Source organism: Mucilaginibacter roseus (genome assembly GCF_021215455.1).
GTDB lineage: Bacteria > Bacteroidota > Bacteroidia > Sphingobacteriales > Sphingobacteriaceae > Mucilaginibacter > Mucilaginibacter roseus.
Genome location: NZ_JAJPWV010000004.1, coordinates 115343 through 173013, shown reverse-complemented (window position 1 = coordinate 173013; position 57671 = coordinate 115343). Strand labels below are relative to the sequence as shown.

The following is a 57671-nucleotide window of genomic DNA, read 5'->3' as shown; positions in this document are numbered from 1 at the left end:
AGCGTTAATGGCATCAGCATCCTTAATATCGGCACGCTCAAAGGTGTAGTTGGGTTGGTTCTCTATATCTTTCAGGTTCTCTAAATTACCGGCATAAGTAAGTGCGTCAACATTGATGATTTTGTAATCAGGATAATTGGTTACAAAGCGACGCACCACATGCGAGCCTATGAAACCAGCACCACCGGTAATTATTATTGTTTTCATATAGAGTGTTTAAAATGTAATTATAATTATTATTTGCCGAAAATAATGATAAAATTGTAATGGAACTAGGAGTTTATAATTTTTTTATTAAATATAATAGATAGTTTATCTTATTTTTATACAGATAAATGGGTACTAAAATAGTTATTGTAATAGCAATCGTGGCATAATGCCGCAAAACTCACTTTAAACACACTACTTGTAAATTAGTTTAGGTTATAATCCTGTTAGACTTATTATTTGTCCGATCAGGTCAGGATTAGTAGCATCTACCCAATTTACATCTTTATCCCTGCGGAACCAGGTAAGTTGCCTTTTAGCAAATCGGCGGGTGTTTTGCTTGATCATTTCAATAGCCGTTTGCAGATCTGTTTTGCCATCTAAGTAATCAAACAGCTCCGAATAGCCTACCGTATTTAAGGCATTAAGATGTAGGTATGGCAATAATGATCGCACTTCCTCAACCAGTCCCTGCTCAACCATAATGTCAACACGCCGGTTTATCCGCTCGTAAAGTTGTTCTCGTGGCATATCTAATACCGCTTTAACGATGTTGAACGGCCGTTTGTTAGTATTGGCTGTACGATATGATGAAAAAGGCTTTCCGGTGGATTCAAACACCTCAAGCGCGCGTATAACACGTTGCGGATTGCTGAGGTCAACCTCATTGTAATAATCTGAGTCGGCAGTTTTTAATTTTTCCTGAAGATAAGTTATACCATGCTCATCTAACTCCTGGTTGAGTTTTTCCCTGATACCCGGGGTTGCGGTTGGCAACTCATCAAAACCCTCGCAAACCGCTTTGATGTATAAGCCCGAGCCGCCGGCCAATATCACTACATCATGTACTTTAAACAACTCATTGAGTAATTGCAGTGCCTGCTTTTCGTAATCACCAACGTTAAAATCATCGTTAATGGAGTGCGAATTGATGAAATAATGTTTTACCGTCGCAAGTTCATCCGCATCAGGCTTGGCGGTGCCGATTGTCATTTCCCTGAAAAATTGTCTGGAATCTGCTGATACCACTACTGTATTATAATGTAGCGCCAGTTGTATGGCAGCCGCGGTTTTACCAACTGCTGTTGGGCCTGCTATTACAATAAGTTTTTTTGAACCGCTGTGCTGATCCATCACGGATATAAAGGTTTAAAAATCAAATAGCGATGGGTGATAAAGCCATCGCTATTTTGTATGCTGACAATGGTCTATCGACCATAGCTATCGACTAATCAATAATCATCCCGGCTGCCCCGGCCACGGCCGTCTTCGTCGTAATTTTCGTTATCCGAAAATTCGTCGCCAAACTCATCGCTTTCTTCTTCTTGCTCTTCCTCATTGCTGTTCACAGCTTCGCCGGTTTCATCAACTTCGGTAAAATCTTCAGTGTCTTCAGGATTGTACTCCATTTCGTTCAAAAAGTCAAACTCTTCACTGGTTGGCGGCAGTATGGTTGGGTTGAATACATTGCCGAATTGTTTTGGCGCTTCGCCCACCGAGCGTACCACCTGTGGATATTCAGCTTTTGGCGATTCATCCAGAATAATCTTCATCAGTTCCACGTGAAAATCAAACGGACGGTCGAAATTAAACGTATAGTAAAACTTTTGGTGCGGATCATCAATAAAGCTGCTTAGCCTTACCTTTTCCATCAGGGCTATGCCGCGGTCAATTTTGCGCTGGTTAGGCATAAAGGTAATTTCCTCGCCCTTGGTCCACTGATCGTTGCTGATATAAAATGATGAAGGATAGTCGGGGTTATAGCCTGTTGATTTATGTATCGCATGGTGAAGATCCTGAAATGTTTGGTTCGATTTTACATCGATCTCCCTTACAATATCATCATAATCCTCAAAGGTAACCCTGAACCTGTATACTGCCATTTGTTATATTTTTATCAAAATTAATAATGTTTTGTTTTATTTGGTTTGAGCAACAACTTTTAAGCCAATTTGTGTGCCTTTTTCAATAGTAAATTGAAGTGCCGCTTCGCGTGTGTTTGGAATTTCGCCTTCAAGGATGGCTTCGCGTATCTGATTTTTGATAATACCCACCTCACGGCCCTCTTTTAGCCCGAATATTTCCATAATATCGGTACCGGTAACCGGGGGCTGCCAGTTGCGTATGCTGTCGCGCTCCTCAACATCCTTTAGCTTTTGCTGTACCAGCTCAAAATTTTGGCGGTATTTTTTAACCTTGTACTCGTTTTTAGTGGTAACATCGGCTTTGCATAACTGCATGAGGCTGTCAATATCGTCGCCCGCCTCAAAAAGTAAACGGCGCACTGCCGAATCGGTAACAATGGATTGTGACAACACAATAGGCCGCAGGTGTAACTGTACCATTTTCTGCACAAACTTCATCTTATCGTTAAGCGGAAGTTTTAGCTGCGCAAATATCTTAGGCACCATACGTGCGCCTTTGTCCTCATGGCCATGAAACGTCCAGCCGTGGCCGGGTTCAAAGCGCTTGGTGGGCGGCTTGGCAATATCGTGTAGTATAGCGGCCCAGCGTAACCATAGGTCGGTAGTGGTTTCGCAGATATTATCAAGCACCTGCAGGGTGTGATAAAAGTTGTCTTTATGGCCTTTGCCATCGCGATATTCAACGCCGTAAAGTGCGACCATTTGCGGGAATATTTTGTGCAGCAAGCCGGTATCAAATAGGTAATTGAAACCAATGGATGGTTTTAGGGACAGGATGATCTTATTCAGTTCATCCGTAATGCGCTCCTGCGATATGATCTTGATGCGATCTGTATTTGTTTTAATGGCCTCGATAGCAGTATCGTCAATCTTAAAACTAAGCTGTGTTGCAAAACGTATGGCCCGCATCATTCGCAGCGGGTCGTCGCTAAAGGTTTCGACCGGGTTTAGCGGTGTTTTGATCAGCTTTTGTTTCAGGTGCGATATGCCGCCGAACGGGTCAAGCAACTCACCAAAATTATCAGGATGTAAGGATAGCGCAAGCGCGTTGATGGTAAAATCGCGACGGTTCTGGTCGTCTTCCAAAGTGCCATCCTCCACAATAGGTTTACGTGAGTCGCGGCGGTACGATTCCCGACGCGCGCCAACAAACTCCACTTCCAGATCGTGATACTTAAGCATAGCCGTACCGAAATTCTTAAACACCGACACCTGTACATTGAGCTTTTTGGCCACAGCTTCGGCAAAGGTGATGCCGTTGCCTATCACCACCACGTCAATATCCTTTGAGGGGCGTTTCAGGAACAGATCGCGCACAAAACCGCCAATGGCATAAGCCTGTACGTTTTGCTGACCCGCCAATTGCGATATTACTTTAAATATATGGTGTTGCAGATGCTCCTTCATTCCCTTGCATGCCTGATGTGCATTAATGAAAGGTGCAAATTTATAAAAATGAGCTGTAAAACGCTTATTAGCGGCGCAGAAACTCAAACCTGCCATCAGGCGCTAAACGCATTATGGTTGATGGTTTTTTCAGGGAGGTGTCGTGCTGGTCAATATCCACCACATAATCAACACCTTCAATAATTTCCTGGGAGATTTCGCCAAAGTTTTGGGGTGATGGCTCTCCGCTGATATTGGCTGATGTTGATACCAGTGGTTTGCGCAGGCGCTGTATCAACTGCTCGCAAAAGGGGTGTTTGGCCACACGTATGCCCACACTGCCATCAGCGGCTATCAGTGCTTCGGATATATTTTTGGCGCCGGGCATTACCAGTGTTAAAGGGTTTTCGGCAAACTCAATCAGATCGTAAGCAATGTCGGGCACCTCGCGCACGTAACTTTGCAGCTTGTTATCGGTATCCAGCAAAATGATCATGCTTTTGGCTTCCTCGCGCTGTTTAAGGGCGAATATCTTTTTCACAGCCTCGGTGTTGGTGGCATCACAGCCAATACCCCAAATGGTATCGGTAGGGTAGAGGATGATACCGCCATCCTGTATAACCTTAAGGGCTTTTGCAACTTCGTCTTTAAGCATGGTTCAAATATTTACGCAGGGCTTCAATAATTTTTGTTTCGTCAAGCAACTGCATACACTTGGGTATGCCGTAAAGCTTGCAAGTGTTGCGCACGCATGGTTCGCAAGGTAATTTATTGGAACGAATAACGGTCAGGTCATCCAGGTTAAACGGCTCGGTATTATGTTCATTACCGGCTCCAAATAATACTACTACCGGCAACCCCACGCTGTTAGCCAAATGCGCCGGACCGGAATCAACTGTTAGCAAGGCCGCTGTACCCGCCATTAACGATGCCAGGTTGGTGAGATTGGTTTGCCCGGTATGGTTCACAATTCTGTCCTTATTGATAACACCTGACAATATAGCGTTTACATGGTCAGCATCCTTGGGAGCGCCTATCATGCCTATGCTAATATCAGCAAAGGTACTCAATAGCATGTTAAGCAGGGCGATACCTTTATCAACCGGCATACGGCGCGACTCGGCTTCGGAATTAAAATTAACCAGTAATTGCTTTGGCTCGTTAACCAGGGGATGGGCGATAACCTTTACCGGTTCGGACGGTACAAGCTGCCCGGTGAATTGTTCAAGCAGCGAAATATATTCACGTACCCGGTGCACATTTTTCGGGCGTTTGCATGCTTTGGTGAGGAAAAGGAAACCACCTTCACTATTAAACCCTACCCGTTTTTTAGCGCCTGTTGCAAAAGCCATTACGGCTGATGAAAGCGACGGGGGCAAATTAAAATAAATATCGTACTGCTGACTGCGAAGTACTTTACCAAAGCGGTAAACACCGCCCAGCCCTTTAAATTCCTGCTTGGAAAAGGAGTAGATATTACTGACGCCCGGAATCAGTGCGGCAATGCCTTTTAATTCCTGTTTAATAATCACATCAACCTGCGCATCAGGATAAAGCTGCCTCACGGCGGTAACAAATGAGGTGCTCATCACCACATCGCCAAGCCAGTTGGGTAGCCTTATCAGTATTTTCATTTGGAGGGGATGAAGGGTTAATGGTGAATGGTGAATAGTGAATAAGGAAGGGAAGCGTATATCAGATATTGTTTAGTCTGTTTATTGCTCAATTTCAATATTACTCACTACTCACACCTCACTACTCACCAATTAAACCGCTACGTTATTTTCGCGCAATGCGTCATTCAACGAAGTCTTTTTGTCGGTCGACTCCTTACGTTTGCCGATGATCAGCGCACAAGGCACTTGGTACTCACCCGCAGGGAATTTTTTTGTGTATGAGCCCGGTATAACTACTGAACGTGCCGGTACGCGGCCTTTATATTCAATCGGCTCCTCGCCGGTAACATCAATAATTTTAGTTGAAGCGGTTAGCACCACATTAGCGCCTAATACAGCTTCGCTCTCTACGTGTACACCTTCTACTACAATGGCACGTGAGCCGATGAAACAATTGTCCTCAATAATTACGGGAGCAGCCTGAACCGGTTCTAAAACGCCGCCAATGCCTACACCACCGCTTAGGTGTACGTGTTTGCCAATTTGGGCGCACGAGCCTACGGTAGCCCAGGTATCAACCATGGTACCCTCGTCAACAAAAGCGCCTATGTTTACGTACGATGGCATCATGATAACGCCTTTGGCCAAATGCGCGCCGTAACGGGCAATAGCATGAGGAACTACTCGAACGCCGGTTTGTTTGTAATCAGTTTTAAGCGCCATTTTATCATGGAACACAAACGGACCCACCTTATTCTCTTCCATAACGCGGATAGGGAAGTATAGGATAACGGCTTTCTTGATCCAATCGTTAGTATGCCAGCGGCCGCCGATAACTTCGGCAACGCGGTATTCGCCTTTATCTAACCGTTCAATAACGGTTTCAATGGCGTCTTTGTATTCGTTATATTGCAACAGGGCACGGTCTTCCCAGGCTTCTTCAATAAGTGTTTTCAGATCTTGCATGGTATATTATAAACTTTGGGGCAAATTAAAGGATTTTTATACAAAATATGGATGTTATTGGGCTCTTAACTGTTTCATGGCTTCCGGATCGATCTGTCGCATTATAATAGCAAGAGCCAAATAGATAAGTATTGCTATACCTAACGCTCCCCAGATACTTTTGGGATAATAATCATCTGCCGGGAAATAACGCTTATAAAAAAACACGGCATATATATATCCGCCGATAACATTGGCTGATATTACAAGCAGGTTTATAATCACGATGTCCTTTGTCGGTGCCGAAATGATTGCTACATAGGTAGCGCATGAATAAACCAGACCGAACGCTCCAATTCCAAACGCGGCTCTTTTGAACCCTGATATCCATAGGTTGCGGATCAGTAGCAGGGCTCCAACAAAGCTCGAAAAAAATATGCTGAACCCCCATATGCTCCATTTGGAGTATAGCTCTACATAATCTCCTTCGGGTTGTTCGTCTGTATCTTCGTATTCCTCTTCAAAATCGTCTTCGTATCTGTCGTTCTCTGTCGCCATGTATAATTATAGTATGAATGCAAAGGTAAAAGCTGTTTTTTAAATCGATGTTTTTAATTTTAATAGAAATTTGTTTTTATGCTAATGAGATACCTAAATCTTTTGTTTTCGCTGATAATCATAATCTCCGTCGGGTGTAATGGTAACACTACACAACCGAAGGTGATCTTAAAAGATTCACTTACCATTTATCGCTATGGCTTGCATGATTCATTTGAAAGAGCCAGAGCCGAATATGTGGTTGCAAAGCGTTGGCAAATACATTATAAAAGTGTAGCCAATTGTGTAATAAGTAAAGAATTAGCCGACAGCGCAGAAAATCATAACCGTGAAGTAAGCATGCGTTTGCGCAAGAAATATGGTGTTGATTGGCAATCCAAACTGGACAAGGCAGTAACAAACGAAGTGGTTTTGCAGCAGAGAATAATTGATAATCTTATGGCTTACAAAGGATATCAACAGGTAATAAATAAATTTGATAAGAAAGGACAAACGGTTTCAATTTGGTTTGAGGCTCCAAATGATAGCGTTTATTTCGCTCAATTGGAAACACATGATTTAGTGAATAACCGAACTATCTACACCATACAGGCAAAGTATGCCGTTGACCTGCGAACATTTAAGATTAAGCCGGTTGCATTTCAGCAACCTTCAGCAACCTACTTTGCACCGGAGTAGTTAGATATTTCTTAATTTTGCCTCATGCCTGAAAAAGAAAAACTACGTATAGATAAATACCTTTGGGCCATCAGACTGTTTAAAACGCGCACCCTGGCTGCAGAAGCCTGCAAGGCCGGACGTGTGAAAAAGGATGGCCAGAATTTAAAAGCCTCCTACGAGGTTAAGCTGGGCGATACTTACAATGTATCAAAAGGCTTGGAGCGTAAGGTGGTAAAAGTCACCGGCCTGCTCGAAAACCGTGTAGATGCTAAAAAGGCTGTCGACTTTTACGAAGATTTAACGCCCGTGCAGGATACTCATTCCTTTCAATCAATGTTTCATGCCCCTACGTTGCGCCGCGACCGTGGTACCGGCCGCCCGACTAAGCGCGACCGACGCGAAATCGATGATTTGCAGGAAGGTTTTTTTGAAAATTCAAAGGATAAAGAAGGCGAAGAAGAATAGGCGTACTTAATATATAAATCAAAATAAAAACATGAAACCAACCTTATGCATTTTAACTGCCGTTATGTTTATAATTGGCGGTTGCAAAAAAGATGACTCTAAAGAAGTTGTCACAGACAAAGATGAATCAGTTATAACCATTGATGGAAAACAATACCCGACAGTAAAGATTGGAACACAGCTATGGACTGCGGTAAATTATGACGGTGCCGGCGGTGTGAAGTATGATCAAATGGCTGATATGGAAAATTCTGGCAAGCTTTACACACTTAGCGAAGCCAAAACTGTTAAAGCGCCGGCTGGTTGGAGATTGCCCGCTAAAGAAGATTTTTTGAAGCTGATGAATTATGTGGGTAAAACCTCGGATAATGCAGGCGGTACCTATTTACAAAAAGAAGATGCATTAAAATTCATGGCAACGCAAACATGGTTTACGAAAGGCATTAATTCCTTAGGGTTTAACGCAGTAAGCACCGGCGCCTACGATGGTTATTTTAAACAATATGATTACTCAGGCAGGCTTGCCGTATTTTGGACTACGAGTTGGGCAAAATCAAGCGATAATACAACTAATTTACCTGTATGCTTTAGTATTTACGATCATTTAAGTGACGACGCTACTTATGTTTTAATTCATGCGTTACAAAATGAAAGCAGCAGGCATGCCATTAGGTTTATAAAAAACTAATGGTAAAACAAAAGCCGCAATTCAAATAAAGTTGCGGCTTTTGTTTTACCATGAATTCCCAGTCCCAGGAAAGGGCAACGTGGGTTTATTTCTTTTTATACTCTTCGTTAAGGCCTTTTACTACATCTGCAGTAACATCAAGGCTTTCGTCGCCATATAATACAGTCGGGTTAAGGCGTGAGTAGCTTAAAACCATTTTGTAACCTTTTTCTTTCGCGTATTTCTTAACGTAATCGCTAACCTTATTGAATAGCTTATCGTTTTCATCAGCCTGGCTGTTTTGGAAAGCGGCAGTAGCATTTTGCTCATAACCTTGCATTTCCTGCGCTTTTTTCTGCAGGCGTTGCTCGGTAGCAGCACGCTGGTCGGCGCTCATGGTAGCTGCATTTTTCTGATACTCCACAAACTCGCGTTGTATGGCTTGCTTGCGAGAGTCAACATCACCCTGTGCGGCTTTGCCTTTCTTTTGCAAGCGGTCGCCCATATCTTTCACATAATCATATTTAGCCAGCAAAGAGTCCTGGTTAATATAAACGATGGTTTCTTTGGCAGGGGCGGCAGTTGTGCCTGCGGTTGTTGTGGTTGCTGCAGGTTTGTCAGCCGGTTTTTGCTCGTTGTTACAAGCGGCTAAAGTGCCTGCTATTAATAACGCTGCAGAGGCAGCTCCTAAAGTCAGTTTTGAAAAGTAAGAGGCTTTGTGTATCATCATCCTTCAGTAAAAAAATTTCACAAATATAATCTTTACCTGTAACTATCCTAATCATTTAACAGGCAAGTTTCCACACCCTGGTAGTTATCAACATAGCGGTAATCTCGCATATTTTTCGTATTTTTGAAGGTTATACTTTTAATTATTTATGAGCGAACAAAATCAGGATAAATCAAATTACTCAGCAGATAATATACAGGTTTTAGAGGGTTTAGAAGCTGTACGCAAGCGCCCCTCCATGTACATTGGCGATACCGGCGTTAAAGGCTTGCACCACCTGGTATATGAGGTGGTTGATAACTCGATAGATGAGGCACTTGCCGGTTATTGCGATGATATAAAGGTTACTATCCACAAAGGAAATTCCATCACGGTTGAAGATAATGGCCGTGGTATACCAACGGGTATCAACACCAAAGAAAATAAATCGGCACTGGAAATTGTAATGACGGTGCTGCACGCGGGCGGTAAATTTGATAAGGATACTTATAAGGTGTCAGGTGGTTTACACGGTGTGGGTATCAGTTGCGTTAACGCGCTGTCAACCCACGTTAAAACTGTAGTTCACCGCGAAGGCAAAATATTTACCCAGGAGTACGAGCGTGGTAAGCCATTGTTTGATGTAAAATCAATAGGCGAAAGCTCACGTACAGGTACCATACAAACCTTTCAGCCCGATCCGGAGATATTCACTACTACTTTAGAGTACAAGTATGATACCCTGGCAGCCCGTTTACGTGAGCTTGCCTTTTTAAACAAAGGTATACGCTTAACCTTAACGGATGAGCGCGAAGAACTGCCTGAAGGTGGTTACCAGGCCGAAGAGTTTTTCTCTGAAGGTGGACTTAAAGAGTTTGTTAAATTTCTGGACGGCACCCGTGCGTCTATCATTCCGGAGCCCATCTATGTTGAGGGCACCAAGCAGGGTGTACCTGTCGAGCTGGCTTTACAGTATAACGATAGCTACTCAGAGAATGTACACTCGTACGTAAACAACATTAATACCATTGAGGGCGGTACACACGTTGCCGGTTTCCGTATGGGATTAACGCGTACCCTGAAATCATACGCGGATAAAGAAGGTTTGCTGAAGAACGTTAAGGTTGAAATTACCGGTGACGACTTCCGTGAAGGCTTAACTGCGGTAGTATCGGTTAAAGTTGCCGAGCCACAGTTTGAGGGCCAAACCAAAACCAAGCTGGGTAACAGCGAGGTGAGCGGCGCGGTAAACGTTGCCGTTGGCGAGATATTGAGCAACTACCTGGAGGAAAACCCGAAAGAGGCACGCATGATTGTGCAGAAGGTGATCCTTGCCGCTACTGCCCGTGCCGCGGCACGTAAAGCCCGCGAGATGGTGCAGCGTAAAAACGTAATGGGTGGCTCAGGCTTACCGGGTAAACTGGCTGACTGCGCCAACAGCGATCCGGCATTGTGCGAGATCTACCTGGTCGAAGGTGACTCGGCGGGTGGTACCGCCAAGCAGGGCCGTAACCGCGATACACAGGCTATATTACCTCTGCGTGGTAAGATATTGAACGTGGAGAAAGCCATGGAGCATAAGATCTACGAGAATGAGGAGATCAAGAATATGTTTACCGCGCTGGGTGTGAGCATTGGTACGCCTGAGGATGCCAAGGCGCTTAACCTTACTAAGCTGCGTTACCACAAAATTGTGATCATGACGGATGCCGACGTTGACGGTTCGCACATTACTACGCTGATCCTTACTTTCTTCTTCCGTTATATGAAGGAACTGGTTGAGTTTGGTTATGTATACATCGCATCGCCACCGCTTTACCTGGTTAAAAAAGGTAAGGAGCAGGAGTACTGCTGGAATGATGAGCAGCGCGATGCAGCTATACAACGGCTTAAAGGCGCCGGTAAAGAAGATAGCGTACATGTGCAGCGTTACAAAGGTTTGGGTGAGATGAACGCCGAGCAGCTTTGGGAAACTACCATGAACCCGGCTACACGTACACTCAAACAAGCTACTATTGAAAACGCTGCCGAGTGCGACCATACCTTCAGCATGCTGATGGGTGATGAAGTTGCCCCTCGCCGTGAATTTATTGAGAAAAATGCTAAGTACGCCAAGATTGACGCGTAAGTAGTTAAACAGATACGAAAAAGCCTCTCAAATTTGAGAGGCTTTTTTTATGCTTTCCGCATTCGTGTTTTAAATATCACCTGTCGTTTGCCGTAATCAATTACAGCTTTGTACTCCATCAGTATATCGCCGCCTAACACGCCCAATACCTTTGGGTGATTAAGTTGTTCGTAGGCTATGTTAATTGTTGAAAGATCGAGCACTGCCGCATCGAAATTATCAAGTTGCAGCTGGCCGATGTACATATCGCTTAAAGTTGCAGTGAACGATACCATGTTGTTAGTACCCAAGCCGGTGGATAGCTTATCGCTGGCTAAAATGAAATCTTCTCCGTTTGCCTCGGTCAGCAGGGTTTTATCCAGCGCGGTGCGCGATGCACCGGTATCCAAAACGAGTTTGTATGTTTTGCCAAATAAAGTAATATCAATTAAAGGATGAAAGCCGTCTCCTTGCAGGTCAATAATATGTAGAGGTATAATGTATTGCATTGGGCGCAAAGGTAGTATTTTCAGTTTGCAGTGGGCTGTTTACAATAGGCAGTTGTATTTTATACCGCCCACTGTAAATCGCCCACTGTAAACTAATCAGAACGGATAACCGATAGCCAGGTTAAACACCAGGTTTTCGTGGCGCCATGCGCTGCTGCCAAAGTCAATCTTGTCAATCACCCAGCGCTGGCCCTCCGGTAACCATGGCTTTCTGATAGGGAAACCAAGGTCGGTACGCAGCACCAGTACGCTAACATCAAAACGTAAACCTACACCCGCGTCAACCGCGAACTCCTTGTAAAAATCGCGGCCGAAAGTAGCTCCGGGTTGAGCATCTGTGCCGCGCATCAGCCAAATGTTACCGGCATCAACAAATACGGCACCACGTACAATGCTAAATAGTTTTGGACGCCACTCTACGTTGCCCTCTATCCTGATATCACCTGCCTGATCGGGTAGGAAACCGCCTTCCTCTGGCCGGCCGGCATAATAAGTGCCCGGGCCTATTGAACGTGCCCTAAAGCCACGTAAGCTGTTTGAGCCGCCGATAAAGAATTGCTGGCTATAAGGCATCAACGTTGAGTTGCCGAACGGCACGCCAACGCCAACCATTAAGCGGGTAGCAATGGAGCTGTTTGGCCCTGTTTTATGATAAAAACGCAGATCGTTTTCAAACTTCACAAACTGGTTAAATATACTGCCGAACAAATATTTTTCCTTACCGGCAAGTGTATCGGCACCTGAAACCAAACCTGCTATTACCCCCGAAGAACTTACCCGGCCATTATAATACAATGTGTTTGTGCGATATTCTTCAGTAGTGTTGGTATATGTATAGCTATAGCTCGGGCCGAAGGTAAATTGCCTGTCGATAACATGCTGTAACGCAGGGTTGTTACTCTTGGCTATACTATCGCGATATAGTTGAGTTACGTTAGCCGGGTTAACGAATGTTATATTAAGCAAATTCAGCTCATGGCTTTTGTGTACACTCTGCTTCCAGTCATAACCGAATGATCCGTTGAACGAATTTAGGGTATATAAATTTGTACGGTTGATCAGCGTGTAACCTAAAGTAAGGTTGGTGTGCGGAATATAGGCATTGTCTGACCGTATGTTGATCGGCGATATAAAGCGGGGCCAGGTCAGTTTCATTTCGCCACCCACCTGATAAACGTTAAAGCCGCCACCCTGACCGGAAAACTGCACGTCCGAGCTTCCGAAAAGGCGGAAGGTAAGTAGCTCAGCACCTTTAAAAGCGTTACGATGCTTCCAGTTGATATTGATCTGTGTACCGGTAAAGTTGGCTGAGTTGGTACGTCCAAGCACATCAACCTGTATTGATTTTTTTTGGTATGGCGTCAAGAAGTAAAAAACATCCAGTTTTGACGAGTCGGATGCAACCGGCTCAAACCTGTTCTTCACAAATTTATACGGACCCAGGTTTACAAAGCGGTTAAGCGAGTTATTATGTGCAGTACGGTTATAAACTTCGCCAGGTTGCATTAATACGGTGTTTTTAAATGCGAAAGGCCTGATGGATTTTCTCCTGTCAACCACGTTATACCAGCGGTAAGGTACGGCCTGATCCAAATGGAGTGCGGTATCGCGCAGCGAATAGCTCGGGTATACGTACAGCTTATTAATGGTATATATACGGCGGTCGCGATCATTTACCTCCGGTTTAACAGCCACAAAAATGTCTACCTGGTGGTTGTCTATCGTGCTGTCTATCCGCATGATGATGTCCTCGGGCGCAAAGTAAAAAAAGCCTCTTTCTTTGAGTTTGGCATCTATGCGTAAGCGCTCAGTTTTTATCACATCCAGATCGTATTTATCGCCTGGCTTTAGTAAGGTTTCACCTGCGGTTCCTGCAATGGCGGTGTCAAGGCTTTCATTTCCTTTGGGGAAGGTTACGCTGCGAATTTTGTAAGCGGGGCCGGTATTAACGGTGTACTCTGCTTTGGCTGTTTTCTTTTTGCCAATAGTGTCTCCACTTACCGTAGCTTGGAAGTAGCTTTTATTTTGCAGTCGGTTCTGCAAAATCTCGCTGTTTTTTTCGAGGTTGACCTGGCTGGCTAAAACAGGTGGCTCGCCAAATTTAGTATTAAGCCAATGTTTAAAACCCTTTGTTTTATTGGTGCGTGTTTTATTATAGATGTAGAGTTTTACCCTTAAACCCAAGATAGAGGAGTTAGGCTTTGGCCGTAGCAATGGCGTAAGGTCAGCTTCGAGCGCCTTACGGTCGCTTTTCTTTAAGCTGTCTGTGTCCACAATTTTAACCTTGCCGCCGGTATACAGCTTTTGTCCCGGTTGCAGGTATTTGGTATTGCTGCAGGCACTTAAAAAAATGGTAAGTACTAAAACGTATTTTATATTTTTTATCATGAGTTTAGTTTGTAGGTTGCTCTTTTTTCTGTTGCTCTTCTTGTTGCTGCTGTTGTTCATCCTTGCGCTCGAGGGCTTCGTTGCGCTTGTCTTCTTCCTCTTCCTTGCGTTTTTGTTCCTCTTTATATTTGCGTCGCAACCTTCTTTCTTCAGGAGTACGTTTGCGGAATATTTCGCTAAAGCGGTTGTAATCCATAGTTAAGGTAAAGCCCAGGCCGGTTTCAATAATCTGGCCCTGTATTACTACAAACTCATCACGGCGGTAAGCACGAAGCGTATATCTACCATCACGGCTCAGCTTGTAATTTACGGATACGTTACCGGCAATATTGGTAGCTTTTTGACCCGCCTGTGCACCCTCGAGGTTAAAATTATTACCTACAGACACGGTTAACCTATCATTCAGGAAGCGTTTAGATACGCCCACATTCAGGTCGGTGCGGTTAGTTGCCGTGCCCGATGAATAATCTTCACCGGATGTTAAGCCAAAGTCGAGGTCAACACCCTGGATAAGTCCGCCGGCCAGGTTATTTAACTGATCGGTAAGCAAACCGCTAACACTATTGCGTATGGCACCTTCAACGCCGGCGCTGCCACCCTGGCTTTGTAGTGGATTATCGCCTATAAAGTGGCCGAGTATCAATACGCCCAATACCTGTTTGTTCAATTCGTTAGGATCCTGACGCACCTGCGCAAGTTTATTATCAACCAGTGTAATAATTTCCTGGGATACAGAGTAATTACTGTCAGGCAAAACTATATCAAAACTGATGGCCGGTTTTAGCAGTTCCTGGCGCAGGTTCAGATTAACATTGAATGGCAGCTTTTGCTTGGCCATTACTGAGGTTTGTCCTTCTGTCTGACTTGCGATCAAATCAATAGGAGGTACGTTAGCTACATATACCGCCGTCAGGTCAACATTAGCGCTGGTTGGGTCGCCTGTCCATTGTATGGTGCTGCCTTGCTTAAAGTCGAACCGGCGCTTAACCGTAGCGAACGACAGATTATATGATCCCTGGTTAACGGTATAGGTACCTGTGAGGTTAATTTTACCGCTCGGGTCAATACCACCATTCAAGCTTGCCTCGCCTCTAATGTTTACTTTATCGCCGCTGCGTTCATCAATAATGATGTTGAAGTTGGCATTTTTATGTACGTTGATGTTAGCGGAAACATCAAGCCCGGTAACATCCGATTTGCGGAGTGAATCCAGTTGGCGGGCCAATAATATTGAGTCGAGCTTAGGCGCATCTTTATCAATAAACTCAACCACGCCTTCGCGGTCTTCCACGCTTGGGTCAGCGCTTGGCAGTACAAAGGTCATATCCGTTTTTTCGTTAACGGTAAGTGTGGCATCCACAACCGGTGAGTTCATATCACCCCGTACCTTAATGTTAGTATTGATAAACAGCTTACCCCAGAATAATTTATTATCGGCCTGGGTGGAGTTAATTACCCTGAAATTGTCTGCATTGATATCCATGCCGAAAGCAAAATCCGTATAGGTTTTAGTGAACACACTGCCTGATACCACGGCTTTGTTTCCGGTAGAGTCAACCAAAGTAAAGTCGTTAAAACGGATGCCCTGATCGTTGAAGGTGATGCTCTCCTGCGGCATACGGAAGTAAGAATTCAGCATTGATACATTGAAGCCTACCTTATTAAAGTTAATATCGCCCCTTACCGCCGGTGCCGATGGCGTGCCGGTAATTTTCAGCGCACCGGTAATATCACCGCTGGCATTGCGTATGGCACCAAAGCTAAAACCCTGTATGCTCTTCATATCCAGCTTCACAATGTTCAGGTTCATATCCATCCGGCTTTCGGGCGCGGTGTAATATAAACCGTTCAAATCAACCTGGTTGCCCTTGCCGGTGATGCTTACATTGGCCGCATAAGCGTTCGCTGTTTGGTTATCAACCTTAATAGCGATGTTGCCAACGGTATCTCCTTTAAAATTAAAATCGCCTACGTTAATGGCTGCAGTAAATACCGGGGCAGCCTGCAGGTTACTCACATTGGCATCGCCGTTAATGGTACCACCCACCTGCAGCGAGTCCTGCTGCGCAATCTTAGTCAACGTTTCTATCTTAAAGTTGCGGAACTGTACATCAATAGGCGAATTTGCCGTTTGCGGGTTGCTGTTTACACTTAATACCTGGTTAGCATTGGTGATGGTAAAATTGCGGGCCAATATGCCTTTGTTGCCAAATTGCAGGGCATTATCGGCGTTAACAGCCCACGGCATATAATCCAGCAATAAACCATCCTGCACAAAGCTGAACTGGTATTGCTGCGGTAATACGCTCAGTGTACCGGCAATGCGGTATCGTTCCTTCTGTGTTTTATCGCGCACCTGTAAGCTGGTAAATAGCTTATCATCCTTCAGGTTGCCCGATACGGTGGTGTAAAGTATATCAATTGATGGCGATACCTTCACCTCATCAACAGAGAGCTTATAGTTAAGCGCGCTGTCGGTAGTGTTAACGTTAAGCGCCATATTATTTACCACCTGTTCGCCATATACTATTTTAGGCATGGCGCCTTTGACCATTAATTCGCCGGTAGTACTGTTAAAACGGCCGTTTATGAGTACCGGGTCGAGTGTTTTTAACTGCGGTGCAAACTGCTCTACCAAGGGAGTTTTTACAAAGCGTATATCAAATGCGAATTGCTGTGGCGGATATTTAACCTTTGGTGCAGGTTTAGCACCGCTGGCCAGGGCTGTATTAAAATACTTAGCAATCATATCCTGCATGGCAGGCGCAATGCCGGTTAAGGTATATTTACCACCCATATGCGCGGTAAGCATTGGCGTTTTCAGCCACAAGGTGCTGCTGTCAGCAGTAGCGGTCGATTTAAGGCTAATGGTATCTAACTGAATACGCTGCGCTTTTTGTATCAGCACCATGTCCGTCAGCATAATATCGGCATTCAGGTAATCTGGGTCGGCGGTGGGTACATCGGCAACCAGTTTACCGTGGAAACGCATCGGGTCCTTGGTCAGCTTCAGGTTTTGCATGTTAATACTGTCAACCAACAGCGTAGCCGTTACGGATGGATACTTTTTGTTCATGTTGGCCTTGGCATCCAGGTTGAAGTTGATGTTCGGGTCCTTCATAAACGCTTTAGCTACATAGCTGCCATTGCTGGCGCTGCCCTGCATTACCAGGTTCTGGTAGTTATAGCCCTTTACATAGGCCTTGGCTATGTTACCGTTAAAATTCAGGCTGGCATGTTTAGGGTCGAGGCCAGTACCTTTAATGTTGGCAGATAATGTTACCATGCCCACCATTTGCGGCTGTTTGGTAAGCGCGCCCACATTCAGGTTAACCGCCTTGATGTTGGCCGAGTATTTTTCACTGCCTTTACGTCTGCCGCTGCGCATACCGGCGGTTAAGTCAACCGCACCATAGCTTGAGCGTAAGGCCATCTTGGTATCAAAATCCTTCATGCTGCCTTTAAAGGTGCCTTTAAGATTGATGTTGGCCGGAATGCTAACCGTAGGCGGAATCATACCTGCTGATGCCAGTTTGTAAATATCAGTACGGGTAGTATTGAATTCTTTTAGGTTTACGTTGAAATAAGCCTTGTTCATATCAGGCAGGCCACGCATATCTGCTGATGCCCTGATGCGGGTACTGCCAAAGCCCAACAGTTCCAGGTCACGAATATGCAAATCGCTCACGGTACCATTTACTTTACCATTTATGCGGAATACAGCATTACGCAGGTTGCGCATTTGCGGCATATTAGCCATTGCCGGCATCAGCAGGGTAACATCACGCATGCCCAGGCGGCTACCATCCAGGTTAGCATTTACACCCAGCGAACCAATATTTTTGCTGATGGCATCGATAGATGGATAACTTACCTCAACTGATTTTTGCAAAACGGTGTTCGGTGTTTCAACCAGCAGGTCCTTCAGGTAAGCGCTTTTGGGCCCGTAAAAAAAGTCTGTATTGAATTTTTTAAGCGCGAAGCCGCTTTTCTCATTAAAGGTTACAGCGTTTATCCGGCCTGAAGAACTATCCGGATTGTACGATACGTTCTCGATATCAATATTCAGGTTTTTGATGTACATGTGCGCCGGATCTAAACCTGCTTTAAGCGGCTTTTGGGCGTTGTTATCAAATTTAATATTGTTATTGCTGATGGTGAACTTTTTCAATGTAACCGCCCATGCTGACTTATTAGGTGCTGATACCAGTGTATCAACTGTTTTGACAGCTTTCTCTGCCGCTTTAACTACGGTTTGAGGTTTAGCGAAAGTAACGCTGGCGTTGGTTTGATCGAGGGTAATGTTAGCGATGCCTACCTGTTGTTTTTTCAGGTCTATCTTGTCCAGCGCAACCAATAGTTTTCCCAGATCAACGCTGGCATCCATTTCACCGCTACGGTAATCAACCTTTACTTTTGATATATCCACCTCATCCAGATCGAGCTCCATATTCAGCGGCTCGGTTGCGGCGGTATCGGTTGCGGCCGTTTGTGCTATTGATGAACCCTTAGGCGTTTGAATAATAGTAGCGTTAACGCCTGATAGATTGATCTTAGGTATACCGAACTTCATTTTGTCCAGGTCAAATTCTTTGATGCGTGTATCAAAATGCCCTAAAATGAATTTGATATCGTTACCGGTCGTCTCGTCTTTATATTTAATGTTAATACGGTCGAGGATGATATTGCCCATGGCAAATTTCATGGTTGATGTAGTATCCTCGGGTTTAACTTCCTTTTTTTGCTCACCGGCAAAAGCTTTTAGTATGTAGTCGAAATTGAAAAGACTATCAGGCCCGCGACTAATATTGGCGGTAATGCCCTGCAGGTTTATTTCGTTAACCTCAACAGTGTTATCAAGCAGTTTAAACAAGCTGATATCAACCTTAAGTTTATCGCCTGCAAGCAGGGTATCACGTTTCTGATCCTCAAAATAAACGTCCTCCAAAACGATAAGCTTTGGTAAACCAAGCGACAGGTGGCCTATCTCTACCTTGGTGCCTATTTTATTTTGTAAAAATGTTACTGCTTTATTTTTAGCAAAATTTTGTACCGATGGCACCTGTATCAAAATAACTACAAGGAGTATTAAAAATATAACACTTGCAATTATCCAAAGGATGGTTTTAAGGGCGATGCGTCCGAATTTTTTCAAAATTGTAATGTATTTAAGGTTGAAGCAAATACTTCGTGTGAATTATCAAATAACGTGCAACGTGGTTTTAAATACTAACAAACAAAGTGGGAAAGGATAACAAAAAAGGGCATTTTGGCACAAAAAGTAAGTTTCGTTTGCTAATAACACAACACTTAGTTTTTTCAACAGTTGATAGGTTGAAGTTGTTTTTTAATAACTTTGTATTTCTGCCTTTAAATTGATTTGGAGTTGTTGTTATGCCTGATTTTTCCCATTTACACGTACATACCCAGTTTTCGTTACTTGACGGTGCTGCCGATATAAGCAAGCTTTATAAAAAAGCCGCTGCTGATGGTATGAAGGCACTCGCTATTACCGACCACGGCAACATGTTTGGCGTGTTTAAATTTGTGGCTGAGGCAAGTAAGCACAACGTGAAGCCCATTGTAGGGTGTGAGTTTTATGTGGTTGAGGACAGGCATATCAAACAATTTACTAAAGAGAAAAAGGACGTAAGGCGCCATCAGTTACTGCTGGCAAAAAACCCTGAAGGTTACCGTAACCTGGTTAAGTTATGCTCGCTTGGGTATATGGAAGGCCTTTACAGTAAATGGCCGCGTATTGATAAGGAACTGATATTAAAGTATCATAAAGGGCTTATTGCCACCAGCTGTTGTATAGGCGCATCGGTACCGCAAGAAATATTGAAGAATGGTGAGGAAGCGGGTGAGCGTGAGCTAAAATGGTGGCTTGACCTGTTTGGTGAGGATTATTACATCGAACTACAGCGCCACAATATACCCGAGCAGGAGATAGTAAACAACGCTCTGCTTAAATTCGCTAAAAAGCACAACGTAAAAATAATCTGCTCAAATGATTCGCATTATGTTGATCAGCAGGACTCGAACGCACATGATATTTTGCTGTGTGTGAATACCGGCGATATGCAAAGCACGCCTATAGCTACCGATGAGGAAGGTGGAAAGGGCTATCGTTTTGGTTTTCCGAACGATCAGTTCTATTTTAAAACGCAAACTGAAATGGGCAAGTTATTTCATGACCTGCCCGAATCATTAGATAATACCAACGAGATAGTTGACAAGATTGAGACGCTGAAACTGAAGCGTGATATCATGCTGCCCAACTTTATCATTCCCGAGGAATTTAAGATACACAATACGCCCGATGCCGATACGCTGAACCAGTGGGAATACCTGAAGCACCTTACGTTTATGGGCGCCAAGGAGCGCTATGTAGATATTAGTCCGGAAGCTGAGGAGCGCATAAACTTCGAGCTGTTCACCATCCGTACTATGGGGTTCGCAGGTTACTTCCTTATCGTGGCCGACTTTATTAAGGCCGGTCGGGACATGGGCGTATTTATAGGCCCAGGCCGTGGTTCGGCAGCTGGTTCGGTAGTGGCTTATTGTATCGGTATAACTAATATCGACCCAATAAAATATAATCTCCTTTTCGAAAGATTCCTGAATCCGGACCGTAAGTCAATGCCCGATATTGATACCGACTTTGACGACTCCGGCCGTCAAAAAGTGATTGATTATGTGGTTGATAAATATGGAAAAAACCAGGTAGCCCAAATCATCACCTATGGTTCCATGGCTGCCCGCACCAGTATACAGGATGTAGGCCGTGTGCTGGATATGCCGCTTGCCGAGGTGAATGCCCTTAAAAAGCTGGTGCCCGAAACCTTGGGTATTACATTAAAGCAGGCCATTGAGCAGGTGCCCGAGCTGCAACTGATCTATAAAACCAATGATATTAAAGGTACTGTACTGCGCGAAGCCGAAAAGCTGGAAGGCTCGGTACGTAACACCGGTGTACACGCAGCAGGTATCATTATCGCGCCGGATGACCTGACTAATATCGTTCCGGTGGCAACTGCTAAGGACTCAGACTTGTTAGTTACGCAGTTTGACGGCCGTGTGATTGAAGATGCGGGCGTTATCAAAATGGACTTTTTGGGGCTTAAAACCTTAACCATTATTAAGGATGCCCTGCGCATGATCAAGCAAAATCATGGTGTTGAAATAGATATTGACTACATACCGCTTACCGATCAAAAAACTTTTGAGCTTTATCAGCGTGGCGATACCAACGGTACGTTCCAGTTTGAAAGTGACGGTATGCAAATGTACCTGCGCGACCTTAAGCCCGATAAGTTTGAGGACTTGATAGCCATGAACGCCCTGTACCGCCCGGGGCCGATAGAGTATATACCCAACTTTATTAAACGTAAGCACGGGCAGGAGCCGATAACTTACGATTTGCCTGAGATGGAAGAATACCTGGCCGAAACCTATGGTATTACCGTTTACCAGGAGCAGGTGATGCTGCTGTCGCAAAAATTGGGTGGCTTTACCAAAGGCGATGCCGACGTTTTGCGTAAGGCGATGGGTAAAAAGCAGATCGAGGTACTTAACAAAATGGAAGCGCAGTTTATGGATGGGGCCGTGGCCAAAGGTCACCCCAAAGATAAACTGACCAAGATTTGGAACGACTGGAAGGCCTTTGCGCAATACGCGTTCAATAAATCGCACTCTACCTGTTACGCTTTTGTGGCTTATCAAACGGCTTATTTGAAGGCGCATTACCCGTCAGAATATATGGCGGCGGTATTAAACAACCAGAACAGCATCGATAAAATTTCCTTTTTTATGGAAGAGTGCCGCCGCATGGGCGTGGTTGTTTTGGGGCCTGATATTAACGAGTCGCAAATGTCTTTCGCGGCTAACCGTAAGGGAGAGATCCGTTTCGGGCTTGCCGGTGTTAAGGGGGTTGGCGAAAAGGCGGTTGAAAGCATTATTGAGGAGCGTAACCTGAACGGGCAATATGAATCGGTATATGATTTTGCCCGCCGTTCAAACGTGCGCAGCGTTAACCGTAAATCTTATGAAAATTTGGTTTACGGTGGTGGATTTGATGCCTTTGGATATAACCGCGCGCAATTTTTTGCTAAAACAGAAACCGTTCAGCTAACAGGCATAGAGCGATTGATAAAATACGCCAACGACTATCAAAATACACAGAACAGTTCACAAGCCTCATTATTTGGTGGTTCTGTAGCCTCGTACATTCCGGAGCCGCCTATGCCTGAATGTGATGAGTGGGGGCTTATTGAAAAATTGAAATATGAGCGCGATGTGATCGGTATCTATCTTACCGGTCACCCGCTGGACAATTATAAGCTGGAGCTCGAAAAGTTTTGTAACACTACCGTTTCTGATCTTAAACTGATGCAGAAAGCCCGTTCAGGCGAGGGTGGAGACGATGTTGCGGCAGCGTTTGCTCAGTTACGCAAACGTGGTGAGATATGTGTTGGCGGGTTAATGAGCAACGTGCAGCATAAAACCACCAAAACCGGTAAACCTTTCGGCACGTTTATATTGGAGGATTATAACGACTCCTACGAATTCGCGCTGTTTGGTGATGACTATGTGAAGTTCCGTAACCTGTTGGTTGATGGCTTCTTTATCCACATTAAGGGTAACATTGAAGAGAAATTCAGGCAGAAAGATAACTGGGATTTGCGTATAGTGGTGATGAGCCTGCTATCTGAAATGCGCGATAACCGAAGCAAATCAATAGAGGTGCCGCTAAGCTTGCACGATATTAATGGCCAAATGATTAATGCCCTGCTTGGTATTATCCAACAAAACAATGAGAAATATCCGGTTAAAAACTGCGGATTGCGTATTACCATTAAAGATTTTGAGGATGACCTTACCACAGCCGGTACATCAAAGGTATTCAAGGTAAACCCGAGTGATGATTTGATGGAAGAGATATTTGCACTTACCCGAGTACAACCGGTATTACATACTAAATAAGGGGTGAGGAGAAAGCGTTATTTTCTCCTCATCGATATCTTATTTAACTTCAGCTAAGGCTAATAATCCCTTTACATCCAGGGCTTTGGTAAACATGGTGATGTTGCCTTTTTCGTCAAGCGGCCATTGGTCGCGGGGGCGGTCCCAGTAAAGCTCTACGCCGTTTTTGTCGGGGTCGTCCAGGTAAATGGCCTCAGAAACGCCATGGTCTGAAGCGCCGCTGATCGGGTAGCCCGCATCAAGCAACCGTTTTAAAATCACAGCCAAATCCTTACGTTCAGGGTATAAAATAGCGGTATGAAATAAACCTGCCGTGTGCTGCGGTGCCGGGCCGCCATCCTTACTGTACCAGGTATTTAAGCCGATATGATGATGGTACCCGCCTGCCGAAATAAATGCCGCCTGATCGCCGTACATGGTAACCAGTTCAAAGCCGAGCAAGCCAACGTAAAAGTCGATAGCGCGCTGCAGGTTGCTCACCTTTAAATGTACATGGCCTATACGGGTTTGCGCCGGGATGCTGTAATTTTCCATTACTTTATATGTTTAAACATCAAAATTATGAAATGCTCAAACAGCATTGGTAATCAGTTTGTAAATATACATAAGCGGGCAATATGCAAGTGGTATTTTGCCCATGATTTATCTGTGTGTAAACACTTATGCCTATCTTTGTAGTTATGATCGTTAAATCAGCGGAATTTATTTGCAGCAATACACAAATATCCAAGCTACCGCCGCCGGTAAAGCCCGAGTACGCTTTTATCGGGCGTTCAAACGTAGGTAAGTCGTCGCTTATTAATATGCTCACCGGTAAAAAGGGACTGGCAAAAACTTCGCAAACACCGGGTAAAACGCAATTGATCAATCATTTTTTAATTAATGATAATTGGTATCTGGTCGATCTGCCAGGGTATGGCTACGCCCGTATTTCTAAAAGCAAAAAGGAAGACTGGAACAAATTTATCCGCACTTATTTGGATAAACGTGAGAACCTGCAATGCGTTATGGTATTGGTTGATAGCCGCCTGGAGCCACAAAAAATCGACCTGGAATTTTGCAACTGGCTTGGCGAACATGGTTTACCTTTTGTGTTGATATTTACAAAGGCCGACAAACAATCCGCCATAAAAACAGATCAGAATGTCGCAAAGTTTCGAAAGGCACTCACCGCTACTTTTGAAGAAGCGCCCCAACATTTTGTTACTTCATCTGAAAATCAGATAGGCAAAGAAGATGTTTTAGGTTTTATTGACCAGATCAACCAAAACTTTGAGATACCGGAATACAAGCAGTTTTAAATACGCCACACCATACATGAAAAAATATTTATCCTTAGTTACGTTTACGCACACCATATTCGCTATGCCATTCGCCTTCATCGGCTTTTTTTTGGCGGTGACCACCACCAACCATCCGTTTGAGTGGCCAAAGCTGCTCATGATGGTGCTGTGCATGGTGTTCGCGCGTAACTCGGCTATGGCCTTTAACCGCTATCTGGATAGGGACATTGACGCTAAAAACCCGCGCACCATACAGCGAGATATTCCGGCTGGCCGTATCAGTGCCCGAAACACGCTTATTTTTACTATAGCTAACTGTGTGTTGTTTATCGGTACCACATGGTTTATCAATCCGCTTTGCTTTTACCTATCGCCGGTGGCTTTATTAGTGGTTTTGGGGTACAGTGCCACCAAGCGCTTTACCGCTTTATGCCACATGGTGTTGGGCTTGGGTTTATCGTTAGCGCCTATCGGCGCTTACCTGGTTGTTACCGGTGAGTTTGCTTTAACGCCTATCTTCTTTTCGCTTTCGGTGCTATGCTGGGTGAGCGGTTTTGACATTATTTATGCTTTGCAGGATGAGGATTTTGACCGCAGCCAAAGCTTGCATTCCATTCCCGCATATCTGGGTAAAGTAAGGGCTCTTAACCTTTCAACCCTGCTGCACGTGTTCTCGGCTGTATTTATTGTGATGCCGGTATTTGTTACACATGTCGGATTTTTATATTATATCGGTATAGCTTTCTTCTGTGCAATGCTCATCTACCAGCACCTGCTGGTAAAGCCCAATGATCTAAGCCGTGTAAACTTCGCTTTCATGACCACCAACGGTATTGCCAGCGTGGTATTCGCCGTTCTGTTCTTGCTGGATAGGGTATGGATAAAATAGATCAGCTTAAAGCATTCAGGCAGCATATTGAAGGCTTTGTGGCTTTCAGCGACGAAGAATGGCAAATACTGGCAGATCATCTCACATTTATCAACCTAAAAAAGAAAGAATACTTTGTTGAAAAAGGTAAAGTATGCCAGTATTTTGGCTTTATAACTTCAGGCTCGGTTCGTTACTTCAGCGTGAGGGAAGATGGAGAGGAAATCACTAATTACTTCAGTTTTAACAACGAGTTAACCAGCTCGTACAAGAGCTTTTTACGGCAAGAGCCAAGCTTTGTTTACATACAGGCACTTGAAGATACATCGCTGGTTTGCCTTAGTCACAGTAATATACAAAAACTGCTTGAGCACCCGCAGTTAAGCCACAAAATGGATCGCTTCGGTCGTCTGGTAGCCGAATACTATTTATGCTGCTATGAGGACCGGGTTCAGGCTTTCATCACTCAATCGCCCGAGCAGCGCTACCTGAAATTGCTGCAGGAAGGCCAGGGCGTACTACAGCGCATTCCGCAACACTATATTGCCAACTTTTTGGGTGTAACCCCCGTTTCATTATCGCGCATACGCAAGCGCATATTTACCACAACACTTTGATTTTATTATCTTTTGTTAACGATTTAAGATTATTAGCACAGGTAGCTTTGTGTATAACAAAACAATAAAGCTATGCACACCATTTTAGGAGCGGGCGGCCCTGTAGCCAATGCGCTCACCAGCCAACTGATAGATAATAACCAAACTGTAAAACTGGTAAGCCGCCGCCCATCAAAATTTAGCGAAAGCAATGTTAGCTGGCAAAAGGCTGATCTGCTTAACCGTAATGAAGTATTAAATGCCGTGAAAGGCTCCACCGTAATTTACCTGTGCGCCGGGCTTGTTTATGATAAAGATGTGTGGCGCGAGCAATGGCCCATTATTACACGAAATGTAATAGATGCCGCTAAGGACACCGGTGCCCGCCTGATATTTTTTGACAACGTATATATGTACGGCCTGGTTAACGGGCTAATGACGGAAGATACACCTTACAATCCAACAAGTGTAAAGGGCGAGGTACGCGCCAAAACAGCTATCACCTTGATGGACGAAGTTAAAGCCGGAAATATAAAAGCATCTATATTACGGGGTGCCGATTTTTATGGTGCCGAAAGTATGAATAGCTTTTTTGATATGATGGTGCTTGATAAATTCTCAAAAGGGCAAAAAGCACAGTGGATTGGTGACGCCCGTACCAAACATACCTTTACCTATGTGCCTGATGCCGGCAAGGCTATGTACCTGTTAGGCCAAACCCCTGAGAGTGACAACCAAATATGGCATGCCCCATCAGCGCCGGCATTAACTGGCAAGCAGTTTATTGAACTGGCTGCAGATGTGTTTGGCGTAGCAACTAAGTTTTCCAGCATCAACAAAATGATGCTGTGGATGGCCGGCCTATTCAATAAAACCATTATGGGTACGGTGGAGATGTACTACCAATATGACCATGATTATATATTTGGTTCCTCAAAGTTTGAAAAGGCATTTAACATAAAGCCAACCGCTTATCGCGATGGCATTATACATTTATCGCAAACACAATTTAAACGCTGAACCTTTTACGTGCACATGATGTTCAATTGTATAACTTAGCATTTTAAAACGTTTACGTTATACCATGATACATAAAAAAACACGCAAATACATCCCGGCTGATCTTGAAATAAAATGGGAAAACCTGGAACCTGTTTATAACGAGTTAGTTGATCGCCCTATAAATTCGGTTGAAGAACTGGAGCAATGGCTGCGCGACCGCAGCGAGCTTGAAGCCGCATTGGAAGAGGATTTTGCTTGGCGCTACATCCGTATGACCTGCGATACCACCAGCGAGGAGCTGTTGCAAAATTTCCAGTACTTCGCTACCGAAATAGAGCCTAAAACCGCGCCTTACAATAATAAGCTGAACGAAAAGTTGATTAGTAATGAGTTTGTTGATGGTTTAGACGATGGCAAGTACTTCATTTACCTGCGTGGCGTCCGCAAGGCGCTTGAATTATTTAGGGAAGAGAATATCCCGTTGCAAACCGAAATTCAGATAGAGCAGCAAAAATACCAAGGTATAACAGGCTCCATGAGCGTGCACATCGGTGATAAGGAATTTACTTTGGAACAAGCTTCAGCCTTGTTAAAAGGCACTGATCGCGTATTACGCCAGGAAGCCTGGGAAAAGATCACCGCCCGCCGCTTACAGGATCGTGAGAAGTTAGATGAATTGTTTGATCACCTGCGCTCGTTAAGGCATAAAGTGGCATTGAACGCGGGATTCGAGAATTTCAGGGATTACATGTTCCAGGCGCTGGGCAGGTTTGATTACACCCCGCAGGATTGCTATGAGTTTCATGCCGCTATTGAAACTGAGATAGTACCTATTTTACGCGAACAGGCCGAAAAGCGCAAGGAAGCTTTAGGCCTGGAAACTCTGAAACCTTGGGACGTTGATGTTGATACATCCGGCAAAGCTCCGCTTAAGCCATTTAAGGATGGTGACGATTTGATCGAGAAATCAATACAATGCTTCAGCGAGATCAACCGTTACCTGGGTGAGCGCTTGGAGATCATGAAAGATAATGGTTTGTTTGATGTAGAAAGCCGCAAGGGTAAGGCTCCGGGTGGTTACAACTATCCGCTGGCCGAAACCGGTGCGCCGTTCATATTCATGAACTCGGCCAATACCTTTCGCGACCTGACTACTATGGTACATGAAGGTGGCCACGCGGTACATACTTTTTTAACGGCTGACCTGGAATTGAACGATTTTAAACATTGCCCTTCTGAGGTAGCCGAGCTGGCTTCCATGTCGATGGAGCTAATCTCTATGGATAACTGGAAAGTGTATTTTGATAATGAAGAGGACATGAAACGCGCCCGCCGTGATCAGTTAATCGATGTATTAAAAACATTGCCTTGGGTAGCCGTGGTAGATCAGTTTCAACACTGGATATATACGAACCCCGACCATACTGCCGGGCAACGCCGCGAAGCCTGGATACAGATATACGAGCCATTTGGCGCCGGCTTTGTAGATTGGAGCGAACATCCGGAAGCTGAAGCCAATTTATGGCAAAAACAATTACATATTTTTGAGGTGCCGTTTTATTATATTGAGTATGGCATGGCACAACTGGGAGCTATTGCAGTATGGAAAAATTACAAAGAGAACCCTGAGAAAGGTTTGCAGCAATACCTCGATGCCTTAAAACTGGGTTACACCAAAACCATCCGCGAGATATATGAGACCGCCGGAATCAAGTTCGATTTTAGTGCAGGTTATGTTAAAGAACTTGCGGAGTTTGTACGCAGCGAAATGGAAAAACTGTAGCAAATAGCAACAGTTATCAGAGGCCTGTTCGTGTATCGGACAGGCCTTTTTTATGTAACGTTATTATCTAACAAGATATGCGTTAAAATCATTTTTGCTACAATCCTTTTATTGACATAAATAACTGATTTAAAATATATTGTATCTTATTTTTAGCATTTATACTATTGCAAAAAGGCAGCACCCCCTTTTGCTAAGCCGCTGAAACTGTACTGTAAAAAGTACGGTTTGGCATAATTATAGCAATGCTTAGTGTATGAAAAAGATAGCATCACTTATACTCGGCATAATGGCTTTTAGCTTTGCAGCAGGTGCGCAGGAGTTAAAGCCGGTAAAAATTGATAGTGTTATATCTGTCAACCTACCTGTTGAACATGAAGTTAAAGACACTTTAGGACAAAAGATATATTCGGGCAGTGGCTCATTAGGTTACATTGTGGTAATACGCTCCGCAAATGGTAACGCCAAGCCACTTAAAAAGGAAAAGGACCTGAACAATGTATTTAAAGAATATATAACCAAGGTGCAAGGTCAATCATCGGGCAGCGTGTTGAATGCCCGTGATACTACCATAGGAAACCTTAAAGCCAAGGTATTTGGTTTAGAAGCCGATAACGGTAATGGTGTTGAAATAAGAGATTTCGCGGTTATATACACCAAAGATGCCACTTATACCTTTGAATACATGTATCCGGAAAGTCGTAAAGGCTTAGTGAAGGCTGAAAATAAGACGTTCTTTAGTTCAATTAAAGCATCAAATGAATTACAACGTACTGACCAATATGTGAATACCGAACCAAGTGGTGTTTCGCAAACCGGTAAAATTGCCTTGTACGGCGGCGGTGCATTGGCATTAGGTTTAATTGCTTTCTTCCTGTTCCGTAAACGTGAAGAAACTGCATTGTCATAATCTACAATACTCCTAAAACAAAAGGGACGGATTCTTTAAGAATCCGTCCCTTTTTTATTACGTTGCCCGGCATTTAAATGCCGTCGGACTTTAATTTATTGATCAACTCGTTAAGGTCCATTTCAACAAATGATGTTGAATAATCTGACAAACCATAAGGAATGATCAACTTGTTGTTGTTCACGATCGATCCGCAGGAATAAATAACGTTTGGTACGTAACCTTCACGCTCTTCGCTGTTAGGTATAATTAATGGCTCTTTTAAACGGCCGATCTCAACTGATGGATCATCCAGTTTTAACAGGCTGGCACCTAAAACATACCTGCGCATAGGGCCAACACCATGGGTAATCATGATCCAGCCGTGTTCGGTTTCAATAGGCGAACCGCAGTTACCAATTTGTATAAATTCCCAGGTAAATCGGGGCTCCTGCAACAATACCGGTTTCTCCCAGATGTTGATCTTATCAGAGTACATGATATAGTTATTGCACCCATCAATACGTGATATCATGGCGTATTTGCCGTTAATTTTGCGCGGGAATAATGCCAGGTTTTTGTTTTGTGCACCGTCGCCATACAAAGGCATTATCCTGAAATTATAAAAATCAGTGGTTTGCAACAGCTTAGGCATAATCAGCGCGCCATCATAAGCAGTATAAGTGGCGTAATAGGTGTGGCTGCCGTCGTCATCAGTAAACTTTACAAAACGCGCGTCTTCAATCCCTTTGCGTTCATATTCAGATATCGGGAATATAACCCGGTCTGATATATCGGTGTCTAACGAAAATACAATTTCGTAATACGAATCGGCCAGCCAGAGTATCTTGTCATATTCCAATTTGTATGCATCGTCTTCCTGCATCTTTTGCGAATCCAGGATGATGCGTCTCAAATTTGAATATTCAAAATGATGGTCAAGCTTTGATTCCAGTTCCTTCAGCACATCAACATTGATCTGCGTGGCAACGGCCTTCTCAAAAAACAGTTTTTTATTATATACCGCGTTACGTACTATTTCGGCCTCATCTATATAGTTACCTGCGGGTAATACGGTAATGTTGTTATTTTTATCAAACAACGCCCTGCGGAAAGTAATTGAAGAGATATGGCCTTCGCCTACAGCCCTAAAGCTCATGATTACCCGGCGCTCGCCTTCCTCAAGCTCGGTTTGGTCCGGATCATCAACAATAGATGGATTAAAGAACGCGGCTGACTCAATAGAATATTCATGTGTAAAATATGAACCTATCAGCAATTTGCGGTAAACGGATAATGAGTCAAAATCAATCCCAAGCTCCTCAAACAGCGGTTTTAATTTGCTGCAATGCCGATTGAGGACGCGTGTTATATTACGGTGGCGTTTTGAGTACTCCTGCAATATGGGCGATACGATACCAAAGGCAGCATCCTCACTAATCACCATCACTTTTTGTATTACCTGTTTGGCACGCTCGTTACCATTGAAAAAAAATCGGGCTATTACGCGCTTCGAATCCGGGTTAACTCGTATTGGTTTGCGTACAATAGGAAGTCTCATATAAAATAGATAAGTTTTATCACTAACAGCTATACAGGAAATTTGATTGCGTTATTTTCTTTGTTTTTTTATCTTTTAGGCAAAAAAGCAACACAATAACAGTAAACACAATTTGCATTACGATTAGTTTATTTTTTTTAGAAAAAGTGGTATAGTGCGCGGCTAATGATGAGTTGTGAGCTAATCCTTATGTGTTAATTACCGTATTCTTACTACTCACCTTTTTACTACTGACTATCTAAATCATTTTATTCCTCTTAACGAGATATGCTTTGAGCACTTCGTTATATCCGGCGCTGATATCGGCATCTACCAGGTCAATATCGTATTGCGCGCATTTGAGTTGCAACTGATGGCGATAGTTTTGCAAGGATGAACGGTATGCCTCACGGATGCGATTAGGATGCACCTTGATCTCATCGCCGGTTTCCATATCGATAAAATGATGCGGGCGGTTATCAAAGTCGAAATCAAGTTCGTGCTTTTTATCAGTCACGTTAAAAATCACTACTTCATGTTTAGCAAATTTAAGATGCTGAACAGCCGCGAAAAGCGCGTTAAGCTTCAGATCATCCATGTTATTTTCGAGCATATCGCTAAAAACGATGATCAGCGAGCGCTGATGCACTTCGGCAGCAATGTGATGCAGTACTTTAGCAATATCTGTAGCTGTGTTTGTACGCTTATTTTCGTAAGCTTTTTCCAGTTCGGCAAACAGGTAAAACAAATGTTTACCGGTTGAACGCGCCGCGCTTAAAAAATCTACTTTATTTGAAAAGGTGCACAGTCCAAACGCATCGCGCTGCTTTTTAAAAAGATACATCAGCGATGCCATGGCGTATATCGAGAACTGCAGCTTACTTAAACCTTTTTCCGGATAGTTCATGGATGAGGAAGTGTCCAACAGCAAATAAGCGCGCAAATTTGTTTCTTCCTCAAATTGCTTTACAAACAACTTATCGGTACGGGCCAGCAGCTTCCAGTCGATGTTTTTTACGGATTCGCCATTATTATATAAGCGATGCTCGGCAAATTCTACCGAAAAGCCGTGAAACGGGCTTTGGTGCAAACCGGTTATAAAACCCTCAACAACCTGCTGCGCCAGTAACTCGAGGTTAGCCAGTTGCCTGATGTGTTGATTGTTTTGCAAAGTTGCCATAACACTAAAGTAGCTATTTTAATTTCTAAAGCGGTAGCCTGTCGCGTATCACCCCGAATTATGACGCTTATACCGCCTGCAAGTTAAGGGCATAGTGTTTACATTTGATGTGTAAACCTGCTGCAAACCTATGGAAGTTTATACTCATGACTTAACTAATGATATAGAATGCTTTTACCTGTCGGCTTGTACCCAGCCGGATATTCCGGCCACGTTTGAAAAGCTCGAACAATTATGCGGTGGCTTCACCGGCAGGCAGGTATTTGGCATAAGCGGGTGTGATAACGGAGATTTTTATTATTACGCTTGCGCTACGGCCAGGTTTAAAGCAGAATTTGAAGTGGTTGATCTGCCGTTGTATATTATTCCGCAAAACCGTTATTTATGTACAACATTAAGCAATTGGCCCGCAAACGTGCCTGCTATACCAAAGCTAATCGATAAGCTTTTTGAACACCCGCAGGCTTTGAAGGGTAGTGTTTGCGTGGAAGATTATTACTCGGACGACGATATGCGCATTTTTATTGGATGCGTTTAAAAAGTAAAGCGCATAAAAAAAGCGGTACATAAGCACCGCTCTCTTTATATAAAAACGACAGGAGGATTATACCTGAGCGTTTAGTTTATTAGCTAAAATTGATTTTGGCACCGCGCCGATTTGTTTGTCAACAATCTCGCCGTTTTTAAAGAACAGCAGCGCGGGTATATTACGGATGCCGAACTTCATTGATATACCGGGATTGTTATCAACATTTACTTTACCTACAACAGCTTTGCCATCGTACTCTTTGGCTAACTCCTCAACTACAGGGCCTACCATGCGACAAGGGCCGCACCACTCCGCCCAAAAATCAACTAATACCGGTTTATCTGATTTTAATACAAGTTCTTCGAAGTTTGCATCGGTTATTTCTAAAGCCATGATCTTTCTTCCTTTTTAATTTTGTTATACAAATATATACTAATCAAATTGCTTGCCACAAGTAGGGTGCTGACATTGTGACAATCAAATTATCTATACCTGCCTGCCTAACTTTAGGGTGACGCTAAAGGTAGAGTTTTATGCCAAAAGGGCGTAAAGTATTTATTAACATGTCGATTAGTTATCGTACTTTCTACTTCAAAAGTTAAAGATTACGTAATAAATTCCCCCGATACTATAATCCAATTAAATAATATACCCTTTACTCAGAATAGGGCCGGGGTAAGGTATTTATTATATTTGCCACATGTCTGAAACGTTAGAATTTTCTTTAACCGTCAATCCACCTGAAAGTAATACTGATGCTGACCTGTTCTTGAATCAGTTGCTGAGCAAACCGGAAAACCATGCCTTAATGTGCAACCGGCTGGAGCGCTATCACTGGGGGATGGGGACCAGCCCGGAAGTTAAGGCGTTTACTATTGAGTTGATTAAGCCTGCCGATGATGGTTTGTCGGGCTCGTTCAGGTGCAGGTTCAGGGTTAACTACAGTTTTACCTGCTCGGGTATTGAAAGTGGAGAAAATAACACCATAAGTTGGGATTATAATATAGATCAGCATACCCGCACCATTTTTCTGCAAGGCGAAACGCCGCTAACGCGCGATGGCGATGATATTTAACTACTCTGCTTTTTTAACAGCCCGTTTTGCCACTTGGGTGAATTTAAAAATTGTTTACCGTCAATCCAGCTTAACCAGAGCACAGTAATAATTACACCGGTTACCGAACCGGCTACCACGTCCTCAAAAAAATGTTCGCTAAGGTACATGCGCGAGTAACCTGCAAATATGGCTAAAACCAGCAGCACAATGCTCCAGGCCTTTTGCCTGACGAAGTAGCAAAGCACCACCGCGGTTGAAAATGCCGTAACAGAGTGGCCGGACGGAAAACTATGCAGCGTATAAACATGTACATCCTTAACAAAGTGTATACCTTCTAATTTGCTCGAAAAATATAGTTTCGGGCGAGGGGCGTCAAACGCAAACTTTAAAATCTGGGCGATGAGTGATGAAACTGCGTAGCTCGTGGCCAACAAAAACGCTTTCCGGTAACTGAAAAAAAGCAGGAGTACTGCGGCTATTGCAATGGTAAACAGGCCGTCGCCTATGTTGGTGTAATATTGAAAAAACAGGTCGGCTGCTTCGTTATACCGGGAATTTACCGCGAAATAAATTTCCTCACGCGTGTAAATGAGTTTGAAAGTTAAACAGATACATAAAACCAGCAGATACAGAACAAAAAAAACGTTGATACGGTTAAGCACACTTTTTATTCCTGTATTCATGGGTGCAAATTAATCCTTATACAGCGGCTATGCAAAAAAATGGTTATGTTTGGGGTTGATTGGCCCTCATAAAGCATTTAATAAATGTCGAAAAGTATATTTCGTAGAAAATCCGTTTCAAAAATTTTAGCCGATGTTGAAAGCGGTTTCAGCGACAGCGAGCACTCAGGCGGCGCATCTCATCTTACCAAAGCACTTAAAGTAAAAGACCTTACCCTGATGGGTATCGCCGCTGTTATTGGCGCCGGTATATTCAGTACTATTGGCGAGGCCTCTTTTCATGGCGGTCCGGGAGTAAGTATACTTTTTGTTATTACAGCCATCACCTGCGGTTTCTCGGCCCTTTGTTATGCCGAGTTTGCCTCGCGTATACCGGTTGCGGGCAGCGCTTATACTTACGCTTATGCTTCGTTTGGTGAATTGATTGCCTGGATCATTGGTTGGGATTTATTGATGGAGTATGCCATCGGTAATATAGCCGTAGCCATTTCCTGGAGTACTTACTTTGTCAATCTGCTCGAAGGTTTTAATATCCACATTCCGTCATACTTAACGATGGACTACTATACCGCCCTTAAAGCGCATGAGGATGTAGAGAAACTTACCGCCGGTGGCAATATTGCCGATATAACCGATAAAATGCGCCATGCGGCAGCAGCTTTCGTTAACGCACCGGGCGCGGGTAATTTCAAACTGATCGCAAATATACCCGCTTTACTTATTGTGGTGGCTATAACTTACCTGGTTTACATTGGTATACGCGAAACTAAAAAGGTTACCAATGGCATGGTAATGCTTAAAATAGCGGTTGTTATAGCAGTAATATTGCTCGGTTTTTTTTATGTTACCCCGGCCAACTGGAACCCCTTTATGCCGAACGGTTTTAGTGGGGTGATGAAGGGCGTTTCGGGCGTTTTCTTTGCCTACATTGGCTTTGATGCCATATCAACCACGGCTGAAGAATGTGAAAACCCGCAACGCGATCTGCCGCGGGGCATGATCTATTCATTAATTATTTGTACCATACTTTATGTGCTGATTGCCCTTGTGCTAACCGGTATGGTGAGCTATAAAGATTTGCAGGTTGGTGATCCGCTGGCGTTTGTATTTGCCAAGGTTGGGCTGACCAAAATAAGTTACGTAATATCTGTAAGTGCGGTTATTGCTACGGCGAGTGTTTTGCTGATATTCCAGTTGGGGCAGCCACGTATATGGATGAGCATGAGCCGTGACGGTTTGTTACCAAAAGCGTTTTCGCGCATTCACCCTAAATTTAAAACGCCTTCATTTGCTACAATAGTCACTGGTTTTGTGGTGGCCATACCGGCTTTGTTTATGAACCTTACTGAAGTAACAGACCTTACCAGTATCGGCACCCTGTTCGCTTTTGTGCTGGTATGCGGCGGGGTATTACTTTTACCCCGTGAGGCTGCGGTACAGGGACGTTTTAAACTGCCGTATATTAACGGTAAATTTATCGTGCCTGCCTTGTTTATCGGCATGGTGATCGGTTTTCACCGCCCTGTATTAGAATTACTTTCGGGCGAGAATGTGCACGAGCGTTTCCCGCTTATTTTGTTCATCATCGTGAGCGCTGGTATAGCCGTTGTATCGTTCATCAAGAACCTCTCGTTAATACCTGTTTTAGGTCTGCTAAGTTGTTTATACCTGATGACGGAGTTAGGCTACATCAACTGGCTGCGCTTTTTAGCCTGGCTGGTTATTGGTTTAGTAATCTACTTTACTTACAGCTACAAAAACAGCAAGTTAGGTAAGGACAACGCTATTGAACTGCCTGACAACAAAACGCTTTAAGCGCCCAATATTTGTTGATATAGCTTATAATAATCGCTAACCATTTTATCGCGAGAGAACTGCGAAGCTGCCCACTCGTGGCATTGGCTTCTGTTGATCTTAGATAACTGGCTTACTGCTTCCACGGCTTCGTCAACATTGGTTACCAGGAAACCTGTTTCTTCATGACTGATTAATTCGGGCATCGAACCTCGATTAAAAGCGATTACCGGAGTACCGCAAAGCATAGCTTCCGCTACACTCATGCCAAATGGCTCGTCAAAGTTAATGGGGTGCAAGAGGGCGGATGCCTTGCCTAGCAATTCCTTGCGCTTATCAGGCCCTGCGTGGCCAACATATTGTATTTGATCACCCAAATGCGGCTCAACTTTTTCCTTGTAATAACTCTCGTCCTGTATAATTCCAGCTATCAGTAGTTTCTTACCGGTGCGTTTAGCTATCTCTATTGATTCAGCAGTGCCTTTATGGTGATGTATACGACCAAAATATAGCAGGTAATCGTCAGGCTCAGCAGTAAATTCAAAGTCGCTTATATCCAAGCCATTATATACCGTAGCAAGGTACTCCAGTTGCGGGCTACGGTCTGAGTTGCTGATAGAAACATAATGCCCTCTCGAATTATACTTTTTATAAACCGGGATAATTTTTTCCGATGAAAAACCGTGTATGGTAGTGATTAGCTGCGTTTTAATTAAACCGGAGTAGGTGAGGGGCAAAAAGTCAAAGTTGTTATGGATCAGATCAAATTCTCCCGCCTTCTCCATCAGGTTGCTGATGTGCAGGCACTCCAACACCTTAGCATCCTGACTGCGATCTTCTTCGTAACCCTGTTCGCAAATAGCTTCCAGTTTACCCGTGGTTAAGGAATCGCCCGTAGCAAAAAGCGTAACCTCAACCTCAAGCTTAACCATGCCTTCGGCTATGTTTGATGCCACCTGCTCCCAGGGCCCGTAATGCCTGGGCGGTGTGCGCCAGGCTACGGGGGCTAATACGGCTACCTTCATTTAGCAGATTTGTACGTTATGGCCAAACTTGTTGTATTCGTATTCCAGCTCAAAAGCTTTCAATACCGTAAGGTGCGATATCATGTAAGCTAAAGTACTTTCGGCACCTTGGTTACGGTTAATGCCTGTTGGCAATAAGCCGTCGCAGCAGCCTTTAGTTTCATAGTCATAAAGCGGTGCGCGCAATGTATTTTCTCCCAGGAACCATTTGTAGCTCAGGAACATTTTCTCGATATATTCCGGTGTGCGGAATATTTTGTAAGCCTGGAAATGCATCAAAACCATAGCCATGGTTTCAATAGCCTGCTGATCGTAAACCGGGAAGGTTCCACCACGGTAGTACCAGCCATCATTGCCTACCGGGCTTAAATATCCGTTTGAAAGGGTCAGATTATCCAAAAACGCCATTGATTTTAGCGCTATTTGGCGCACCTCTTCATTGCCGGTAATCTCGCAGGAGTGGAGCAGCGCTAAAGGCAGTATGGCATTGTCATAGGTCATGCCTTCTTCAAACCACTGCCAATCATCGGTTGCCGCTTCGTTAAACGCGTTAACCAGTGGTTGGGTAAGCCGGTTAAGCTCCTGCACCATGCCCTCATCAGTAGGGACAGCTTGCAGGTATAAACTTATGCCAATGATGGTATTGGCCATGCCGCGTAAATAGCGCAGGTTTTTAAAGTGCGGGAATGATTTTTGGAATAACTCCAGCGCAAACTCACGGTATGAATTACTTGCCGCGCAACCAATTAAATGACCCAAAGCCCAGATGGTACGGCCGAATGAATCCTCAGAACCTATCTCGTCCAGGTATCGCCTGTCAAAGCTCAAGAAGTTGCGGAAATTACCATCGTCCGTTTGCATATAGTGTATGTAACTCAGGTAAACGGGCAGCAGGTCAAACGCTTCCTGGCTTTTGTTACGCTGATAGGCCATGATAGCCATAATGAGGGCGCGTGAGTTATCGTCAAGGCAGTAGCCCTCTTTCAGGTTAGGTATACCGTATTTGGCATGCTGCACAATGCCGGTATCATCAGTTAAACGCAATATATGCGCCAGGCTGAAGTTGGGTAAAATTTCCGGGTCGACAATGCTGTTCTTAAGTATTTTGTCGCTAAAGTCATGGCTCATGCAAGCTTCCTGGGCAACCTTGATAAACTCGGCGCCAATGGCAGGATAACGCAGGTGCAAGCCGTATTGATAAGCGTTTTGTTTCAGCTCGTTAAGGGCGTTGTCATCATCAAGCAGTTCGATCACAATGTCTGACAATGCATCGTGATTTTTAAAGTCGAACAAACGACCACGATTGTGGGCCAGCAACTCCTGCGCATGCCAGTAAGGTGTCGAAACTACCGCCGCGCCCGACCCAACAGCGTATGATAAAGTACCGCTGGTAATTTGCGCCTCGTTTAAATATGGCGTTACATAAACCTCGCAAGCGGTAAGGTAGTTGATCAATTCCTCTTCTGATACGAATTTATTGATGAAAGCCAGATTTTTGGCTACTCCAAGCTGCGCGGCCAGGCTTTTTAACGAGTCGCGGTATTCTTCACCGGAATTTTTAAGTACACCGGGATGCGTGTTGCCTAAAATTACATATACCACGTCCGGATGCTTTTCGACTATTTTAGGTAAGGCTTTTATAACGGTTTCCAAGCCTTTGTTACGGCTTAGCAAGCCAAACGTAAGCAATACTCGGTGATTTTTAAACGAAGAAAGGCTCTTAACCGGGTTATCAACAGGCGCTTCTAGATCAGGAACTCCATGCTCTATAATTTGAATTTTTTCCTCCGGGATATCATATATATCAGTCAGGAACTCAACCGCGCGCTGGCTCATAACTACAACTTTGGATGATTGCTCGGCAATTTCACGTATAATGATACGCTGCACATAGCTTGGCTCCTTAAGCACAGTATGCAATATAGAGATCAGGGGTTTTTCTAACCTGTTGATCAGTGGGAGGATATAGATGCCGCTCTCGCCGCCATATATTCCAAATTCATGTTCCAGGATGCAGGCGTCAACCGTGCTGGTGTTGATATAATTTGCTGCGCGGATATAGTCCTTCTGGTTATTTTGACGTACTACATATTTTACTTCTTCGGGATACTCATATTCTTCAATATCCGACGAGTCATTCAGGGCTACTACATAACCACCGTCCGAGGGCTTTTTCCGTTCCGGAAAATTAGCGTTTATAGCACGCATCAGATTTTGGTTAAACGTAGCTATCCCGCACTCTCTGGGTGGATAGGTAGATATATAGGCGATCTTCATTGGTAATATGTTTGCTTTTTATTTTTAGTTAATGTGTTTTGATACAATGTGTCTGGCAGAACGGCCAAAAAAAAGGACACGAGATCAACAAAAAAGTTTGCTGAGAAGCTTTAAAAGCATTTTATTATTTCAGCAAACACTATGTTGCACAAAGCATACCAAAGGGTGCGTTTTTAATTAAAATTTAATAGCAAATATATTTTAAAGGTAGATGGGTTATAAGGTTATAATGAGAAAAGCTTGAAAGTTAGTTGCTTACGTGTAAGTATTCAATAGCCTCAATTATAACAGCACAAGCTTTTTTAATTTCATCATGCGTGATAACAAGGGGAGGGGCTATACGCATCGAGTTGGAGCAGTGCAAAAACCAGTCGGTTATAATACCGTGTTCTATACAGCGGTCAATTATTTTCTTAAGCAGTTCAAAGCTTTCAAACTCCGCGGCCAGCATTAAGCCTTTGCCACGAACTTGCTTTATAGCCGGGTGCACCAGCAGTGCCTTAAACAAATGCTCTTTTTCCGCTACTTTATCTATCAAATTCTCTGCGAGCAGCACCTCAAGAGCTGTCAGTCCTGCCGCGCAGCTTACCGGGTGACCGCCAAATGTGGTGATATGGCCCAAAATAGGATTATCCTTTAAAGCACCCATAATTTCGCGGGAAGATATAAAAGCGCCTATGGGCATACCGCCGCCAAGCGCTTTAGCCAGCAATAAAATATCCGGCTCAATGCCGTAATGCTCAAAAGCGAATAATTTGCCCGTACGCCCCATACCGGCCTGTATCTCATCCAGAATCAACAGGGTGCCGGTCTTATCACATCTATGCCGAAGGGCTTGCATATATTGTATCTCGGGTACACGTATACCCGCTTCGCCCTGGATGGTTTCAACTATAACGCAGGCGGTTTTGTCTGTAATTTTTTCAAGGTCATGCAAGCTGTCAAAAGCAATGAAACTTACATCAGGGAGTAACGGACCATAACCGCGTTTAAATTCATCGCTGCCCATTATGCTTAAAGCGCCGTGTGTGCTGCCGTGGTAGGAGTTATGGCATGCAATAATTTCTGACTGGCCGGTGTAGCGCTTGGCCAGCTTCAAAGCTCCCTCAACCGCTTCGGCGCCGGAGTTTACAAAGTACACCGTTTCTAAACGTTCGGGTAATATAGATATCAGTTTTTCGGCAAAGCGTACCTGGGGTGTTTGTACGTATTCGCCATACACCATGAGGTGCATGTATTTGTCAACCTGGTTTTTGATGGCCTCAACCACACGCGGATGCCGGTGGCCGATGCTGCTTACGCCTATGCCCGATATCAGATCCATATAGGCTTTACCTTGTACATCATACATATACACACCTTCGGCACGCTCAAATTCCAGCAGCAGCGGAAAATCAGTTGTTTGGGCGTTATGCGAAAGAAAAAGCTGGCGGAGCGTAGGCATGGCAGGTGCGATTACTGATTTATCCGGCAAAGATAAATATCAATCACGACATACCTTGTAAGGTAAACGTAAAGTAATAGATATTGGATTTTGTATAAATAAAGGAAGAGAATGCAATCTATAAACTAATAACTCCGCAAATAAAATAATTAATCTCCTGCGCGTTCGCTGCGTTCACTGAGTTGTTTGAGCACTTCGTCGTTAAACTGCTTTTCGCTTTTGTAGAGTTCGCTTACCTTTTCGGCTGGCATTATCTTCAAAAATTCTTCGTTGTAACGCTTGTGGATATTAACCAGCTCAGTTTCGTAATACAGTTCTTTGTTGATTTGTTCCTGGCCGTTAGGCTGCGCGCTTGAATTATTGAGGCGTTTAAGACGGCGAATATTAACCAACTGTTGCTGATACTGGCGGTATAAAGGCCAAAACTTTTTAGATTCGGCAGGGGTAAGGTTAAGTTGCCGCTCAAAATAGTCTTTTTTGGCGTTTGCCAGCTTGGCAAAACGTGATTGCGTTGCCGAGTTGTTGCTTTTATTTTGCTGATAACGCAAACCACGCGCGTTATCAGGCACCTGCGCCTTAACAGTTAAGCACAATCCCAGCACAAACAATATGACAATATATACTCTTCCGGCCAGATTACTCATTATTAAAGTTCAGTATCAATATAGTCCAACAACTCCTCGTCGCTCAGGTTTTCGCTAATGTAAGTTTGCGTTTCACCGGCATCAAGGTTTTGTTCCGCATAACCGCGAATCTCATTCAGCGGAATGTTTGACAAGCGGCTGTGCAGATAAGAATCGGCATGTGGCGCATTCGCATTAGCTGCAACCGGGTGGGCATCTTTCTGTAAAAAGAAGCTCACACCAATGGCAATGGTAACGCAAGCTGCAGCAGCATATCTGTAAACGCCTGATGTAAGAAACTTACGTATAATACCGCGCTCTTTAACCGGTTCGTGCTGAACTTGTTCCTGGTCAGCATCGACCGTTTTGCTTAAAATAGCGGCATTTAGTTTGTCAAAATAACCGGCAGGCACGGCAAAAGGCTCGTCGGCATTTACGGCCTCATCAATACCAATACGTGCGGTTATGTTTTGTTGCAGGTTTTCGAAATATCCTTCAGGCACCCCAAACCCTACATTTTCGCTGCCGGCCGCTTCTTCGATGTTAATACGGCTTTGAATGTTATTGCTCAGTTCATCAAAGTAGTTATCAGGTAAAATAAAACCTGTGTTTTCTACGTTTAACGCAGCGGCTACGGTAATACGGCTGCTGATATTACCTTCAAGCTCCTCAAAATAATTTTCGGGAACAGAAAAGCCGGCTTGCCGTGTACTTATATCATCTAAATTTTTAAGGGAAAGAGTGCGTTCGCGAAGGTCATCGAAATAGCCTGCAGGCACTGTGAACGGGTTTTTTGCGTCAACCTGTTTCAGTGCGGGAAAATCATTCAGCCAATCTCTTGTATCCATATCGCTCTTCATACCCTCATTAGATTAATACTTTAGCAAAAGGTTTAAAGTGATTTTTAAAAAATTACAATTCTGACGATAAGAGGTAAGCTTCTATCTTTTTAACTGCCAAATGGAACGACGCTTTAAGCGCCCCTACACTTGTTCCCAGTACATCAGATATCTCTTCATACTTCATATCGTCAAAATATTTCATGTTAAACACAAGTCTTTGTTTTTCGGGTAAAGTGAGCAAGGCCTGCTGTAGTTTCAGCTGGGCCTTGTCGCCGTTAAAGTACGTCGAATCCGCCAATGTATCGCCCAGTTCATAAGCTACATCATCCAGCGGTACATTATTTTTCATTTTCTTTCTGTTCAAAAATGTAATGCACTCATTGGTGGCAATACGGTACATCCAGGTGTACAACTGCGCGTCGTTCCTGAAACCCGGTAAGTTCTTCCATATCTTTACGAAAACATCCTGCGTCAGGTCGTCGGCGTCGTCATGGTCAATAACCATGCGGCGCACGTGCCAATAAATTTTCTGCTGATACTTTTTAAGTAGCAGATTAAAGGCTTCGTTCCTAGTGCGTTCGTCGCGGAACTTACTTAGTATTTCTTCGTCTTCAGCCTGTGCGGCCATATCAAATCTTTAACCCTAAAATAAAGAACTTAGCTGTTTTGTTTTTTACGTGCTATTACTTTTTTAGCCGCTGCGATGATGTGCTCAGCATCCAAACCATATTTGGTCATCAGCTGTGCAGGTGTACCGCTTTCGCCAAAGCTGTCATTCACAGCCACATACTCTTGCGGAGTAGGGTTGTTAACAGCCAGTAATTGTGCAATGCTATCGCCTAAGCCACCTAAACGGTTATGCTCTTCGGCCGTTACCACGCAACCTGTTTTTGCTACTGATTTAAGGACAGCCTCAGCATCTAAAGGTTTAATGGTGTGGATATTAATAATCTCGGCATCAATGCCTTCCTCAGCCAATTTTTCGCCTGCTTGTATAGCTTCCCATACCAGGTGGCCGGTAGCGAAGATAGATACGTCAGCACCCTCGTTAACCATCCATGCCTTGCCGATCTCGAATTTCTGATCTGCATCAGTAAAAATAGGTACTACAGGGCGACCGAAACGCAGGTAAACCGGGCCATGATGCTCGGCAATAGCGATGGTTGCTGCCTTGGTTTGGTTGTAATCGCAAGGGTTGATCACCGTCATGCCCGGTAACATTTTCATCAGGCCAATGTCTTCCAGTATCTGGTGGGTTGCGCCATCCTCACCAAGGGTTAAGCCCGCATGCGACGCGCAAATTTTCACGTTCTTGTCAGAATAAGCTACCGACTGGCGGATCTGATCGTAAACACGGCCGGTTGAAAAGTTGGCAAAGGTACCTGTGAACGGAATTTTACCGCCAATGGTTAAGCCTGCCGCCATACCAATCATGTTCGCCTCGGCAATACCGGTTTGGAAAAAGCGCTCAGGAAATGCTTTTATAAAGTCGGCCATTTTTAATGAGCCTACCAGGTCGGCACAAAGTGCAACCACTTCCGGGTTACGTTTACCGGCTTCAAGCAAACCGTCGCCAAAACCCGAACGCGTATCTTTTTTATCTGTGTAAGTATATTTTTTCATAACCTCACTTAAATCCTCTCCAATGTAGAGGACTTGCTAAATTTTTATTGTGATATGATATTATTTAGATCAAACTATTGCAACCGCTACATCAGCAACCGCAACTTACCTTAAGGGCCGGGGGGCTTAGTAATCGCCCAGTGTTTCCTCAAGCTGAGCTAAAGCTACTGCCAGTTGCTCATCGTTAGGTGCAACACCGTGCCATTTGTGGCTGCCCATCATAAAGTCTACACCGTAACCCATGCCTGTTTTAAGCAATATGGCTATAGGTTTGCCTTTACCGGTTAAGCTTTTGGCTTTTTCAAGCACAGCAACAACGCTGGCCATATCGTTACCATTTGGTTCTTCAAGCACTTCCCAGCCAAAGGCTTCGAATTTTGCTTTCAGGTTACCTAATGATAGTACCATTTCGGTAGGGCCGTCAATCTGCTGGCCGTTGTAGTCAACAGTAGCAATTAATCTATCTAATTTATTGTGCGGAGCAAACATGGCGGCTTCCCATATCTGTCCTTCCTGCAGCTCACCGTCACCATGCAGGGTGTAAACAATGCTGTCGTCACCATTAAGGCGTTTAGCCAATGCAGCGCCAATGGCTACTGAAAGGCCCTGGCCTAATGAACCTGAAGCGATGCGTACACCCGGTAAACCCTCATGGGTAGTTGGGTGGCCCTGCAATCTTGAATTCAGTTTGCGGAAGGTGCTTAATTCTGATTTATCAAAGTAACCGGCATGTGCCAATACACTGTAAAATACCGGTGAAATGTGTCCGTTTGAAAGGAAGAACAGGTCTTCGCCTTTGGCATCCATGTTGAACGAAGGGTCGTTGTTCATGATGTTAAAATAAAGGGCTACCAAAAAGTCGGTACAGCCTAATGAACCGCCCGGGTGGCCTGACTGGCAGCCATGTACCATGCGCACAATGTCACGACGAACCTGCGATGCGGTTTGTTTTAATTGCTCTATGTCTTGTTTCATTAAATGATAGGTTTTATTGCAAAAAATCTAAATTTCGGCTAAAATAAATATTAATCTGATATATAGGTGTTATTTCAACACATCTAATATCTGCTGCGACGAGTTTTTGGTATCCACCTTATCAATAATCTGATCGATAATACCATCTCCGTTAATCAAAAACGTTTTACGTGCTGTACCCATATATTTTTTGCCATACATGTTTTTTTCCACCCAAACGCCGTAGGCTTCAACAATTTCCTTGCTTTCATCAGCAATCAGCGTAAAGGGCAGGCTATATTTGGTTTCAAACTTTTTGTGCGATTTCTCGTCATCCGTGCTTACACCAATCACCTCAAAGCCCTGGCTTACTAACGACTGATAGTTATCCCTAAAACTGCAAGCCTCGGCAGTGCAACCCGGGGTATCATCCTTTGGGTAAAAATAAAGTATTACGTTTTTGCCTTTAAAGTCGGCTAATGAAACGGCTTTGCCGTTTTGGTCCTTTGCATCAAAATCCGGCGCTTTATCGCCAATTGCTAATGTTGCCATCTTGTTTATCGGTAAAAGTTAGCTCTAAATTGCGATGCATTATCTTTAGCATCGGTTACTGTTAATTCAAATGTATGTTTTCCGGGCTTAATATCCTTGTCAAAGTAATATCTTAACAATTTAGTCTTGTAGTCGTGCTCAACCAGCACCCACTTGCCATCTATTTTGCCGGTGTAGCTTTTTACGCCCGAAAGATTGTCGCTCATGCGCAGGTTAATGCTTTTGGCCGCCGACAGGTTGCTGCCCTCACGAATGTTTACCGGCGTAATTACGGGCGGCACGGTATCAACCTTGATATAATAATCGCCAAAAAAGCGGCACTGGCCTTTTACGTACCCGTCCTCAAACTTGCCAATGGCCATATTACCTGCTGTGTTGATCAATACAGCTTTATCGGCGTTTTGGCCAATAGTGCTGTCGGGCTTTATCCATAAGCTAAAGCTGGAATGTATGGGCATAAAGCGGTTATGTATACGATGTGTTTCAGAGTAAGCTCCGGGTTTGCGCGGCAAGCGTGCATAGTTAAAGTCGAGGTTATCGTACAAGTTGCCTGGCTCTATAATTACCTTTACCTTATCATTATTAAACTCGTTGGTTTTATCATATTGAAACAATGGGCCTTTAGGCACAAAAGGTTTTACCTGGTTTTTAGAAGATTTTACGTTTACCGTTAATGTAGACGTATTGCCCGCAACATCTTTCACTACGTATTGCACCTCGTGCATATTATCATCATCAAAGTTAATAATACCACGGTTTACTGATTGTGGATAGAGCGATATGTTACTGCCCGGCGGCACAAAGCACTTCTGCATCCAGCGGCGAGAGGTTAGGAAGGCCGGATAATCCAGGTAAGCGTTAATGGCCCGGGTTTGATCGAAGCCAAAACGTTCCACCGCGAAAGTGTAAATCGTATTGCCATCCAGCTTAAGTTCTACAGAGTAGATGCCGTTATGGTTAGGCGAAACACTATTCATATCATAGGCTGTAAGCCCAAAGCCGGTTTCGCCGCTTAGATGTATGGGCTGATTATTTTTTAAACGATACTGGCCATTAGCGCCTACCACGGCTAAAAACATGTGCGGCGTTTTTTCGCTGAAAGGCGCTCCATCAGCGAAGTTATAAGTTGCAATGGCTTGCAGGGTAGGTGGTACCTTATCGGGTATCGTAAGGCCAAACAATTGCGGATTGATAGTCTCCTCTGTCTTGCTGTCGCGAAGTTCAAAGTGCAGGTGCGGCCCCGCTGAAGCGCCTGCATTACCTGTCCAGGCAAACACTTCACCTTTTTTGAGGGGAAGTTGTAAGGGTAGCAGCTGAAAATCCACCTCGTAGCTTTGGCGCTTATTTTGGTAGTCACGTATCAGAGCCTCTATCTCCGGGCTAAACTTTTCCAGGTGCCCGTAAACCGAAGTAAAGCCATTAGGATGCGTAATATAAACCGCCCTGCCGAAGCCGCCGTACTGTATGCGGAGGCGCGATACAAAGCCGTCCATAATAGAATAGATGGGATAGCCGGTGCGCTGGTTAGTCTTAAAATCGAGGCCGGAGTGGAAGTGGTTAGGCCGCAACTCGCCGAATGAGCCTGCCGTACTGGGCGGCAGATCAAGCGGGTAACGAAAAATATCTTTAGGGTAAAAGTTGTTTTGTATAATGTTTTGCGCTCCGGCGCTGCCGCAAATTAATAGTCCGGTTGCCAGTAGCGTAAGTTTTTTTAATATCATCCGTTTTTATTTCACGTAAAAATCAAGCATTTGTTCACCTTCAATAAACCCTTCCAGGTGATCGCCTATGGCTACGCGGCCCACGCCTTCAGGGGTGCCGGTAAAAATTAGGTCGCCTTTTTTTAGGGTGATGTATTGTGATACAAACGCGATGATACGTTCAAACGAAAAAAGCAGGTTGTTTGTGTTGCCCGCCTGACGATTTTCACCATTTATTTTCAGGCTGAAATTGATGTTATACAGATCGGCAAACTTATCCTTCGGAAGGAAATTACTGATGGGCGCCGAGCCGTCAAAACTTTTGGCCAGCTCCCATGGCAAACCTTTTTCTTTATGTTTTGATTGAATATCACGGGCGGTAAAGTCAATACCCAGGCCAATTTCATTATAATAATTAGCCGCGAACTTTTCGCTGATGTGTTTGCCTTCCTTGCAGATTTTTAAAACCAGTTCGGTTTCATAATGCACATCCTCACTAAATTCAGGATGATAAAACGGCTTATTATCCTTAAGCAACGCGGTATCCGGTTTCATAAATATAACCGGGGTGGTTGGCACCGGGTTGTTCAGTTCCCTGGCATGCTCGGCGTAGTTGCGCCCAATGGCAATAATCTTCATAACAGTAAATGTGGTGAAGCGCCAAAGCTAAGTAAATTGTGGTTAATGGTAAGTGGTGAATTGTGAGGATTTGGCGATCAGTTATTGATGAATAGTGATCGTGAAATTTTGCGAGTAGTAAGCAGATGTCATAAGAAAATGGCTAATGTCCAATGACTGAAAAAACAATGCCTAAAGAACAGAAAGCCTCTTGATAGTTGACTCGGTGCCGGCTATGATGCGCAGGAAGTAAAAGCCGCGGCTCAACTTGTTGTTGATGATGTAAGTGAATTTTTGATCGCCGGAGCTAACATGCTGCGAGAAGATAGTGGCTACATCATTACCCAGCATATCTACAATTTTTATAGTCACGTTGCTGTTGCGCGACAAGTCATACCTTAGGTTGATCTGATCTGTTACCGGGTTAGGATAAATTTGCACGTTGCTGAGCAGCTTATCATCCTGACGGTTAACGCTAAGCTTGGTTGTTGATACGGTGCCTGGTTTAAGCGGCGGCAGCGTAAAAGGTAAGCCGCTTTTCAGGTACGATGTTTTGTTCTTTTTTTTAAGGATAAGGCTATCCTGGGAAGCTGTTGTTTCTGCAAAAGCAAAATTCATGGTCACCGCTATTGCGATCACGATAAACCATAAATTATTAAGAGTAAATTTTTGCCTCATACAGTTACACTGCTACAAATGTATAAATTACACCATGCCTATTCAAAAAGTTAGCCTTTATATTTAATATTTAACAATTTTTAACAAAATGGCTGTATCATTGTAATGACATATGCATTGACTTATACGGGGTTAATAAGTTTAAGTTTGTGCGTAAAATTTATAATTTTGCATTTTTTATAAGATAGTGTCAAGTCATAAAGACCTTCAGAAACTGACCGTCCCCGGATTGCTTATTAGCCTGGGGATCATCTACGGCGATATCGGTACCTCTCCGCTATACGTATTTAAAGCAATTGTAGGCGCGCAAGCAATAAACGAGAGCCTTGTACTGGGCGGCGTTTCATGCATATTTTGGACGCTTACACTGCAAACCACCGTAAAATATGTGTTAATTACCCTGCTTGCTGATAACAAGGGCGAGGGTGGCATATTCTCGCTGTTCTCTCTGGTACGGCGTAAGGCCAAGTGGCTCATTGTACCTGCGGTAGTTGGCGGTTGCGCACTGCTGGCCGATGGTATTATCACACCACCTATTACTATATCATCGGCTATTGAAGGTTTGCATACTCGCTTTCCGCAGATGACGCTACCTACATACCAAATCGTACTCATTATTATAGCCTTGCTATTTATTATTCAACAGTTTGGTACTTCACTGGTAGGTAAAGCATTCGGGCCTATCATGTTCCTGTGGTTTACTATGATGGGGGTATTGGGCATTATGATGATAGTGCAAATGCCATGGGTGCTCAAAGCACTAAATCCATATTATGCGTACGATCTATTAAGTAATAACCCTAACGCCTTTGTAATATTAGGTGCCGTTTTCCTGTGTACAACAGGTGCCGAAGCGCTGTATTCAGATTTGGGGCACTGCGGCCGCTCAAATATACGCGTAAGCTGGATATATGTAAAAAGCTGTTTGGTGTTGAATTATCTTGGCCAGGCGGTATGGCTTATTAATCATAACGGTGAATATCTGGGGGCTAAAAACCCATTTTACCTGATTATGCCCGAAGGCTTCCTGATATTCGGTATTGGCCTGGCAACAGTTGCTGCTATTATCGCCAGTCAGGCGCTCATATCCGGTTCGTTTACGCTGATAGCAGAGGCTGTAAGGCTTAACCTTTGGCCTAAAGTGCGCATTAACTATCCTACCGACCAAAAAGGGCAGCTTTACGTTCCAAGCATTAACTGGATACTTTGCGTGGGCTGTATCATCGTAGTGCTATTGTTTGAGAAGTCCGAAAAAATGGAAGCGGCTTACGGTTTAAGTATAACCGTAGCTATGCTGATGACTACCATACTGGTATCAAAATTTCTGCAGCGTCGCAAAGTTCCTACTTATCTTATCGCTTTGTTTTTTGCAGTATATCTGGTTATTGAGGGTACGTTTTTGCTGGGCAACCTGGTTAAATTTATCCATGGCGGCTGGTTTACGCTTTCTATCGGCTTTATGCTGTTTGTGGTGATGTGGACATGGCATACCGCCCGCAAGATCAAGAACCGGTACGTTAAGTTTATCGAGATTGAGGATTATTTCCAGATCATTAACGAGTTGAGTGATGATGAAACCGTGCCCAAGTATTCATCACAACTGGTTTACCTGACCAGCGCCAACTTCAACTCGGAGGTAGAATCAAAGATTATCTATTCCATACTACAAAAGCAGCCTAAGCGAGCTGATATTTATTGGCTGGTGCACGTTGATGTAGTTGATGAGCCTTACACACGCGAATATGAGGTTGATTTTTTAGTGCCGGGTAAACTGATCCGTATCGACTTTAAGCTTGGTTTCCGTGTAGAGCAGCAGATCAATGTATTGTTTCGCCGTGTAGTTGAGGATCTGGTGAAAAACGGTGAGGTGAACATCACCAGTAAATATAAATCATTAGGCAAGCACAATATCGTAGGCGATTTCCGCTTCGTTGTAATCGAGAAAACATTATCGCGTTCGCACAACCTGTCCTTTTACGAGCAGTTGATTATGGATATCTACGTGCAACTTAAAAAGGCCAGTTTATCTGAGGAGCGCGGCTTTGGGCTCGACCTGAGCTTTGTAACGGTTGAAAAGGTGCCACTTATGCTCACCACGCCTGATAATGTGGATATGCGCAGAGTACAATAAACGAAAAAGCGGGAGTAAATATTTACTCCCGCTTTTTTTATCATAAGGTTTTAATCAGCCAGTTCCATAATCTTAATGTTTTTGAAGGCTATTTTACCGCCATGGGCCTGTAAAGCAATTCTGCCTTTCTTGGCCATACCGTAATCCGGATCATCTTTCCATTTACCGGTAGTTTTCTTTTTGCTCCACTCCGGCGACCATGCTTCAAATTCCAGTATCTTAGCGCCGTTAAGCCAGTGCTCCACGTGGCCTTTGTTAAATACAATTTTGCTGGTGTTCCACTCGCCAACAGGTTTTAACTTCTTTTTATCATTCGGCAAATGCATGGCATAATCGCAGCCTGCCTTTTGCCAGTCTTCCAGTTTGCCGTCCCAGCCCACTTCGTCTATCAGCTGATACTCGGGGCCGGTAGTAAAAGTATAGGGGTATTTGGCATCCTCAACCACATGATACATTACACCACTATTACTACCTTTACCTATCTGCCAATCCCAGGTAAGCTCAAAGTTGCCGTACTCTTTATCGGTTACAATATCGCCGTTGGTTGATTCATGTTCGCTTCCAACACAGGCAAGTATGCCGTCTTTTGCGGTCCAGTTGGTAACGGTTCCGGGTTTGTTGTAAGCGTGCCAGCCATTAAGTGTTTTTCCATCAAAAAGGCTCACCCAACCTTTTTTAGTAACATTAACAGTTGCTGGCTTGTCGTCATTGCTGATGGCTACCACCGCGGTACCCAGCAGTCCGGCAGTTAGTAGTACGGTAATTGTTTTCAGTTTCATAATTTACGGTAGATAATTATTTTTTAATCATTTGCATTTTTTCAGGATCCCAAAGCATAGCGCGGTCCTGGTGATAGCTGTCGTTACACAGCAGGGCAGGGGCAGCCGCGCGATAACCAAATATAGCATCCTCTACCACTTTCTTATTCTCGCGTATGGCGGTAAAAAAGTTAACCATGTGGTCATAAGGGCCACCTTTGTATCCCTTTTCGGCGGCGTAGGTCATTTGCTCGGGCGGTAATATCATTTTTCGTCCGGCATTGCCATTGCCCGATTTCCGTAGCTGCTCCAAATAAAAAGGGTCGTCAGAGGCGAAGGATTTATTTCTTTTTAGGGTAACGTCGTCCCAGGTAACATCCATTGAGCCCTCGCTGCCCACCAGGCGCAGGTAGGTGGTGCCGCTGGTGCCATCCACAAAATTGCACCGTAAGGACAGATTAAATGCAGGGTGTGCGGCAACTTTAGGGTAGTCAAATGTGCCTAATAATACATCAGGTACCTCGCGGCCGTCGTTCCAGTAACGCAAACCGCCTGACGCGTAAATTTTATTTGGCCCGTGCGAGCCGGTAACAAAGTGCAGGCTGCTGAACAGGTGGACGAATAAATCGCCGGCCATTCCGGTACCATAATCAGTATAATTTCTCCAGCGGAAAAAACGCTTCTCGTCAAAAGGTCGTTTTTTAGTATTGCTTACGTACGTGTCCCAATCAAGCGTTTGGGTGGATGCATCGGCAGGCAGCGGGTATTGCCAAGCCTCAATAGGGTTGCGGCGCGCCCAAAAGCCTTCGGCATAATTAAGCTGACCTATAGCGCCCGATGCCAGCAGTTCTTTAGCTTTTTCGTTACCTAATGATGATACGCCCTGGCTGCCTACCATAAAAACCTTACCGGTTTCCTTTTGTGCTTTTATAACAGCAGGGCCCTCATCAACCGAGTGCACCATGGGTTTTTCGCAATACACATGTTTGCCCGCGTGCATCGCATCTATTGATATTTGCTGATGCCAGTGGTCGGTAGTGCCTATAATAACTGCATCTACGTCCTTGCGTGCTAATATTTCCTTGTAGCTACGGGTGGTAAACAGATCGGCGCCCCAGCGGGCTTTGGCGTCTTTCAGGCGGGTATCATAAAGGTCGCACACGGCTACCAGTTTCACACCCGGTACCTGCAGGGCCACGATGGCATCTTGTGTGCCCATGCCGCCTGCACCTATCAGCGCGATATTGATGTTATCATTTGCGCTAAAAAACGGCTGGCGCTTTAAATAAAAAAACGATTGGCTTTTATCTGCTGCCATGGCAACCGTACCGGCGGCGACGGCGGCAGCGGCGGTGCTTAAGGTTTTAATAAATCCCCGGCGGGACGCATCCTTTTTTTCTTCCATAAGATTTAATTTCAGAGTGATAGGCGATAAAATTATAAAGATAAACCTATTAAAAATCAACGATAACTATCCATTTTTGGCAGTTAATTAGTGCTTTAAGGTTAAAATATGTTCGTGCTTTGGTACGATAATACTGCAATACCAACCTCAACTTTACCTATGTTTTTTATATTTGATGGCCGGGATCACCATAAATAACCGGCATTCTAAAATTATCACCATAATGCAAAAGGAACCAGCGGAACTAACAGATCAGGAATTATTGGAGCAGGCTAAAAAGACCAAAACTACCGCCTTTTTTGATGCGCTTATTTTTGGTATGCTGGCCGGTATAGCCGCTTACAGCTCAGTTAAAAACGGTTTTGGCCTATTTACTTTTTTGCCTTTGATATACATACCCATAGCTACACGAAACAAAACCAAAGGCCGGGCAATTGAGAACGAACTGAAGGCAAGAAGCCTGAAATAAATATCCCGGATCAGGCATTTGGTGTAGTATGGATATGCTATTGCGGCGGCGTAATTAATTTACTAATGCCTATCTTTATCGCCCATATAACATGAGCAAAGTAGTCACCCCGTACCAGAACGAACAGGTTACCAAAAAAGAGCAGGTAGCCAATATGTTTAACAACATATCAAAAACATACGATTTTCTGAACCACTTTATGTCGCTGGGGATTGATATCATTTGGCGTAAAATGGCTATTAATGAGTTAAAGGGGAACAAGCCTAAGCATATACTGGATGTAGCAACAGGTACCGGTGATTTCGCTTTTGAGGCTTTATCTATTTTAAAGCCTGAAAAAATTACCGGTGTTGATATTTCACGGGGGATGCTGGATATCGCGGAGCAAAAAATAGCCAAGCGAAATTTAGGGGATAAGTTTTCGGTTAAGCTGGGCGACTCAGAAAAGCTGCCTTTTGCCGACAATGAGTTTGATGCCGTAACGGTAGCCTATGGCGTACGTAATTTTGAAAACCTGGAAGCCGGCATGGCCGATATTTTTCGTGTGTTGAAACCCGGAGGCAAGGTAGTGGTGTTAGAATTTTCAAAGCCGCGCGCGTTCCCGGTAAAACAGTTATATAATTTTTACTTTAAATACATTACCCCGGGCATAGGCAAGCTTTTCTCAAAGGATGCAAGGGCTTACTCATACCTGCCCGAGTCTGTAGCCGCTTTCCCGGACGGGAAAAATTTTACCGCCGTTATGGATAAAGTAGGTTTTAAGCATACCAAAAACCGCGCTTTAACGTTTGGTATAAGTTCAATCTACACCGGCGTTAAATGATAAAAAGCTTATACACAGCCTTTATATTAATCTTTTGCTTTACCGGCCTGGCTTTTGGCCAGCGCCCTCCCGCCTGGGGTGGCGGTGCCGATTTGAACGATTTTAGCTTTGGTTTTTCATTCAGCTATCTGAGCAGCTACCTTAAAATAAATAAACAGCCCGACTGGACAACGCCCTTTGCTGATCCTGAAACAGGCGCGCCGTTAACAGGCAACGCCACCAGCATTAGTTCGCCCAACTCACCGGGTTTTGCTGTGGGCTTTTTGGCGCGTTACCGCCTTACCGATCATTTAGAGGCCCGGGTAACTCCGTCCATCGTATTTGCTGATCGTAAACTGATCTACACCTACAACTCCCCAAATCCGGAAACACAAGTTATAGAAAAACAGATAAACTCTACCGGGTTTGATGTGCCGCTGCAGCTTAAATTGAAGTCAGACCGTATTGGCGATCTGCGTGGCTACCTGATAGGCGGTGTTAAACTTAGCCAGATGCTTGGCCGTAAAAACCCGGATGCTGACAAAGGGCTGCTCGAAAAAACGGTGAAGATAGATCGTACCTTCGCATCCTATGAGGTAGGCCTGGGGTGCGATATTTACTTTGAGTTTTTTAAACTGTCTCCGGAAATAAAAATTTCCAACTCATTTGGTAATGTACTGGTTCCCGAAAATCACCCGGCCTCATACCCGCTTAGTGGCCTGCGCCTACATACACTGCAATTTAGCCTGTATTTTGAATAATATCTAACAAGCATCCTTACGCTTAAACGACATATTCATCCGTCAAAAAACATAATTTCGCTGCCGATAGTTATATAATTATGGCAAAAATTGCATTAATAACTGGGGCAACCGCCGGTATTGGCGAGGCTTGCGCCCATGTATTCGCCCGCGAAGGTTACGATCTGATACTTACCGGCCGCCGCCGTGAACGGCTTGAAGCGCTGGCATCCGCAATAAACACTCAATATAATGTTGAGGTGGCTATAGCCTCCTTTGATATAAGAAACCGCCAGGCTGTTATTGATAACTTGGGCAACCTGCCCGATCAATGGAAAAAGGTGAATGTGCTGGTTAACAACGCAGGCCTTAGCCAGGGGCTTGACCCCATTCAAAATGGCGACGCGCAGGATTGGGATACCATGATTGATACTAATATTAAAGGCCTGCTTTACGCCAGCAGGGTAGTATCAAACTGGATGATTGAGAATGGTTATGGCCATATTATCAACATCGGTTCCATAGCCGGTAAAGAAGTGTATCCAAACGGAAACGTGTATTGCGCTACCAAGCACGCGGTTGACGCGCTGAACAAAGGTATGCGGCTTGATTTGCTGCCGCATGGCATCAAGGTAACCGCCGTGCATCCTGGTGCAGTGGAAACCGAGTTTTCAGAGGTCCGTTTTAAGGGGGATAAGGATCGTGCTAAAAAAGTTTATGAAGGTTTTGAGCCGCTGATAGCACAGGATGTAGCCGAAACCATCTGGTTTGCCGCATCCCGCCCGGCGCATGTAAACATTAATGAGCTTACTGTAATGCCAACCGCCCAGGCAGGCGCTACCAGTATTTTCAGGAAAAACTCATAGATATAGAGATATGTAGATGTGCGAATATGCGGATGATACATCTGATTATTTTATGAACTGATAACTCGACGATTCACCGATTTATAAATAAGTTCAATCACTAATTCAATAATTCATTAACTCGATAAATCAATAATTGTAGCTTTGCAGCTTAATCTGAAATAAGGATATGTCACTATCAACCCAAATAGATCAGGATATTAAACAAGCCATGCTGGCCAAAGATGCCGACAAACTGCGTGGCCTGCGTGCTATAAAATCAGCCTTGTTGTTGGCCAAAACAGAAAAAGGCGCTGCCGAAGAAATAAGTGAAGAGGCGGAGATAAAGGTTTTGCAAAAGCTGATTAAACAACGTAAGGAGTCGGCTGATATATATAAAGCTCAAAACCGCGAAGACCTTTACGAAATAGAAGCTGCCGAAATGCAGGTGATTGAAGCTTATTTGCCTAAACAAATGGACAGGGCTGAATTAGAGGCTTACCTTAAAGAGCTGGTAACCCGCGTTGGCGCAACATCTGTAAAAGATATGGGCAAGGTTATGGGTACAGCCAATAAAGAGCTTGCCGGTAAGGCCGATGGCAAAACCATATCAGAGGTGATAAAGCAGATATTAGCATAATTGCAGCGCTGTTTGTAACTAAGCTGCAATAAACTATTTTTACAGCGTAATAACAGCAGGAATAACTAAACTTGCAACATACATTTAATTGACCAGGCAGTATATATATGAAGTTCGCACTTAAACAGGAAAAAGAATTTAGCTACATTGACGAGGGCGAAGGCGAAGTGCTGCTGATGTTACACGGTTTAATGGGCGCCCTCAGCAATTGGGAAGACGTTATTGAGGAGTTCAAATCAGAATATCGTGTAATTATACCTGTTTTACCTATTTACGATTTGCCTCTGCTCACCACCGGCGTTAAAACGTTAAGCAAGTACGTACATAAATTTGTTAAGCATAAGGGCCTTACCAACTTTACCATATTGGGTAATTCGCTTGGCGGCCACGTGTCATTAATATATGTATTATCTCATCCCGAATATGTTAAGGCGATGGTGCTTGCAGGTAGTTCAGGTTTGTACGAGAATGCTTTTGGCGGTTCGTTTCCGCGGCGCGAGAGCTATGATTTCGTGAAAGAAAAGGTAGAATATACTTTTTACGACCCCAAAACAGCTACGAAAGAACTGGTTGACGATGTTTTTCAAACAATAAATGACCGTAACCGCGTTATCAGAATACTGGCTATGGCAAAATCTGCCATCAGGCATAATATGGCCAAAGATTTGCATAAGATAACCGTGCCTGTTGGCCTGCTGTGGGGTAAGAACGATAAAATTACCCCGCCGGAAGTTGCTGAAGAATTTAACCAGTTGCTGCCGAATTCGGAGTTGCATTGGATTGATGAATGCGGCCACGCCCCGATGATGGAGCAGCCCGAGAGATTTAACACACTGCTAAGGCAGTTTTTGGATAAACTAAAAAAGTAACCCATGTTCGCGATTGACCTGATCGGAAATGCCATACCACCACTACACACGTCTGACACGGTGCAGAAAGTAATGGAGCGTATGGCCGAGTTTAAGGTCAGTCATATGCCCATAGTTAACGAAGAGCAGTTTTTGGGTCTCATTTCTGAGGATGACCTGATTGAGGAGCCAGACTATGATACCGAGATAGGTGCTCTGGCACTTTCGCTGGTAAACCCTTATGTGTTTAGTGACCAGCATATTTATGATGTTATACGCATGTTTCATGAATTGCAGCTAAGCGTTGTGCCCGTGCTCGATAAAAAGAACAACTATCTTGGCGTAGTATCGCTCAATAGCATGAAC

53 protein-coding genes (2 of these 53 running past the window's edge) are annotated in these 57671 nt (G+C 44.1%); 22 read left to right on the top strand and 31 right to left on the bottom strand.

Annotated elements, in window-relative coordinates; genetic code table 11:
- From rfbB to LT679_RS13960, 8 genes are all read right to left on the bottom strand, one after another.
- On the bottom strand, nt 1–207 hold the beginning of the coding sequence (gene rfbB, locus LT679_RS13995; protein ID WP_232178229.1) for a dTDP-glucose 4,6-dehydratase. Its footprint begins 846 nt before the window's first position; only the first 207 of its 1053 coding nucleotides appear in the window; it begins with the start codon at nt 205–207; the stop codon falls past the left edge of the window.
- A gap of 216 nt (nt 208–423) precedes the next feature.
- The gene (gene miaA / locus LT679_RS13990) at nt 424–1341 is read right to left on the bottom strand and encodes a tRNA (adenosine(37)-N6)-dimethylallyltransferase MiaA (RefSeq protein ID WP_232178228.1); all 918 of its coding nucleotides are present in this window, start codon (nt 1339–1341) and stop codon (nt 424–426) included.
- A 98-nt stretch (nt 1342–1439) separates the two neighbouring features.
- On the bottom strand, nt 1440–2090 hold the full coding sequence (locus tag LT679_RS13985; RefSeq protein ID WP_232178227.1) for a plasmid pRiA4b ORF-3 family protein: 651 nt from the start codon (nt 2088–2090) through the stop codon (nt 1440–1442).
- Nucleotides 2091–2126: 36 nt separating this feature from the next.
- Nucleotides 2127–3539: a CCA tRNA nucleotidyltransferase gene (locus LT679_RS13980; protein ID WP_232178226.1), complete on the bottom strand. Its 1413-nt coding sequence runs from the start codon at nt 3537–3539 to the stop codon at nt 2127–2129.
- 67 nt (nt 3540–3606) lie between these two features.
- On the bottom strand, nt 3607–4173 hold the full coding sequence (locus LT679_RS13975) for an L-threonylcarbamoyladenylate synthase (protein WP_232178225.1): 567 nt from the start codon (nt 4171–4173) through the stop codon (nt 3607–3609).
- Nucleotides 4166–5152, bottom strand: a complete 987-nt coding sequence (locus tag LT679_RS13970; protein WP_232178224.1) for a glycosyltransferase family 9 protein — start codon at nt 5150–5152, stop codon at nt 4166–4168. The genes LT679_RS13975 and LT679_RS13970 overlap by 8 nt, the downstream gene beginning before the upstream one ends.
- Nucleotides 5153–5284: 132 nt before the next feature.
- Entirely contained in the window at nt 5285–6100 is an 816-nt protein-coding gene (locus tag LT679_RS13965) for a 2,3,4,5-tetrahydropyridine-2,6-dicarboxylate N-succinyltransferase (protein ID WP_232178223.1), read from the bottom strand.
- Nucleotides 6101–6154: 54 nt separating this feature from the next.
- A complete protein-coding gene (locus tag LT679_RS13960; protein ID WP_232178222.1) occupies nt 6155–6637 on the bottom strand; it encodes a hypothetical protein in 483 nt (160 codons plus the stop codon).
- 162 nt (nt 6638–6799) lie between these two features.
- Between LT679_RS13960 and LT679_RS13955 the strand changes: the two genes are divergently transcribed.
- From LT679_RS13955 to LT679_RS13945, 3 genes are read left to right on the top strand one after another with little or no spacing between them, the layout of a single operon-like run.
- The gene (locus LT679_RS13955; protein ID WP_232178221.1) at nt 6800–7315 is read left to right on the top strand and encodes an FEKKY domain-containing protein; all 516 of its coding nucleotides are present in this window, start codon (nt 6800–6802) and stop codon (nt 7313–7315) included.
- Nucleotides 7316–7339: 24 nt separating this feature from the next.
- Nucleotides 7340–7762, top strand: coding sequence for an RNA-binding S4 domain-containing protein (locus LT679_RS13950; RefSeq protein WP_232178220.1), 423 nt, complete (start codon nt 7340–7342; stop codon nt 7760–7762).
- 31 nt (nt 7763–7793) lie between these two features.
- Nucleotides 7794–8450: an FISUMP domain-containing protein gene (locus LT679_RS13945; protein ID WP_232178219.1), complete on the top strand. Its 657-nt coding sequence runs from the start codon at nt 7794–7796 to the stop codon at nt 8448–8450.
- 85 nt (nt 8451–8535) lie between these two features.
- Here the strand turns inward: LT679_RS13945 and LT679_RS13940 are convergent, their stop codons facing one another.
- Nucleotides 8536–9159, bottom strand: coding sequence for an OmpH family outer membrane protein (locus LT679_RS13940; RefSeq protein ID WP_232178218.1), 624 nt, complete (start codon nt 9157–9159; stop codon nt 8536–8538).
- A gap of 148 nt (nt 9160–9307) precedes the next feature.
- Here LT679_RS13940 and gyrB point away from each other — a divergent pair, with 148 nt between their 5' ends.
- Nucleotides 9308–11266 (top strand): DNA topoisomerase (ATP-hydrolyzing) subunit B, encoded by a 1959-nt coding sequence (gene gyrB / locus LT679_RS13935; protein ID WP_232178217.1) that lies wholly within the window; start codon nt 9308–9310, stop codon nt 11264–11266.
- A gap of 47 nt (nt 11267–11313) precedes the next feature.
- Here the strand turns inward: gyrB and LT679_RS13930 are convergent, their stop codons facing one another.
- The 3 genes from LT679_RS13930 to LT679_RS13920 form a co-directional block, all read right to left on the bottom strand.
- Nucleotides 11314–11754, bottom strand: coding sequence for a retropepsin-like aspartic protease (locus tag LT679_RS13930; protein ID WP_232178216.1), 441 nt, complete (start codon nt 11752–11754; stop codon nt 11314–11316).
- A gap of 96 nt (nt 11755–11850) precedes the next feature.
- Nucleotides 11851–14142, bottom strand: a complete 2292-nt coding sequence (tamL, locus tag LT679_RS13925; protein WP_232178215.1) for a translocation and assembly module lipoprotein TamL — start codon at nt 14140–14142, stop codon at nt 11851–11853.
- Between the two features lie 4 nt (nt 14143–14146).
- Complete coding sequence (locus LT679_RS13920; RefSeq protein ID WP_232178214.1) at nt 14147–19297, bottom strand: translocation/assembly module TamB domain-containing protein; 5151 nt, start codon at nt 19295–19297, stop codon at nt 14147–14149.
- Nucleotides 19298–19536: 239 nt separating this feature from the next.
- Between LT679_RS13920 and dnaE the strand changes: the two genes are divergently transcribed.
- Nucleotides 19537–23127: a DNA polymerase III subunit alpha gene (gene dnaE, locus LT679_RS13915; RefSeq protein ID WP_232178213.1), complete on the top strand. Its 3591-nt coding sequence runs from the start codon at nt 19537–19539 to the stop codon at nt 23125–23127.
- A 39-nt stretch (nt 23128–23166) separates the two neighbouring features.
- On the opposite strand, the gene LT679_RS13910 is transcribed toward dnaE, so the two are convergent.
- A complete protein-coding gene (locus tag LT679_RS13910) occupies nt 23167–23661 on the bottom strand; it encodes a VOC family protein (RefSeq protein ID WP_232178212.1) in 495 nt (164 codons plus the stop codon).
- Nucleotides 23662–23807: 146 nt separating this feature from the next.
- Between LT679_RS13910 and yihA the strand changes: the two genes are divergently transcribed.
- The 6 genes from yihA to LT679_RS13880 all read left to right on the top strand — a co-directional run bounded on the left by yihA (nt 23808) and on the right by LT679_RS13880 (nt 29569).
- The gene (gene yihA, locus LT679_RS13905) at nt 23808–24428 is read left to right on the top strand and encodes a ribosome biogenesis GTP-binding protein YihA/YsxC (protein WP_232178211.1); all 621 of its coding nucleotides are present in this window, start codon (nt 23808–23810) and stop codon (nt 24426–24428) included.
- A 16-nt stretch (nt 24429–24444) separates the two neighbouring features.
- Complete coding sequence (locus tag LT679_RS13900; RefSeq protein ID WP_232178210.1) at nt 24445–25299, top strand: UbiA-like polyprenyltransferase; 855 nt, start codon at nt 24445–24447, stop codon at nt 25297–25299.
- Nucleotides 25287–25895 carry a Crp/Fnr family transcriptional regulator gene (locus LT679_RS13895; RefSeq protein WP_232178209.1) on the top strand — a complete coding sequence of 203 codons (609 nt, stop codon included), beginning with the start codon at nt 25287–25289 and terminating at the stop codon, nt 25893–25895. Before LT679_RS13900 ends, LT679_RS13895 begins: the two co-directional genes overlap by 13 nt.
- A 72-nt stretch (nt 25896–25967) precedes the next feature.
- The gene (locus LT679_RS13890) at nt 25968–26894 is read left to right on the top strand and encodes an NAD-dependent epimerase/dehydratase family protein (RefSeq protein ID WP_232178208.1); all 927 of its coding nucleotides are present in this window, start codon (nt 25968–25970) and stop codon (nt 26892–26894) included.
- 64 nt (nt 26895–26958) lie between these two features.
- Complete coding sequence (locus LT679_RS13885; RefSeq protein ID WP_232178207.1) at nt 26959–28659, top strand: M3 family oligoendopeptidase; 1701 nt, start codon at nt 26959–26961, stop codon at nt 28657–28659.
- 256 nt (nt 28660–28915) lie between these two features.
- Entirely contained in the window at nt 28916–29569 is a 654-nt protein-coding gene (locus LT679_RS13880; RefSeq protein WP_232178206.1) for a hypothetical protein, read from the top strand.
- A gap of 73 nt (nt 29570–29642) precedes the next feature.
- On the opposite strand, the gene LT679_RS13875 is transcribed toward LT679_RS13880, so the two are convergent.
- Nucleotides 29643–31109: a glycoside hydrolase family 130 protein gene (locus LT679_RS13875; RefSeq protein WP_232178205.1), complete on the bottom strand. Its 1467-nt coding sequence runs from the start codon at nt 31107–31109 to the stop codon at nt 29643–29645.
- A gap of 238 nt (nt 31110–31347) precedes the next feature.
- Complete coding sequence (locus tag LT679_RS13870) at nt 31348–32268, bottom strand: DUF58 domain-containing protein (RefSeq protein ID WP_232178204.1); 921 nt, start codon at nt 32266–32268, stop codon at nt 31348–31350.
- A gap of 130 nt (nt 32269–32398) precedes the next feature.
- On the opposite strand from LT679_RS13870, the gene LT679_RS13865 reads away from it, so the two are divergent.
- Nucleotides 32399–32806 (top strand): hypothetical protein, encoded by a 408-nt coding sequence (locus LT679_RS13865; RefSeq protein WP_232178203.1) that lies wholly within the window; start codon nt 32399–32401, stop codon nt 32804–32806.
- A 66-nt stretch (nt 32807–32872) separates the two neighbouring features.
- On the opposite strand, the gene trxA is transcribed toward LT679_RS13865, so the two are convergent.
- Nucleotides 32873–33190 (bottom strand): thioredoxin, encoded by a 318-nt coding sequence (gene trxA, locus LT679_RS13860; RefSeq protein ID WP_232178202.1) that lies wholly within the window; start codon nt 33188–33190, stop codon nt 32873–32875.
- A 307-nt stretch (nt 33191–33497) separates the two neighbouring features.
- Between trxA and LT679_RS13855 the strand changes: the two genes are divergently transcribed.
- Nucleotides 33498–33872: a hypothetical protein gene (locus LT679_RS13855; protein WP_232178201.1), complete on the top strand. Its 375-nt coding sequence runs from the start codon at nt 33498–33500 to the stop codon at nt 33870–33872.
- On the opposite strand, the gene LT679_RS13850 is transcribed toward LT679_RS13855, so the two are convergent.
- Entirely contained in the window at nt 33869–34537 is a 669-nt protein-coding gene (locus tag LT679_RS13850; protein ID WP_232178200.1) for a phosphatase PAP2 family protein, read from the bottom strand. The two genes, LT679_RS13855 and LT679_RS13850, sit on opposite strands and share 4 nt — an antisense overlap.
- Before the next feature lie 84 nt (nt 34538–34621).
- Here LT679_RS13850 and LT679_RS13845 point away from each other — a divergent pair, with 84 nt between their 5' ends.
- On the top strand, nt 34622–36352 hold the full coding sequence (locus LT679_RS13845) for an amino acid permease (protein ID WP_232178199.1): 1731 nt from the start codon (nt 34622–34624) through the stop codon (nt 36350–36352).
- Here LT679_RS13845 and LT679_RS13840 read toward each other — a convergent pair.
- From LT679_RS13840 to LT679_RS13785, 12 genes are all read right to left on the bottom strand, one after another.
- Nucleotides 36349–37356, bottom strand: coding sequence for a glycosyltransferase family 4 protein (locus LT679_RS13840; RefSeq protein WP_232178198.1), 1008 nt, complete (start codon nt 37354–37356; stop codon nt 36349–36351). The genes LT679_RS13845 and LT679_RS13840 overlap by 4 nt on opposite strands.
- A complete protein-coding gene (locus tag LT679_RS13835) occupies nt 37357–39633 on the bottom strand; it encodes a glycosyltransferase family 4 protein (protein ID WP_232178197.1) in 2277 nt (758 codons plus the stop codon).
- A gap of 247 nt (nt 39634–39880) precedes the next feature.
- Complete coding sequence (locus tag LT679_RS13830) at nt 39881–41077, bottom strand: aspartate aminotransferase family protein (protein ID WP_232178196.1); 1197 nt, start codon at nt 41075–41077, stop codon at nt 39881–39883.
- A 149-nt stretch (nt 41078–41226) separates the two neighbouring features.
- Entirely contained in the window at nt 41227–41721 is a 495-nt protein-coding gene (locus LT679_RS13825) for a hypothetical protein (RefSeq protein ID WP_232178195.1), read from the bottom strand.
- Nucleotides 41722–41723: 2 nt separating this feature from the next.
- The gene (locus LT679_RS13820; protein ID WP_232178194.1) at nt 41724–42548 is read right to left on the bottom strand and encodes a hypothetical protein; all 825 of its coding nucleotides are present in this window, start codon (nt 42546–42548) and stop codon (nt 41724–41726) included.
- 64 nt (nt 42549–42612) lie between these two features.
- A complete protein-coding gene (locus LT679_RS13815; protein ID WP_232178193.1) occupies nt 42613–43170 on the bottom strand; it encodes an RNA polymerase sigma factor in 558 nt (185 codons plus the stop codon).
- A 29-nt stretch (nt 43171–43199) separates the two neighbouring features.
- On the bottom strand, nt 43200–44165 hold the full coding sequence (locus LT679_RS13810) for a transketolase family protein (RefSeq protein ID WP_194101127.1): 966 nt from the start codon (nt 44163–44165) through the stop codon (nt 43200–43202).
- 126 nt (nt 44166–44291) lie between these two features.
- A complete protein-coding gene (locus LT679_RS13805) occupies nt 44292–45140 on the bottom strand; it encodes a transketolase (RefSeq protein WP_232178192.1) in 849 nt (282 codons plus the stop codon).
- A gap of 69 nt (nt 45141–45209) precedes the next feature.
- Nucleotides 45210–45671: a thioredoxin-dependent thiol peroxidase gene (gene bcp, locus LT679_RS13800; protein ID WP_232178191.1), complete on the bottom strand. Its 462-nt coding sequence runs from the start codon at nt 45669–45671 to the stop codon at nt 45210–45212.
- 5 nt (nt 45672–45676) lie between these two features.
- Entirely contained in the window at nt 45677–47392 is a 1716-nt protein-coding gene (locus LT679_RS13795) for a M23 family metallopeptidase (RefSeq protein ID WP_232178190.1), read from the bottom strand.
- A gap of 6 nt (nt 47393–47398) precedes the next feature.
- Nucleotides 47399–48010: a fumarylacetoacetate hydrolase family protein gene (locus LT679_RS13790; protein WP_232178189.1), complete on the bottom strand. Its 612-nt coding sequence runs from the start codon at nt 48008–48010 to the stop codon at nt 47399–47401.
- A 171-nt stretch (nt 48011–48181) separates the two neighbouring features.
- Complete coding sequence (locus LT679_RS13785; RefSeq protein ID WP_232178188.1) at nt 48182–48607, bottom strand: T9SS type A sorting domain-containing protein; 426 nt, start codon at nt 48605–48607, stop codon at nt 48182–48184.
- Between the two features lie 247 nt (nt 48608–48854).
- Here LT679_RS13785 and LT679_RS13780 point away from each other — a divergent pair, with 247 nt between their 5' ends.
- On the top strand, nt 48855–50798 hold the full coding sequence (locus tag LT679_RS13780) for a KUP/HAK/KT family potassium transporter (protein ID WP_232178187.1): 1944 nt from the start codon (nt 48855–48857) through the stop codon (nt 50796–50798).
- A gap of 50 nt (nt 50799–50848) precedes the next feature.
- On the opposite strand, the gene LT679_RS13775 is transcribed toward LT679_RS13780, so the two are convergent.
- Nucleotides 50849–51577 (bottom strand): 3-keto-disaccharide hydrolase, encoded by a 729-nt coding sequence (locus LT679_RS13775; RefSeq protein ID WP_232178186.1) that lies wholly within the window; start codon nt 51575–51577, stop codon nt 50849–50851.
- Between the two features lie 16 nt (nt 51578–51593).
- Nucleotides 51594–52961, bottom strand: coding sequence for a Gfo/Idh/MocA family protein (locus tag LT679_RS13770; protein ID WP_232178185.1), 1368 nt, complete (start codon nt 52959–52961; stop codon nt 51594–51596).
- Nucleotides 52962–53184: 223 nt separating this feature from the next.
- Between LT679_RS13770 and LT679_RS13765 the strand changes: the two genes are divergently transcribed.
- The 7 genes from LT679_RS13765 to LT679_RS13735 all read left to right on the top strand — a co-directional run.
- Nucleotides 53185–53430, top strand: coding sequence for a hypothetical protein (locus LT679_RS13765; RefSeq protein ID WP_232178184.1), 246 nt, complete (start codon nt 53185–53187; stop codon nt 53428–53430).
- 91 nt (nt 53431–53521) lie between these two features.
- Nucleotides 53522–54253 carry a bifunctional demethylmenaquinone methyltransferase/2-methoxy-6-polyprenyl-1,4-benzoquinol methylase UbiE gene (ubiE, locus tag LT679_RS13760; protein WP_232178183.1) on the top strand — a complete coding sequence of 244 codons (732 nt, stop codon included), beginning with the start codon at nt 53522–53524 and terminating at the stop codon, nt 54251–54253.
- Nucleotides 54250–54993 (top strand): type IX secretion/gliding motility protein PorT/SprT, encoded by a 744-nt coding sequence (gene porT, locus LT679_RS13755; RefSeq protein ID WP_232178182.1) that lies wholly within the window; start codon nt 54250–54252, stop codon nt 54991–54993. Before ubiE ends, porT begins: the two co-directional genes overlap by 4 nt.
- 80 nt (nt 54994–55073) lie before the next feature.
- Nucleotides 55074–55838: an SDR family oxidoreductase gene (locus tag LT679_RS13750; protein WP_232178181.1), complete on the top strand. Its 765-nt coding sequence runs from the start codon at nt 55074–55076 to the stop codon at nt 55836–55838.
- A gap of 169 nt (nt 55839–56007) precedes the next feature.
- A complete protein-coding gene (locus tag LT679_RS13745; protein WP_232178180.1) occupies nt 56008–56457 on the top strand; it encodes a GatB/YqeY domain-containing protein in 450 nt (149 codons plus the stop codon).
- A gap of 107 nt (nt 56458–56564) precedes the next feature.
- Nucleotides 56565–57326, top strand: coding sequence for an alpha/beta fold hydrolase (locus LT679_RS13740; protein WP_232178179.1), 762 nt, complete (start codon nt 56565–56567; stop codon nt 57324–57326).
- Between the two features lie 3 nt (nt 57327–57329).
- Nucleotides 57330–57671, top strand: partial view of a CBS domain-containing protein gene (locus LT679_RS13735; RefSeq protein ID WP_232178178.1) — the 5' portion only. It continues 321 nt past the right edge of the window; 342 of the gene's 663 nt are visible here — the first part of the coding sequence; it begins with the start codon at nt 57330–57332; its stop codon lies beyond the right edge, outside the window.

Bases quoted from the DNA above. Each gene is read 5' to 3' on its own strand.
- miaA (WP_232178228.1), bottom strand. From the start codon at position 1,341: ATGGATCAGCACAGCGGTTCAAAAAAACTTATTGTAATAGCAGGCCCA.
- LT679_RS13985 (WP_232178227.1), bottom strand. From the start codon at position 2,090: ATGGCAGTATACAGGTTCAGGGTTACCTTTGAGGATTATGATGATATT.
- LT679_RS13980 (WP_232178226.1), bottom strand. From the start codon at position 3,539: ATGAAGGAGCATCTGCAACACCATATATTTAAAGTAATATCGCAATTG.
- LT679_RS13975 (WP_232178225.1), bottom strand. From the start codon at position 4,173: ATGCTTAAAGACGAAGTTGCAAAAGCCCTTAAGGTTATACAGGATGGC.
- LT679_RS13970 (WP_232178224.1), bottom strand. From the start codon at position 5,152: ATGAAAATACTGATAAGGCTACCCAACTGGCTTGGCGATGTGGTGATG.
- LT679_RS13965 (WP_232178223.1), bottom strand. From the start codon at position 6,100: ATGCAAGATCTGAAAACACTTATTGAAGAAGCCTGGGAAGACCGTGCC.
- LT679_RS13960 (WP_232178222.1), bottom strand. From the start codon at position 6,637: ATGGCGACAGAGAACGACAGATACGAAGACGATTTTGAAGAGGAATAC.
- LT679_RS13950 (WP_232178220.1), top strand. From the start codon at position 7,340: ATGCCTGAAAAAGAAAAACTACGTATAGATAAATACCTTTGGGCCATC.
- LT679_RS13945 (WP_232178219.1), top strand. From the start codon at position 7,794: ATGAAACCAACCTTATGCATTTTAACTGCCGTTATGTTTATAATTGGC.
- LT679_RS13940 (WP_232178218.1), bottom strand. From the start codon at position 9,159: ATGATGATACACAAAGCCTCTTACTTTTCAAAACTGACTTTAGGAGCT.
- gyrB (WP_232178217.1), top strand. From the start codon at position 9,308: ATGAGCGAACAAAATCAGGATAAATCAAATTACTCAGCAGATAATATA.
- LT679_RS13930 (WP_232178216.1), bottom strand. From the start codon at position 11,754: ATGCAATACATTATACCTCTACATATTATTGACCTGCAAGGAGACGGC.
- tamL (WP_232178215.1), bottom strand. From the start codon at position 14,142: ATGATAAAAAATATAAAATACGTTTTAGTACTTACCATTTTTTTAAGT.
- dnaE (WP_232178213.1), top strand. From the start codon at position 19,537: ATGCCTGATTTTTCCCATTTACACGTACATACCCAGTTTTCGTTACTT.
- LT679_RS13910 (WP_232178212.1), bottom strand. From the start codon at position 23,661: ATGGAAAATTACAGCATCCCGGCGCAAACCCGTATAGGCCATGTACAT.
- yihA (WP_232178211.1), top strand. From the start codon at position 23,808: ATGATCGTTAAATCAGCGGAATTTATTTGCAGCAATACACAAATATCC.
- LT679_RS13900 (WP_232178210.1), top strand. From the start codon at position 24,445: ATGAAAAAATATTTATCCTTAGTTACGTTTACGCACACCATATTCGCT.
- LT679_RS13895 (WP_232178209.1), top strand. From the start codon at position 25,287: ATGGATAAAATAGATCAGCTTAAAGCATTCAGGCAGCATATTGAAGGC.
- LT679_RS13890 (WP_232178208.1), top strand. From the start codon at position 25,968: ATGCACACCATTTTAGGAGCGGGCGGCCCTGTAGCCAATGCGCTCACC.
- LT679_RS13885 (WP_232178207.1), top strand. From the start codon at position 26,959: ATGATACATAAAAAAACACGCAAATACATCCCGGCTGATCTTGAAATA.
- LT679_RS13880 (WP_232178206.1), top strand. From the start codon at position 28,916: ATGAAAAAGATAGCATCACTTATACTCGGCATAATGGCTTTTAGCTTT.
- LT679_RS13875 (WP_232178205.1), bottom strand. From the start codon at position 31,109: ATGAGACTTCCTATTGTACGCAAACCAATACGAGTTAACCCGGATTCG.
- LT679_RS13870 (WP_232178204.1), bottom strand. From the start codon at position 32,268: ATGGCAACTTTGCAAAACAATCAACACATCAGGCAACTGGCTAACCTC.
- LT679_RS13865 (WP_232178203.1), top strand. From the start codon at position 32,399: ATGGAAGTTTATACTCATGACTTAACTAATGATATAGAATGCTTTTAC.
- trxA (WP_232178202.1), bottom strand. From the start codon at position 33,190: ATGGCTTTAGAAATAACCGATGCAAACTTCGAAGAACTTGTATTAAAA.
- LT679_RS13855 (WP_232178201.1), top strand. From the start codon at position 33,498: ATGTCTGAAACGTTAGAATTTTCTTTAACCGTCAATCCACCTGAAAGT.
- LT679_RS13850 (WP_232178200.1), bottom strand. From the start codon at position 34,537: ATGAATACAGGAATAAAAAGTGTGCTTAACCGTATCAACGTTTTTTTT.
- LT679_RS13845 (WP_232178199.1), top strand. From the start codon at position 34,622: ATGTCGAAAAGTATATTTCGTAGAAAATCCGTTTCAAAAATTTTAGCC.
- LT679_RS13840 (WP_232178198.1), bottom strand. From the start codon at position 37,356: ATGAAGGTAGCCGTATTAGCCCCCGTAGCCTGGCGCACACCGCCCAGG.
- LT679_RS13835 (WP_232178197.1), bottom strand. From the start codon at position 39,633: ATGAAGATCGCCTATATATCTACCTATCCACCCAGAGAGTGCGGGATA.
- LT679_RS13830 (WP_232178196.1), bottom strand. From the start codon at position 41,077: ATGCCTACGCTCCGCCAGCTTTTTCTTTCGCATAACGCCCAAACAACT.
- LT679_RS13825 (WP_232178195.1), bottom strand. From the start codon at position 41,721: ATGAGTAATCTGGCCGGAAGAGTATATATTGTCATATTGTTTGTGCTG.
- LT679_RS13820 (WP_232178194.1), bottom strand. From the start codon at position 42,548: ATGGATACAAGAGATTGGCTGAATGATTTTCCCGCACTGAAACAGGTT.
- LT679_RS13815 (WP_232178193.1), bottom strand. From the start codon at position 43,170: ATGGCCGCACAGGCTGAAGACGAAGAAATACTAAGTAAGTTCCGCGAC.
- LT679_RS13810 (WP_194101127.1), bottom strand. From the start codon at position 44,165: ATGAAAAAATATACTTACACAGATAAAAAAGATACGCGTTCGGGTTTT.
- LT679_RS13805 (WP_232178192.1), bottom strand. From the start codon at position 45,140: ATGAAACAAGACATAGAGCAATTAAAACAAACCGCATCGCAGGTTCGT.
- bcp (WP_232178191.1), bottom strand. From the start codon at position 45,671: ATGGCAACATTAGCAATTGGCGATAAAGCGCCGGATTTTGATGCAAAG.
- LT679_RS13795 (WP_232178190.1), bottom strand. From the start codon at position 47,392: ATGATATTAAAAAAACTTACGCTACTGGCAACCGGACTATTAATTTGC.
- LT679_RS13790 (WP_232178189.1), bottom strand. From the start codon at position 48,010: ATGAAGATTATTGCCATTGGGCGCAACTACGCCGAGCATGCCAGGGAA.
- LT679_RS13785 (WP_232178188.1), bottom strand. From the start codon at position 48,607: ATGAATTTTGCTTTTGCAGAAACAACAGCTTCCCAGGATAGCCTTATC.
- LT679_RS13775 (WP_232178186.1), bottom strand. From the start codon at position 51,577: ATGAAACTGAAAACAATTACCGTACTACTAACTGCCGGACTGCTGGGT.
- LT679_RS13770 (WP_232178185.1), bottom strand. From the start codon at position 52,961: ATGGAAGAAAAAAAGGATGCGTCCCGCCGGGGATTTATTAAAACCTTA.
- LT679_RS13765 (WP_232178184.1), top strand. From the start codon at position 53,185: ATGCAAAAGGAACCAGCGGAACTAACAGATCAGGAATTATTGGAGCAG.
- ubiE (WP_232178183.1), top strand. From the start codon at position 53,522: ATGAGCAAAGTAGTCACCCCGTACCAGAACGAACAGGTTACCAAAAAA.
- porT (WP_232178182.1), top strand. From the start codon at position 54,250: ATGATAAAAAGCTTATACACAGCCTTTATATTAATCTTTTGCTTTACC.
- LT679_RS13750 (WP_232178181.1), top strand. From the start codon at position 55,074: ATGGCAAAAATTGCATTAATAACTGGGGCAACCGCCGGTATTGGCGAG.
- LT679_RS13745 (WP_232178180.1), top strand. From the start codon at position 56,008: ATGTCACTATCAACCCAAATAGATCAGGATATTAAACAAGCCATGCTG.
- LT679_RS13740 (WP_232178179.1), top strand. From the start codon at position 56,565: ATGAAGTTCGCACTTAAACAGGAAAAAGAATTTAGCTACATTGACGAG.